Source organism: Antarctobacter heliothermus (genome assembly GCF_900188425.1).
GTDB classification, from domain to species: domain Bacteria; phylum Pseudomonadota; class Alphaproteobacteria; order Rhodobacterales; family Rhodobacteraceae; genus Antarctobacter; species Antarctobacter heliothermus.
The window spans coordinates 1-54,935 of sequence record NZ_FZON01000032.1 but is presented as its reverse complement, the minus strand read 5'-3'; the positions used below and the strand labels follow the sequence as shown (position 1 = coordinate 54,935).

General features: G+C 62.8%; 55 protein-coding genes. 29 read left to right on the top strand and 26 right to left on the bottom strand.

Translation table 11 applies throughout. The features are described from left to right. The 5 genes from CHB90_RS15845 to CHB90_RS15825 form a co-directional block, all read right to left on the bottom strand. The coding region (locus CHB90_RS15845) for a transposase (protein WP_170941030.1) at window positions 1-262 on the bottom strand (262 nt) is incomplete at its 3' end. A 162-nt stretch (window positions 263-424) separates the two neighbouring features. Further along, window positions 425-1,177 (bottom strand): SDR family NAD(P)-dependent oxidoreductase, encoded by a 753-nt coding sequence (locus CHB90_RS15840; RefSeq protein WP_089278834.1) that lies wholly within the window; start codon window positions 1,175-1,177, stop codon window positions 425-427. Window positions 1,178-1,297: 120 nt separating this feature from the next. Beyond that, window positions 1,298-2,353 (bottom strand): transketolase family protein, encoded by a 1,056-nt coding sequence (locus CHB90_RS15835; RefSeq protein WP_089278833.1) that lies wholly within the window; start codon window positions 2,351-2,353, stop codon window positions 1,298-1,300. Window positions 2,354-2,367: 14 nt separating this feature from the next. After that, window positions 2,368-3,207 (bottom strand): transketolase, encoded by an 840-nt coding sequence (locus CHB90_RS15830; protein ID WP_089278841.1) that lies wholly within the window; start codon window positions 3,205-3,207, stop codon window positions 2,368-2,370. An 88-nt stretch (window positions 3,208-3,295) separates the two neighbouring features. After that, the gene (locus tag CHB90_RS15825) at window positions 3,296-4,255 is read right to left on the bottom strand and encodes a GlxA family transcriptional regulator (protein ID WP_342744966.1); all 960 of its coding nucleotides are present in this window, start codon (window positions 4,253-4,255) and stop codon (window positions 3,296-3,298) included. 48 nt (window positions 4,256-4,303) lie between these two features. Between CHB90_RS15825 and CHB90_RS15820 the strand changes: the two genes are divergently transcribed. The 5 genes from CHB90_RS15820 to CHB90_RS15800 all read left to right on the top strand — a co-directional run bounded on the left by CHB90_RS15820 (window position 4,304) and on the right by CHB90_RS15800 (window position 10,842). Continuing rightward, window positions 4,304-5,464, top strand: a complete 1,161-nt coding sequence (locus CHB90_RS15820) for an acyl-CoA dehydrogenase family protein (RefSeq protein ID WP_089278831.1) — start codon at window positions 4,304-4,306, stop codon at window positions 5,462-5,464. Further along, window positions 5,464-7,578 carry an acetate--CoA ligase family protein gene (locus CHB90_RS15815; RefSeq protein WP_089278830.1) on the top strand — a complete coding sequence of 705 codons (2,115 nt, stop codon included), beginning with the start codon at window positions 5,464-5,466 and terminating at the stop codon, window positions 7,576-7,578. Before CHB90_RS15820 ends, CHB90_RS15815 begins: the two co-directional genes overlap by 1 nt. After that, window positions 7,568-8,479, top strand: a complete 912-nt coding sequence (gene bcoG / locus CHB90_RS15810; RefSeq protein ID WP_089278829.1) for a 3-dehydrocarnitine:acetyl-CoA trimethylamine transferase BcoG — start codon at window positions 7,568-7,570, stop codon at window positions 8,477-8,479. The genes CHB90_RS15815 and bcoG overlap by 11 nt, the downstream gene beginning before the upstream one ends. Window positions 8,480-8,541: 62 nt before the next feature. After that, entirely contained in the window at window positions 8,542-9,642 is a 1,101-nt protein-coding gene (locus CHB90_RS15805; protein WP_089278828.1) for a Gfo/Idh/MocA family protein, read from the top strand. Window positions 9,643-9,684: 42 nt separating this feature from the next. After that, on the top strand, window positions 9,685-10,842 hold the full coding sequence (locus CHB90_RS15800; protein ID WP_089278827.1) for a Gfo/Idh/MocA family protein: 1,158 nt from the start codon (window positions 9,685-9,687) through the stop codon (window positions 10,840-10,842). Between the two features lie 58 nt (window positions 10,843-10,900). Here CHB90_RS15800 and metF read toward each other — a convergent pair whose 3' ends face one another. Further along, window positions 10,901-11,770 carry a methylenetetrahydrofolate reductase [NAD(P)H] gene (metF, locus tag CHB90_RS15795; protein ID WP_089278840.1) on the bottom strand — a complete coding sequence of 290 codons (870 nt, stop codon included), beginning with the start codon at window positions 11,768-11,770 and terminating at the stop codon, window positions 10,901-10,903. 103 nt (window positions 11,771-11,873) lie between these two features. On the opposite strand from metF, the gene CHB90_RS15790 reads away from it, so the two are divergent. Then, entirely contained in the window at window positions 11,874-12,779 is a 906-nt protein-coding gene (locus CHB90_RS15790) for a LysR family transcriptional regulator (protein ID WP_089278826.1), read from the top strand. Here the strand turns inward: CHB90_RS15790 and CHB90_RS15785 are convergent, their stop codons facing one another. Continuing rightward, the gene (locus CHB90_RS15785) at window positions 12,780-13,085 is read right to left on the bottom strand and encodes a hypothetical protein (protein ID WP_089278825.1); all 306 of its coding nucleotides are present in this window, start codon (window positions 13,083-13,085) and stop codon (window positions 12,780-12,782) included. 168 nt (window positions 13,086-13,253) lie between these two features. Beyond that, entirely contained in the window at window positions 13,254-13,460 is a 207-nt protein-coding gene (locus CHB90_RS15780) for a cold-shock protein (protein ID WP_089278824.1), read from the bottom strand. Between the two features lie 152 nt (window positions 13,461-13,612). Here CHB90_RS15780 and CHB90_RS15775 point away from each other — a divergent pair, with 152 nt between their 5' ends. Together CHB90_RS15775 and CHB90_RS15770 are read left to right on the top strand one after the other, a co-directional pair. Then, window positions 13,613-14,038: an arsenate reductase family protein gene (locus tag CHB90_RS15775; protein ID WP_342744965.1), complete on the top strand. Its 426-nt coding sequence runs from the start codon at window positions 13,613-13,615 to the stop codon at window positions 14,036-14,038. Continuing rightward, window positions 14,035-14,403, top strand: coding sequence for a hypothetical protein (locus CHB90_RS15770; protein ID WP_089278822.1), 369 nt, complete (start codon window positions 14,035-14,037; stop codon window positions 14,401-14,403). Before CHB90_RS15775 ends, CHB90_RS15770 begins: the two co-directional genes overlap by 4 nt. A 79-nt stretch (window positions 14,404-14,482) precedes the next feature. Here CHB90_RS15770 and CHB90_RS15765 read toward each other — a convergent pair whose 3' ends face one another. From CHB90_RS15765 to CHB90_RS15740, 6 genes are all read right to left on the bottom strand, one after another. Beyond that, window positions 14,483-15,049, bottom strand: coding sequence for a DoxX family protein (locus CHB90_RS15765; RefSeq protein WP_089278839.1), 567 nt, complete (start codon window positions 15,047-15,049; stop codon window positions 14,483-14,485). Window positions 15,050-15,060: 11 nt separating this feature from the next. Further along, window positions 15,061-15,813 carry an HvfC/BufC N-terminal domain-containing protein gene (locus CHB90_RS15760; RefSeq protein WP_089278821.1) on the bottom strand — a complete coding sequence of 251 codons (753 nt, stop codon included), beginning with the start codon at window positions 15,811-15,813 and terminating at the stop codon, window positions 15,061-15,063. Then, window positions 15,806-16,726 carry an MNIO family bufferin maturase gene (gene bufB, locus CHB90_RS15755; RefSeq protein WP_089278820.1) on the bottom strand — a complete coding sequence of 307 codons (921 nt, stop codon included), beginning with the start codon at window positions 16,724-16,726 and terminating at the stop codon, window positions 15,806-15,808. Before bufB ends, CHB90_RS15760 begins: the two co-directional genes overlap by 8 nt. A gap of 68 nt (window positions 16,727-16,794) precedes the next feature. Next, on the bottom strand, window positions 16,795-17,160 hold the full coding sequence (locus CHB90_RS27565; protein ID WP_089278819.1) for a BufA1 family periplasmic bufferin-type metallophore: 366 nt from the start codon (window positions 17,158-17,160) through the stop codon (window positions 16,795-16,797). A gap of 395 nt (window positions 17,161-17,555) precedes the next feature. Next, a complete protein-coding gene (gene thrS, locus CHB90_RS15745; RefSeq protein WP_089278818.1) occupies window positions 17,556-19,538 on the bottom strand; it encodes a threonine--tRNA ligase in 1,983 nt (660 codons plus the stop codon). Between the two features lie 115 nt (window positions 19,539-19,653). Further along, window positions 19,654-20,025: a hypothetical protein gene (locus CHB90_RS15740; RefSeq protein WP_141135900.1), complete on the bottom strand. Its 372-nt coding sequence runs from the start codon at window positions 20,023-20,025 to the stop codon at window positions 19,654-19,656. A gap of 49 nt (window positions 20,026-20,074) precedes the next feature. Between CHB90_RS15740 and CHB90_RS15735 the strand changes: the two genes are divergently transcribed. Then, the gene (locus CHB90_RS15735) at window positions 20,075-20,746 is read left to right on the top strand and encodes a DNA-3-methyladenine glycosylase I (RefSeq protein ID WP_089278816.1); all 672 of its coding nucleotides are present in this window, start codon (window positions 20,075-20,077) and stop codon (window positions 20,744-20,746) included. Between the two features lie 107 nt (window positions 20,747-20,853). Here the strand turns inward: CHB90_RS15735 and CHB90_RS15730 are convergent, their stop codons facing one another. Continuing rightward, on the bottom strand, window positions 20,854-22,143 hold the full coding sequence (locus CHB90_RS15730) for a PQQ-dependent sugar dehydrogenase (protein ID WP_089278815.1): 1,290 nt from the start codon (window positions 22,141-22,143) through the stop codon (window positions 20,854-20,856). 266 nt (window positions 22,144-22,409) lie between these two features. Here CHB90_RS15730 and CHB90_RS15725 point away from each other — a divergent pair, with 266 nt between their 5' ends. From CHB90_RS15725 to CHB90_RS15710, 4 genes are all read left to right on the top strand, one after another. Continuing rightward, complete coding sequence (locus CHB90_RS15725; RefSeq protein ID WP_089278814.1) at window positions 22,410-23,474, top strand: extracellular solute-binding protein; 1,065 nt, start codon at window positions 22,410-22,412, stop codon at window positions 23,472-23,474. An 87-nt stretch (window positions 23,475-23,561) separates the two neighbouring features. Next, window positions 23,562-24,653, top strand: coding sequence for an ABC transporter ATP-binding protein (locus CHB90_RS15720; RefSeq protein WP_089278813.1), 1,092 nt, complete (start codon window positions 23,562-23,564; stop codon window positions 24,651-24,653). Next, window positions 24,653-25,510 (top strand): ABC transporter permease, encoded by an 858-nt coding sequence (locus tag CHB90_RS15715; RefSeq protein WP_089278838.1) that lies wholly within the window; start codon window positions 24,653-24,655, stop codon window positions 25,508-25,510. The genes CHB90_RS15720 and CHB90_RS15715 overlap by 1 nt, the downstream gene beginning before the upstream one ends. A 4-nt stretch (window positions 25,511-25,514) precedes the next feature. Continuing rightward, complete coding sequence (locus tag CHB90_RS15710; protein WP_089278812.1) at window positions 25,515-26,363, top strand: ABC transporter permease; 849 nt, start codon at window positions 25,515-25,517, stop codon at window positions 26,361-26,363. A gap of 15 nt (window positions 26,364-26,378) precedes the next feature. Here CHB90_RS15710 and CHB90_RS15705 read toward each other — a convergent pair whose 3' ends face one another. Then, window positions 26,379-27,146: a DeoR/GlpR family DNA-binding transcription regulator gene (locus CHB90_RS15705; protein WP_089278811.1), complete on the bottom strand. Its 768-nt coding sequence runs from the start codon at window positions 27,144-27,146 to the stop codon at window positions 26,379-26,381. A gap of 262 nt (window positions 27,147-27,408) precedes the next feature. Between CHB90_RS15705 and glpD the strand changes: the two genes are divergently transcribed. From glpD to CHB90_RS15660, 9 genes are all read left to right on the top strand, one after another. Then, complete coding sequence (gene glpD / locus CHB90_RS15700) at window positions 27,409-29,007, top strand: glycerol-3-phosphate dehydrogenase (protein ID WP_170941085.1); 1,599 nt, start codon at window positions 27,409-27,411, stop codon at window positions 29,005-29,007. Window positions 29,008-29,020: 13 nt separating this feature from the next. Beyond that, window positions 29,021-30,109: an ABC transporter ATP-binding protein gene (locus tag CHB90_RS15695; RefSeq protein ID WP_089278810.1), complete on the top strand. Its 1,089-nt coding sequence runs from the start codon at window positions 29,021-29,023 to the stop codon at window positions 30,107-30,109. Window positions 30,110-30,119: 10 nt separating this feature from the next. Continuing rightward, entirely contained in the window at window positions 30,120-31,196 is a 1,077-nt protein-coding gene (locus CHB90_RS15690; protein ID WP_089278809.1) for an ABC transporter ATP-binding protein, read from the top strand. After that, window positions 31,196-32,065, top strand: coding sequence for a carbohydrate ABC transporter permease (locus tag CHB90_RS15685; protein ID WP_089278808.1), 870 nt, complete (start codon window positions 31,196-31,198; stop codon window positions 32,063-32,065). The genes CHB90_RS15690 and CHB90_RS15685 overlap by 1 nt, the downstream gene beginning before the upstream one ends. Window positions 32,066-32,068: 3 nt before the next feature. Continuing rightward, complete coding sequence (locus CHB90_RS15680; RefSeq protein WP_089278807.1) at window positions 32,069-32,920, top strand: carbohydrate ABC transporter permease; 852 nt, start codon at window positions 32,069-32,071, stop codon at window positions 32,918-32,920. A 22-nt stretch (window positions 32,921-32,942) separates the two neighbouring features. Continuing rightward, the gene (locus CHB90_RS15675; protein ID WP_089278806.1) at window positions 32,943-33,215 is read left to right on the top strand and encodes a DUF2160 domain-containing protein; all 273 of its coding nucleotides are present in this window, start codon (window positions 32,943-32,945) and stop codon (window positions 33,213-33,215) included. Between the two features lie 85 nt (window positions 33,216-33,300). Further along, complete coding sequence (locus tag CHB90_RS15670; RefSeq protein WP_089278805.1) at window positions 33,301-35,013, top strand: ABC transporter substrate-binding protein; 1,713 nt, start codon at window positions 33,301-33,303, stop codon at window positions 35,011-35,013. Window positions 35,014-35,123: 110 nt separating this feature from the next. Further along, entirely contained in the window at window positions 35,124-36,632 is a 1,509-nt protein-coding gene (gene glpK / locus CHB90_RS15665) for a glycerol kinase GlpK (RefSeq protein ID WP_089278804.1), read from the top strand. Window positions 36,633-36,789: 157 nt separating this feature from the next. Beyond that, window positions 36,790-37,389 (top strand): VOC family protein, encoded by a 600-nt coding sequence (locus CHB90_RS15660; RefSeq protein ID WP_089278803.1) that lies wholly within the window; start codon window positions 36,790-36,792, stop codon window positions 37,387-37,389. On the opposite strand, the gene CHB90_RS15655 is transcribed toward CHB90_RS15660, so the two are convergent. Genes CHB90_RS15655 through CHB90_RS15635 form a run of 5 tightly spaced genes read right to left on the bottom strand, consistent with a single transcriptional unit; the run spans window position 37,386 to window position 40,995 of the window. Continuing rightward, complete coding sequence (locus tag CHB90_RS15655; protein ID WP_089278802.1) at window positions 37,386-37,865, bottom strand: MarR family winged helix-turn-helix transcriptional regulator; 480 nt, start codon at window positions 37,863-37,865, stop codon at window positions 37,386-37,388. The two genes, CHB90_RS15660 and CHB90_RS15655, sit on opposite strands and share 4 nt — an antisense overlap. A 16-nt stretch (window positions 37,866-37,881) precedes the next feature. Next, on the bottom strand, window positions 37,882-38,079 hold the full coding sequence (locus CHB90_RS15650; RefSeq protein WP_089278801.1) for a DUF2783 domain-containing protein: 198 nt from the start codon (window positions 38,077-38,079) through the stop codon (window positions 37,882-37,884). Between the two features lie 3 nt (window positions 38,080-38,082). Further along, a complete protein-coding gene (locus CHB90_RS15645; protein WP_089278836.1) occupies window positions 38,083-39,705 on the bottom strand; it encodes an FAD-dependent oxidoreductase in 1,623 nt (540 codons plus the stop codon). A gap of 42 nt (window positions 39,706-39,747) precedes the next feature. After that, complete coding sequence (locus CHB90_RS15640; RefSeq protein ID WP_089278800.1) at window positions 39,748-40,041, bottom strand: hypothetical protein; 294 nt, start codon at window positions 40,039-40,041, stop codon at window positions 39,748-39,750. Between the two features lie 3 nt (window positions 40,042-40,044). After that, on the bottom strand, window positions 40,045-40,995 hold the full coding sequence (locus CHB90_RS15635) for an MBL fold metallo-hydrolase (RefSeq protein WP_089278799.1): 951 nt from the start codon (window positions 40,993-40,995) through the stop codon (window positions 40,045-40,047). Between the two features lie 56 nt (window positions 40,996-41,051). On the opposite strand from CHB90_RS15635, the gene CHB90_RS15630 reads away from it, so the two are divergent. Continuing rightward, window positions 41,052-41,615 carry a DUF2585 family protein gene (locus CHB90_RS15630; protein WP_089278798.1) on the top strand — a complete coding sequence of 188 codons (564 nt, stop codon included), beginning with the start codon at window positions 41,052-41,054 and terminating at the stop codon, window positions 41,613-41,615. Between the two features lie 2 nt (window positions 41,616-41,617). Here CHB90_RS15630 and fahA read toward each other — a convergent pair whose 3' ends face one another. Together fahA and hmgA are read right to left on the bottom strand one after the other, a co-directional pair. Next, entirely contained in the window at window positions 41,618-42,883 is a 1,266-nt protein-coding gene (gene fahA / locus CHB90_RS15625; RefSeq protein ID WP_089278797.1) for a fumarylacetoacetase, read from the bottom strand. Between the two features lie 67 nt (window positions 42,884-42,950). Further along, the gene (gene hmgA / locus CHB90_RS15620; protein ID WP_089278796.1) at window positions 42,951-44,306 is read right to left on the bottom strand and encodes a homogentisate 1,2-dioxygenase; all 1,356 of its coding nucleotides are present in this window, start codon (window positions 44,304-44,306) and stop codon (window positions 42,951-42,953) included. Window positions 44,307-44,444: 138 nt separating this feature from the next. Between hmgA and maiA the strand changes: the two genes are divergently transcribed. After that, the gene (maiA, locus tag CHB90_RS15615; RefSeq protein ID WP_089278795.1) at window positions 44,445-45,062 is read left to right on the top strand and encodes a maleylacetoacetate isomerase; all 618 of its coding nucleotides are present in this window, start codon (window positions 44,445-44,447) and stop codon (window positions 45,060-45,062) included. Window positions 45,063-45,229: 167 nt separating this feature from the next. Beyond that, window positions 45,230-48,565, top strand: coding sequence for a trypsin-like peptidase domain-containing protein (locus CHB90_RS15610; RefSeq protein WP_089278794.1), 3,336 nt, complete (start codon window positions 45,230-45,232; stop codon window positions 48,563-48,565). Between the two features lie 270 nt (window positions 48,566-48,835). Here the strand turns inward: CHB90_RS15610 and CHB90_RS15605 are convergent, their stop codons facing one another. Beyond that, the gene (locus CHB90_RS15605) at window positions 48,836-49,021 is read right to left on the bottom strand and encodes a hypothetical protein (RefSeq protein WP_089278793.1); all 186 of its coding nucleotides are present in this window, start codon (window positions 49,019-49,021) and stop codon (window positions 48,836-48,838) included. A gap of 321 nt (window positions 49,022-49,342) precedes the next feature. On the opposite strand from CHB90_RS15605, the gene CHB90_RS15600 reads away from it, so the two are divergent. The 3 genes from CHB90_RS15600 to CHB90_RS15590 all read left to right on the top strand — a co-directional run bounded on the left by CHB90_RS15600 (window position 49,343) and on the right by CHB90_RS15590 (window position 52,413). Continuing rightward, window positions 49,343-50,554 carry a 3-hydroxybenzoate 6-monooxygenase gene (locus CHB90_RS15600; RefSeq protein ID WP_089278792.1) on the top strand — a complete coding sequence of 404 codons (1,212 nt, stop codon included), beginning with the start codon at window positions 49,343-49,345 and terminating at the stop codon, window positions 50,552-50,554. Window positions 50,555-50,731: 177 nt separating this feature from the next. Then, window positions 50,732-51,832, top strand: coding sequence for a cupin domain-containing protein (locus CHB90_RS15595; RefSeq protein ID WP_089278791.1), 1,101 nt, complete (start codon window positions 50,732-50,734; stop codon window positions 51,830-51,832). Next, window positions 51,829-52,413 carry a maleylpyruvate isomerase N-terminal domain-containing protein gene (locus CHB90_RS15590; RefSeq protein ID WP_212591608.1) on the top strand — a complete coding sequence of 195 codons (585 nt, stop codon included), beginning with the start codon at window positions 51,829-51,831 and terminating at the stop codon, window positions 52,411-52,413. Before CHB90_RS15595 ends, CHB90_RS15590 begins: the two co-directional genes overlap by 4 nt. Before the next feature lie 19 nt (window positions 52,414-52,432). Here CHB90_RS15590 and CHB90_RS15585 read toward each other — a convergent pair whose 3' ends face one another. Then, window positions 52,433-53,494, bottom strand: coding sequence for an AbrB family transcriptional regulator (locus CHB90_RS15585; RefSeq protein ID WP_245823264.1), 1,062 nt, complete (start codon window positions 53,492-53,494; stop codon window positions 52,433-52,435). A 77-nt stretch (window positions 53,495-53,571) separates the two neighbouring features. Here CHB90_RS15585 and CHB90_RS15580 point away from each other — a divergent pair, with 77 nt between their 5' ends. Continuing rightward, the gene (locus tag CHB90_RS15580) at window positions 53,572-54,249 is read left to right on the top strand and encodes a GntR family transcriptional regulator (RefSeq protein WP_089278789.1); all 678 of its coding nucleotides are present in this window, start codon (window positions 53,572-53,574) and stop codon (window positions 54,247-54,249) included. Window positions 54,250-54,427: 178 nt separating this feature from the next. Here CHB90_RS15580 and CHB90_RS26210 read toward each other — a convergent pair. Then, the coding region (locus CHB90_RS26210; RefSeq protein ID WP_212591607.1) for a hypothetical protein at window positions 54,428-54,935 on the bottom strand (508 nt) is incomplete at its 5' end.

The following is a 54,935-nucleotide window of genomic DNA, read 5'->3' as shown; positions in this document are numbered from 1 at the left end:
AGTCGAGGCCGACCAGGCTCAGTAGGCTTTCAACGAACCCGGTCGTCTGCCGGAGCGCCATGCCGAAAAGGACTTTCATCGTCAGGCATGCCTGGATCGCGGCGTCGCTATAGAGCGGCTGCCGGCCTCGCTTGCCGGTCGGCGGTGGCACCCAGACCATGTCCGGGTCGAACCAGATCGTCAGGGAGCCGCGCTGCTTCAGCGCTTCGTTGTAGGCCGGCCAGTTCTTGGTCTTGTAGCTCGGCGGGATCGGTCTGCTCATGCAGGACAGCTACCACGCTGGATTCACGAGATGAATCCCTCAACCAGCCTTTGCGCAACAAAGCCGGAGCCTTGGCCCGACATGCCTTCGCGCTCGCAAGCGGTTGCGCCGAATGCTGCACTGCGAAGGGTAGGGGCTGGCCGACGCGGGGGCCTTTTCGCGTCAGTGGATCAGAGACCCGCCATTTACGTCGACCTCTGACCCGGTGACATAGGCCGAGAGATCCGAGGCAAGAAACAGGCAGCAGCCCGCCACGTCGCTGGCCACCCCGGCGCGGCCCATGGGGATGCCGGACAGGATCTGCTGCATCATCTCGTCTGTCAGTTTGCCTTCGGTGATGTCGGTGGCGATGAAGCCGGGGCAGACCGCGTTGGCGCGGATGCCGTCGGGGGCCAGTTCGCGCGCCATCGCCTTGGTCAGCCCAAGGATGCCCGCCTTGGCCGCCGAATAATGCGGCCCGCCAAAGATGCCGCCGCCGCGCTGGGCGGAGACGGAGGAGATGTTGACGATGGCCCCGGTCTTGCGGGCGCGCATGTGCGGGATCAGCGCCTGAGACATGTAGAGCGTGCCGCGCAGGTTCACGTCTGTCACCGCGTCGTAGTTTTCCGGTTCGATCTGCATCAGTTTCAGCGGCTGGGTGATGCCGGCGTTGTTGATCAGGATGTCAATCTGACCAAACCCATCGATGGCGGCCTGCGCGGCGGCCTCACACTGGGCTTTGCTGGTGACATCGCAGGGCAGGCCGATGTGGCCCTCACCGGGCAGGTCGGCGGCGGCGGTGCGGGCGGCCTCGGCGTTCAGGTCGAGGATGGCGATACGCGCGCCGTGTTCGGCAAAGAGTTTGGCGGTGGCCTTGCCCAGGCCCCGCGCGCTGGCGGCACCGGTGATGAGGGCGGTCTTGTGGTTCAGGAGCATGGCTGTTGTTCCGTGTTTTGGTCGGTGAGGGGGCATCATGCCAGGGGCATGCTTTCAGCATGACCCCCGTCGCCTGCGGACGACTCCCCCGGGATATTTTTGGACAGAAAAAAGGGCGGGTCAGAGCCAGGATTTGACCCGGGTGGTGATGGAATTGACCGAAAGGCCGTATTGGTCGTGCAGCGTGGGCAGGGCGCCTGCGTCAAGGAATTCATCCGGCAGCGCGATGCTGTGAAAGGTGGGGTGGATGCCTGCGCGCATCAGGTCGGCGGCGACCGCCTCTCCCAGACCGCCGGTGATGGAGTGGTTTTCCAGCGTGACGACAAGGCGGCCGGTTTTGGCGGCCTCGGTGCGGATGGTGTCTGTATCGAGGGGTTTGATCGTCGGCACATGGAGGACGGCGCAGTCGGTGCCGTCTGCCTTGAGGGCGCGGGCGGCGTCCAGCGCGCGCATGGTCATGAAGCCGGTGGAGATGAACAGCACGTCGCTGCCGCCATGGATGACCTGTGCCTTGCCCAGCTGGAAAGTGTAGCCGTAGTCGCCCAAGACGTCGGGCACCTGTCCGCGCAGCAGGCGCATGTAGACCGGGCCGGGATGGTTGGCGATGGCGTGGGTGGCCTGGGTGATCTCTGTGGCGCAGCACGGGTCGACGATGGTCAGGTTGGGCATGCCGCGCAAGATGGCGATATCTTCGGTCGCTTGATGGCTGGGGCCGTAGCCGGTGGTCAGGCCGGGCAGGGCGCAGACGATCTTGACCGGCAGGTTTTCCTCGGCGATGGCCATGCAGATGAAGTCATAGGCGCGGCGCGAGGCGAAAACCGCGTAGGTGGTGGCGAAGGGGGTAAAGCCTTCGCGCGCGAGGCCTGCGGCGGCGGAGATCATCACCTGTTCGGCCATGCCCATCTGGTAAAAGCGGTCGGGGTATTGTTTGGCGAAGACGTGCAGGTCGGTGTATTTCGACAGGTCCGCCGTCAGGCCGACAATGTCCTGCCGGGTTTTCGCCAGTTCGCAGAGCGCATGGCCAAAGGGCGCGGCGACGGTTTGCCGCCCCTCGGCGTCCAGCGAGGCAATCATGGCCGAGGTGGTCAGGCGTGCGCCGCTGTCCGAGGTGGGAAGGGTGCGCGGGGTGGATTTGGGTTTGCGGCGGGAGTGCGCGCCGATGGGGGCGTCTGGCATGGCGGTGCTCCTGTTCAGTCCGGGACGTTGGCGTCGAGATGGGCGAGGGCGCGGGCCCATTCCGACGGGTCCACGCGCACGAAGTGGGTGATCTCGCGGTCCTCAAGAAAGGGCACGCCTTTGCACATCCGGGTGCGGCAGATGATGACGCGGGGGCGGGGATCGGTCAGGGTACGGGCGGTGTCGAAGGCCGCGACCAGCGCGTCCATGTCGTTGCCGTCGACCTCTTGCGCGTGCCAGCCGAAGGCGGCCCATTTCGGGGCCTCGTCGCCTTGGGCCAGTGCCTGTGTTGTCGGCCCGTCGGCCTGCTGGTCGTTGAAATCCACGACGCATATCAGGTTGTCCAATGCGTGCGCGCGGGCGGACATGACCGCCTCCCAGGTCGATCCTTCGCCCAGTTCGCCGTCCGACATCAGATTGTAGACAAAGGCAGGGTTTTTCTTGCGTTTCAGCCCCAGCGCGGCACCGACGGCGATGCCAAGCCCGTGGCCCAGCGAGCCGCCGGTGATCTCCATCCCCGGCGTGTAGGCGGCCATGCCGGACATCGGCATCCGGCTGTCGTCCATGCCGTAGGTGCCCAATTCATCCTCGGGCAGGATGCCGGCCTCGATCATCGCGGAATAGAGCGCGATGGCGTAGTGGCCGATGGACAGGTAAAATCGGTCGCGCCCCTCCCACGCGGGGTCTTCGGGGCGGTAGGTCAGGGCGTGGAAATAGCTGACCGCCAGCACGTCGGCCACGCCAAGCGCCTGCCCGATGTAGCCCTGTCCCTGCACCTCGGCCATGCGCAGGGCCAGTTTGCGGATCGACCATGCGCGGCGCGCAAGGCTCATGTTTGAGCCGTCGTGGAGCATCATGACATCCCCTCACCCGCATCTGATATATTAGTGTTTGAGATCTGTCATACCGCGAACCCGCCCAAGTGCAAGCGCCAAGACAACCTTACGATGTCTTTCGCAGGGTGCGGGGCGTTGTGCCAAAGCTGAGACGAAAGGCGCGGGTCAGGGCCGAGGCGTCCTCATACCCGCAGCGGGTGGCGATCTCATTCACCGACAGGGTGGTCTGTTCAACCAGCCGATGGGCCGCGTTCAGGCGGAGCGCACGGTAGGTAGCGCCCGGTCCGCCGCCGAGGACGTCACGAAAGCGGCGCTCCAGCGCGCGGAGCGTGACGTTCAGACGCCGCGCCACGGCGGCGACCGGCAATGGGGCCTCGATATTGCGGCGCATGATGGCGACCGCCGCATTGACCAGTTGATCGTCGCTGAGGCGTGGCGGCAGGTCGGACTGGGCGGGGTGTTCGCCGTGCATGAAAAGCGCCGCCACCTCTAGCCGCAGCATCGGGCCGTGGTGCTGTCCCACCAGGTCCAGCATCAGTTCAAAGGCGGTGGTTCCGCCGCCGCAACTCAGGATGTCGCCGTCGTTGACGGTCCGTTCAGAGTGCGCCCCAACCTCTGGAAAGGTTTCGGCAAAACGGTCCAGTTCATCCCAGTGCAGGGTGGCATGTCGCCCGTCCAGCAGACCCGCCGCCGCAAGCAGCCAACTGCCCATGTCCAGACCGGCCAGCGTGCCAAACCGCCGCCGGGCGGCGCGCAGCGCCCGCAGGGTGTCCGGTGTGGCCTGCGCCTGGTAGTCGTAGCTGGGCAAGAGCAGCAGATAGTCGCCGCCCGGATGGCGGGCCAGCGTTTCCTCTGGCGTCACCGGCAGCCCGGAGGACGAGGTCAGCGTGTCTTGTGTCAGGCCGATGTACTGCCAGCGATACAGCGGCCGCCGCGCCAGCGTATTGGCGGCGCGCAGCGGTTCGACCGCATTGGCCAGACAGAGATTGGAGAAATTGGGAAACAGCAGAACCGCGACGGTGCGTGTCGCGTCCTGCCGGGTTTGCGCTGTGTTCTGCATACTCATTTGTGCCGATCTACAGTCTAGTGACCTCGACTGGCAAGGGAGAGCGCGATGCAGTTCGGGTTGAGCGATGAGCAGGAGATGATCGTCTCCACCGTGCGGAGTTTTGTCGAGAAAGAGATCTATCCGTATGAGGCGGAGGTCGAGCGCACCGGCGCGGTGCCCGAGGGGCTGGGCGACGAGATCAAGCGCAAGGTGATCGACCTGGGATTTTACGCCTGCAACTTCCCCGAAGAGGTCGGTGGCGCGGGGCTAAGCCACCTTGATTTCACGTTGGTCGAGCGGGAATTGGGGCGCGGGTCGATGGCGCTGACGCATTTCTTTGGCCGCCCGCAGAACATCCTGATGGCCTGCGAGGGTGAACAGAAGGAACGCTATCTGCTGCCTGCGGTGCGCGGTGAGCGGATGGATGCACTGGCGATGACCGAACCCGATGCCGGGTCAGACGTGCGCGCCATGAAATGCAGTGCCGTGCGGGAGGGGGGCGATTGGGTGGTCAATGGCTCCAAACATTTCATTTCCGGCGCGGACCATGCGGATTTCTTTATCGTCTTCATCGCCACGGGGGTGGATGAGACGCCGAAAGGACCGAAAAAGCGGATCACCTGTTTTCTGGTGGACCGTGGGCATCCGGGGTTTGCGGTGCGCGATGGATACCGGTCCGTCAGCCATCGCGGCTACAACAACTGCATCCTTGAATTCAGCGATTGCCGCCTGCCGGATGCGCAGGTTCTGGGCGCGGTTGATGGCGGGTTCGAGGTGATGAACGAATGGCTCTATGCCACGCGTCTGACCGTTGCGGCGTTCAGTGTGGGCCGGGCGCGGCGGTGTTTTGACATGGCGGTGGAGTACGCCGCGCAGCGCAAGCAGTTCGGGCAGGCGATTGCCAAGTTTCAGGGCGTGTCGTTTCAGGTTGCCGATATGGTGACGGAGATCGACGCCGCCGATTGGCTGACGCTGGCGGGGGCCTGGCGACTGGATCAGGGGCTGGCTGCAAACCGCGAGATTGCCTCGGCCAAGTTGTACGCGACAGAGATGCTGGCGCGGGTGACGGACACCACGTTGCAGATCTTTGGCGGCATGGGCCTGATGGACGATTTCCCGATCGAGCGGTTCTGGCGCGACGCGCGGGTGGAACGCATCTGGGACGGCACGTCAGAGATCCAGCGCCACATCATCGGTCGGGAGTTGTTCCGGCCACTGGGCGCGTGATGCGCGATCTGTCGCGCCTGTTGCACCCGCGTTCCATCGCCGTGATCGGTGGCGGGGCGTGGTGCGAAAACGTGATCCGCGAGGGTCGCAAGATGGGCTTTGACGGACCGGTCTGGCCGGTGCATCCGCGGCGAGACGAGGTTGGGGGTTTGCCTGCTTTCGCGCGGATCGAGGATCTGCCGGAAGCGCCCGATGCGGTGTTTATCGGCATCAACCGTGAGGCCACGGTCGCGGCGGTGCGGGTGTTGTCGGCACGCGGCGCTGGGGGGGCGATCTGCTTTGCCTCCGGCTTTGCCGAAGCGCGGGCGGAACTGGCCGATGGCGCGGATTTGCAGGCGGCGCTGTCTGCGGCGGCAGGCGACATGCCGGTGCTGGGGCCGAATTGTTACGGCTTTCTCAACGCGCTGGACCGGGTGGCGTTGTGGCCGGACCAGCACGGGATGGTGCCGGTCGAGCGCGGCGTGGCGATCCTGTCGCAAAGCTCTAACGTGGCGTTGAACCTGACCATGCAACGGCGGGGCCTGCCGATCGGGTTTCTGGGCACTGTTGGCAATCAGGCGCAGGTGGATCTGAGCGCGCTGGGCATGGCGTTGCTGGAGGACGACCGGATCACCGCGCTGGGCCTGTATATCGAGGGCATCAAGGATGTCCGCGGCTTTGAGGCGCTGGCGGCGCGGGCGCGGAATTTGGGCAAGCGGATTGTGGCGTTGAAGCTGGGTGCGTCAGAGCAGGCGGGGGCGGCGGCGGTGTCGCATACGGCGTCGCTGACCGGCAACGACGCGGGCGCGCGGGCGTTTTTACGGCGGATCGGGGTGGCGCAGGTCACGTCGCTGTCGGCGCTGCTGGAGGTGTTGAAGATCCTGCATGTGGCCGGGCCATTGCGGTCGAACCGGGTGGTGTCGGCCTCCTGTTCGGGCGGCGAGGCCAGCCTGATGGCGGACACCGGGCTGGGCTACGACGTCGAGTTCCCACCGTTGGGCGCAGCGCAGCGTGAGGGATTGCGCGCGGCATTGGGGGCGAAGGTGGCGCTGGCCAACCCGTTGGATTACCATACCTATATCTGGGGCGATGTGGCGGCGATGCGGGCCTGTTTCGGTGCGATGATCGAGGGGGCGGATCTGGGCCTTGGGGTTGTGGTGTTGGATTTTCCGCGCGGCGACCGATGTTCCGTGGCGGATTGGGATTTGGTGATCGAGGCTTTGGCTGGGCTGGGCAGCAGCGTGCCGATGGCGATCCTGTCGAGCCTGGTCGAGACCCTGCCAGAGGCGGTGGCAGAGAGGTTGGTGGCCCTGGGGATTGTGCCGCTGTGTGATGTGCCCTCGGCCCTGGAGGCAGTGGCGGCGGCGGCGTTTCTGGGGCGGGACGTGGCGGCGTGGCCGGTGCTGTTGGAGAGCGGGGAGGGGGCGCTGCCCCCGTCGCCTGCGGCGCCTCCCCCGGGATATTTTCGGCCAGAAGAAGCGCATGGTGGCGTGTTGAGCGAAGGTGCCGCGAAGCAGGCTTTGGCGCGGGCGGGCGTGAGGGTGCCGGGGCTGGAGCAGGTCGCGACGCCTGCGGCGGCGGGGCAGGCGGCGGCGCGGATCGGTTTTCCGGTTGTGGTGAAGGGCGAGGGGTTTGCCCACAAGAGCGAGGCTGGGGCGGTCCGGTTGAACCTGATGTCCGTGGCGGAAGTCGAGGAGGCGGCCGGGGGTATGGGGGCGTCTGGCTATCTGGTTGAAGAGATGGTCGCCGGGGCGGTTGTTGAGCTGCTGGTCGGCGTGGTGCGTGATCCGGCGCACGGGTTTGTTTTGACGCTGGGCGCGGGCGGGGTTTGGACCGAGATTTTGGGCGATACACAGTCGCTGTTGCTGCCGGTGACGGAGGGGGATGTGCGCGGCGCGCTGGGCCGGTTGCGGATTGCGCCGCTGCTGGCGGGATATCGTGGCGCGGCGGGGGCGGACATGGCGGCCATTGCCGGGGCGGTTCTGGCGGTGCAGGCTTTGGTCGCGGGCCATGCCGAGAGGATCGAAGAGGTTGAGATCAACCCGTTGCTATGCATGCCTGACCGGGCGGTGGCGGCGGATGCGCTGATCCGTTTGCGCGATACTGACATAGAGGGAGGCGAAGATGCCGCTTGAGATAAACAAAGAGGTCTGTATCACCTGCGCGGTGACCGGATCGGGCGGCACGCAGGACCGCAGCCCGCATGTGCCACGCTCGCCGCAGCAAATCGCCGAGAGCGCGATTGACGCCGCCAAGGCGGGCGCGGCGGTGGTGCATTGCCATGTGCGCGATCCCGAAAGCGGCGCGCCCTCGCGCGATCTGGCCTATTACCGTGAGGTGACGGAGCGCATCCGCGACGCCGAGGTAGACGTGGTGCTGAACCTGACCGCTGGAATGGGCGGGGACATCACCTTTGGGTCGACCGATGCGCCTTTGCCGGTGAACGCGGCAGGCACCGACATGATCGGTGCGGCAGAGCGTGTGGCGCATATTGCCGAGTGCCTGCCCGAGATCTGCACGCTGGACTGCGGCACGATGAACTTTGCCGAGGCCGATTACGTCATGACCAACACGCCGGGGATGTTGCGCGACATGGGCGCGCGGATGACCGCGCTGGGGGTCAAGCCCGAGATCGAGGCCTTTGACACCGGGCATCTGTGGTTTGCCAAACAACTGGTGAAGGAGGGTGTTCTGGACGGTCCGGCGCTGGTGCAGCTGTGCATGGGCGTGCCTTGGGGCGCGCCGGATGATCTGAATACGCTGATGGCCATGGTTAACAACGTGCCCGATGACTGGACGTTCAGCGCCTTTGCGCTGGGCCGGAACCAGATGGCCTATGTGGCGGCAAGCGTTTTGGCGGGCGGCAATGTGCGGGTCGGGCTGGAGGACAACCTGTGGCTGGACAAGGGCGTGCTGGCGACGAATGCGCAACTGGTCGAGCGGGCCGTGGGCATCATCGAAAACATGGGGGCGAAGGTGATTGGTCCCTCAGCGGTGAGAGAAAAACTGGGCCTGACCAAGCGCGCGCCGAAATAGCTCTTGTCCCCTGTCAGCGCGGGCGCAAGGGTTGCTGGACGCGCATGGGGGGAGGGGACGTTATGGCCCGGATCGGGATTGGCATTGTCGGCGGCGGCTATATGGGCAAGGCGCATTCCGCAGCTTTTGCCGCCGTAGGCACGGTGTTCGAGACGCGTTTGAAGCCCCGGTTGGTGGCCATCGCGGGGGCGTCGCCTGAGAGCGGCGCGCGCTATGCCGAGGCTTACGGCTTTGAGCGCGGCGCGCGGGATTGGCGGGCGCTGGTCGATGATCCCGAGGTGGAGGCGGTTGTGATCGCCTCACCGCAGTCCACCCATCTGGAGATTGCGAAGGCGGCGTTTGCGGCGGGCAAGTCGGTGCTTTGCGAAAAGCCCATGGGGCTGGATCTGGCCGAGGCGCGGGCCATGCTGGCGGCGGCGGAGCAAGCCGGTGTAGTGCATTCGGTGGCGTATAATTACAGCCGGACACCTGCGACGCAGTTCGCGCGGCAGTTGATTTCCCGGGGGGAATTGGGCCGGGTCCATCATCTGCGCATTGAGCATACAGAGGATTTTCACCTGACCTCGATCCTGCCGCCGTGGCGGTCGCAGGGGGACGCCAACGGCTGTCTGGGGGATCTGGCACCGCATCCGATCAATGCCGCCCTGGCGCTGGGCGGGCCGATCGCGCAGGTCTTTGCGGTGATGGAGACGGTGTTCCCGCAGCGCAATGGCGTGACGGTGACCAATGACGATCAGGTTCTGATGACGCTGCGCTTTGCCAGTGGGGCCAGCGGGCAGCTGTTTGCCAGCCGCGTGGCGACGGGCAAGAAGATGGGCTATGCCTATGAGGTGACAGGGGAAAAGGGCGCTGTGCGATTTGATCAAGAGGATCAGAACGCGCTGTGGGTTTGCGATGGCGACGCCCCGGCAGAGCGGGCGGGATTCACCAAGGTGCTGACCGGCCCGGCGCATCCGGATTACAAACCGTTTTGCCTCGGACCCGGTCATGGCACCGGCTATCAGGACCAGATCATCATCGAGACAAAGGATTTTCTGGCCGCCATCGACAGCGGCGCGCCGGTCTGGCCGACGTTTGCGGACGGGGTCGAGGTGCACCGGGTCATTGCGGCGGCGCGGGCCTCTGCTGTGTCGGGCGGATGGGCGCAGGTCGCCGAATTTTGAAAAACGACAGGTCATGCGGGGGGCATGGCGGGAGGAGAGAGCATGGCGAAACTGATGTGGGGCATGATCGGTGGCGGTGAGGGCAGTCAGATCGGCCCGGCGCACCGGCTGGGATCGGGGCTGGACGGGGCGTTTGATTTTGTCGCCGGTGCGCTGGATCATCGGGCAGAGGCGGGGCGGGCCTATGGTCAGCGGTTGGGGCTGGCGTCTGATCGCGCCTATGGCGACTGGCGCGAGATGCTGGCGGGCGAGCAGGGGCGCGACGACCGGATTGATCTGGTGACGGTGGCGACGCCGAATGCCACCCATTTCGAGATCACCAAGGCCTATCTGAAGGCAGGCTTTCATGTGCTGTGCGAAAAGCCCATGACCATGACGGTTGAAGAGGGCGAAGAGATTGTCGGCCTTGCGCGGGAAACCGGGCGGATCTGCGCGGTGAACTATGGCTACACCGGCTATGCGTTGGTGCGGCACATGCGGGCGATGGTGGCGCGCGGAGATCTGGGCCGGGTGCGCATGGTGGTCGCTGAGTTCGCCCATGGCCATCACGCCGATGCGGCGGATGCGGACAACCCGCGCGTGCGCTGGCGCTATGATCCGGCTCAGGCGGGCGTGTCGGCGCAGTTTGCCGATTGCGGCATTCATGCGCTGCACATGGCGAGCTTTGTCATCGGGCAAGAGCTGGACCGGCTGTCGGCGGATACGGTGTCTTGTATCGAGAGCCGCGTGCTGGAGGATGACGCGCAGGTCAACCTGCGGTTTGACGGCGGGGCTGCGGGGCGTTTGTGGACCTCGTCCATTGCCTTGGGGCGGCAGCACGGGCTGACCCTGCAGGTGTTTGGCGAAAAGGGCGGGCTGCGCTGGGCGCAGGAGCAGCCGAACCAGCTGTACTGGATGCCGCTGGGCGGTCGGCTGGAGGTGATGGAACGGGGCGGGCCGGGGCTGTCGCCCGAGGCGGACCGCGCCAGCCGGGTGACGATGGGCCATGCGGAGGGGATGCCGCTGGCCTTTGCCAATATCTACGCCGATCTGGCAGAGGCGATCCGCGCCCGCAAGGAGGGCCGCGATATGGGCCCGGCGGCGGATCTGTACCCGCGCGCCGAGGACGGATTGCGGTCTATGGCGGCGGTCTTTGCCGTGGCGCAAAGCGGCAAGGATCAGGGCGTCTGGATGGATGCCCGTCCGCCGATGTTCCGGTAAGGGAGAGGGGAGGCCCCGGGTCAGGCCCGGGGCGGGGGGCATACGGCGCGGTGTGCGCTCAGGCCACCTGTTCCAGGCTGACGTCGGGTGTGACACCCAGCGCGAAACAGACGTCGCGGGTCAGCTCCGGGCGGTTGAGCGTGTAGAAATGCAGCTTGTCCACGCCGCCCTCGATCAGGTTGGTGCAGAGTTCAGAGCAGATGGCCGTGGCCAGCAGATCCTCACGCCCGTCGCGCTGGGCCTTGTCGAACGCGTCCGACACCCATGCGGGAATATGCGTGCCGCAGCTTTCGGCAAAGCGGCGCGCGCCGTTCCAGTTTTCGATCGGCAGTATGCCCGGCACCAGTTTCGTGGTGTCGATGCCCGCCTTGGCGCAGTCGTCGCGGAAGCGGAAAAACGTGTCCGCCTCGAAAAAGAACTGGGTCAGGGCCTCCGTCGCGCCGGCGTCCAGCTTGCGCTTGAGCCACTCGATGCTGGCCTGCTGGCTGGCGGCCTCCGGGTGACGGTCGGGGTAGGCGCCGACGCGCTGGGTGAACTTGCCGGTTTCGGCCAGCGCCTCGATCAGCTCGATGGAATTGGCAAAACCGTCGGGATGCGCCTCAAACCCGTTGGAGCCTTTGGGCGGGTCGCCGCGCAGCGATACGATGTCGGTCACACCGGCCTCGGCAAAGCCTTCGGCGATGGCAAGGGTTTCGGCGCGGGTGGCGTTCACGCAGGTCAGGTGCGCCGCCGTGCGCAGGCCGGAATGTTTGTGCAGGGTCGCAACCACATCGCGGGTCAAGTCACGGGTTGTGCCGCCCGCGCCGTAGGTGACAGAGACAAAGCGCGGCGCCAGCGGCGACAGAACCTGCACCGCGTCCCAGAGGCGAAAGGTGGCTTCGATGTTTTTGGGCGGGAAGAATTCGAATGAGATCTCTGGGCGCTGCATGTTGGACAAGTCCTGTGTTGAGTTGCCACCCTTGTCGCACATGCGGCATTGTGAGACAAACTCATAAATCTCAAGATCAACATGAGGCGGACACGGGTTTCCCATGCATATCGAATTCCGGCACCTCCGGACCATCAAGGCGATTCATGACGCGGGTGGGGTCGCGCGCGCGGCGGAGCAGCTGAACATCACCCAATCCGCGCTGAGCCATCAGATCAAGGGGCTGGAGGATCAGGCAGGGGTCGAGCTGTTTGTGCGGCGCTCAAAACCGATGAAGCTGTCGGCGGCCGGGATGCGCCTTCTGCGGCTGGCCGAACAGGTCCTCCCGCAGGTCGAGGCCTTGCAGGATGAGTTCGAGGGGCTGCGGTCGGGCAAGGCCGGGCGGCTGCACATCGCCATCGAATGCCACGCCTGTTTCGAATGGCTGTTCCCGGTGCTGGAAGGGTTCCGCAAGAAATTTGGCGATGTGGATGTGGACATTCGCCCCGGTCTTGCCTTTGACGCGCTGCCCGCGTTGATGAAGGAAGAGGTGGATGTGGTGATCTCCTCGGACCCCGAGAACCTGGCCGGCGTGACCTTTGTACCGCTGTTCGACTACAGCCCGGTCTTTGTGGCCTCGGCCACGCACCCGCTGGCGGACAAGCCGTTTATCGAGGCAGAGGATTTTCGCGGTCAGACCCTGATCACCTATCCGGTGGAACGCTCGCGGCTGGATATCTTCAGCCAGCTTTTGACGCCCGCCAAGGTGGAACCGGCGGCGATCCGACAGGTCGAACTGACGGCGGTGATCCTGTTGCTGGTGGCGTCGAACCGGGGGGTGTCGGTGCTGCCCGATTGGGTGGTGCGCGAGGTCAAATACAGCTCAGACTATGTAACGCGCCCGCTTACGGAACAGGGGCTGACGCGGCGGCTGTATGCGGCGGTGCGGACCGAGGATCTGGAAAAACCTTATATGAAGTTGCTGGTTCAGCTTGCGGGTGACGAGGCGCGACGTTTGCAGAACGCGTGATCAACAGCTTTCCCCGGCCTGCGCGCGGGCGAGATCCCAACGGTTGGCATAGGTGATTCCGTGCACCGGCCTGTGCGGTGCGCTCATAACCTCGGCGGCTTTCTGGGCAAAACAGGCGCAATTGACGCCGGTCATGCTGGCCCGGCAAAACGCCTCCGGGTCCGCCGGGGCCGAGGCGGCACCGTAAGGCGGCGGACCGCTGCGCGGCAAACCACCCTCTGTCAGTGGCGGCAACGTGCTGACCCCCGCAACCAACAAGGCGACGGTCGCCAGAATCGCGGCATAGGTGATCCACTTGAGCGGCATGTCTGCCTCCGGCAAAGGCCAACACCATATGTCGGCCTGCCGTCAGGGTACAGCAACCACCCCCGGCGACGAAGCGCCGAGCCCTTTGAATTATCGGCAAATGCCGTGGACACAGAGACGCGGGTTCTGGTTCGACATCGCGCACCCGCGCCGCACGCGGCCCGTCGGTCAGAGCAGTTGCAAATCCGCCGCCATCGAGCGCCCGTCGCGGCCTTCGCGCAGCTCAAAGCTGATCTTCTGGTTGTCCGCGAGCCCGGTCAAGCCAGACCTTTCCACCGCCGAAATATGGACAAAGACGTCTTGTCCGCCGTCGTCCGGTGCGATGAACCCAAATCCCTTTGTGGTGTTGAACCACTTCACGGTGCCCGTTGGCATGATTCCCGTGCTCCTGTTCCTGTTCTTCCGGACATCCCGACACGCCGGTCAGGACGATCACATCCGGCGTTGAGGGCAACGACAACCGCACGCGAACAGCGCGCGCCCCCGCCCTCTGGTCGCCGAAAGTCACACGCCCCAGATTATCGTGTATGAGCGAAATACAAGAGTCCCGCCCTCGCATTTCGTCGAAAGGTGGCCTATCTCACCGCAAATTGAGAGCAACTGCCAAAGGAATACGCATGATCATCTACGGGCTGAAGACTTGCGATACTTGCAGAAAGGCGCGCAAAGCCTTGCCGGGAGCGGCTTTTGTGGATGTCCGTGACGACGGGCTACCCGGCGACGTTCTGGACGACGCGCTGGCGCAGTTCGGCGAAAAATTGCTCAACACACGGTCGACGACCTGGCGCGGACTGGATGACGCGGCCCGCGCGCTGCCACCAGCAGACCTGATCAGACGACATCCGACCGTCATGAAGCGGCCCTTGGTCGTGGACGGCGCGCGGATGGTGCTGGGTTGGGACAAAGCTGCACAGGCGGCGCTGGGCGTGACAGGGCAGGAGACAGGGACATGAGAAACGCAGCCTTGACGCTGGGGATCATCGCCGGGGTGATCGGCATGATCGTGGGTTTTTTCGGCTTCGGCTATACCGAGCTGGTCAAGAACGTCGGCGAAGTCGAAGAAATGTTCGGCATGTTCGATGATCCCGCGACGGTGCGCACGGTGTCCATCCTGGCGCCTCTTTTGGCCATCGCGGGCGGAGCCATGGCCAAGGCGCGTGCGTTGTGGGGTGGCCTGCTGCTGCTGGCCTCGGCGGCGGCGATGTTCCACGCCTTCGGGTTCAACGTGTTTACCATGTTCCCCATCGCCTTTGCCGGTCTGGCCGGGGTGCTGGCGCTCGCCGCGGGCAAACCAGACGAACCCAAGGCGCATTTCTGAGATGTTACCACAGGCAGGGACGGGGGCGCCGCTGGTTGCCTTCGGCAACATCGCCCCGCCCGCCGTCCCACCAGAGTGCTCAGACCTTGACGCCGCGCGGCGCTATGTTCAGGCCCAGCAGCCGGTCGATGGACAGCACACCAGCACCCTTGATCACCAACACCACAAACCCGAAGATCCAAAGCGTCCGCTCGTCGATCAGCTCATACCGCGTGTCGAACAGCATACCCGGTTCGCCGCCATGTCCAGTCACATCGACAAAGGTCTGCACCACGACAAAGCCGATCATGCCCAAGGCTGCCAACCGGGTGAACAGTCCGATCACGATCAGCAGCGGCAGCACCCATTCCGCATAGGTTCCGGCATAGGCGACGATGTCATACAGGACACCCATCTTGGCCGGATTATACCCCGCCGCCTCAAAGGCCTTGGGGAACATCTGCGCATAGGTCCCCGGTTCCAGCGTGAAGAAGTCAAAGATGCCTTCCTCACCCTTGCGGTCCCAGACCTTGGTGCCCGCCGAGTTCCAATAGTACCGCAACAAGGTCGCGGCAAAGACGAGCCGAGCCAGCAGCGGGATCAATGACCCCCCCAGCCGCTCGACAGGGGCAAAGATCGCGTGGTGCAGGGAAAGAAGGCGGTCCATGGCAAGCATCCTCAGGCGGTCTGGAGGTCGGAAATCGCGCCCTGCTGCAACAGCAGCGTCAGGGTCGCGGGCAGGTCGAAATCGGCACCGGCAGCCGTGAGCGCTGCCCCAAAGGTCAGCCCGCGCCTGAGCGCGTCGATGAATGCCGCGCCACCTTGCGGCAACAGATGCGGCGCGGGATCAAACTCCGGTCGGGTGATCAGCACATCCTCGGCGCGCGCCTGCGGCTTGGGCTGATCCGGCAGCATGGTATAGCGATAGACAGACAGAACCGGCCAAGGCGAACGCACGACCTGCACGGAGGGCGCAAGGATCAGACGCGCGGCCCTCAGCGTGCTGTCCTCAAGTGCCGCCAACCGCCCGGCGTCAAAAGGCACTGCATCTGCAGCGTGATAGCTGCGCCGCATGGCCAGTTCCAACCGCGCCACATCGCCCAGATAGCCGATGCCACGCAGGGCGTCGATCTGCTCCAGAAAGGCCGCAAAGCTCGCGCCGTACTGCATCATCAAGGGCGTTTCAGGCGGATCGCGGCGCAGATACAGACCCGCCGCCCGCGCGAAATTCTCCGGCCCGATCAGCTTGGCGACCGCAGGAAAGCCGGTCTCCAACGCCTCGCGCAGCGCCACCGCCACGTTGTTGCGATAGACATCATAGCGTCGCCCGGCGGGACGGCCGGCGCCATCGGTCACCCCTTCGGGGATGGCTCCATCGGCACGCAGCAATCCCACACGAAACGCGGCCTCAGTGGTGCTGGCCTCAGGCATGCGCGCCGCCTCCGGGTTTCTTCTGGCCAAAAATATCCCGGGGGAGTCGACCGGAGGGAGACGGGGGCAGCGCCCCCTGCGACAGCGCCGCTTGCGCCCGCTGCGCCTCTGCGGCCAACACCGGCCAGTCTGGCACGTCATTGTCCCATTCGATCAGCAACGGACGCGGTCCGGACTGCTTCAACACCTGATCCAGCAGCGCCCAGACCGGCTCGGCCACTTCGCGCCCGTGGCTGTCGATCAGCAAGGGCGCGCCGAAATCGTCCTCATCCTCATCGTGCCCGGCCAGATGGATCTCTCCTACCGCGTCCATCGGGAAGGCGGTGATATAGTCTTGCGGGCTGTACCCAAGGTTCACCGAGGAGACGAAGACATTGTTGACATCCAGCAACAGGCCACAGCCAGTGCGGCGGGTCACCTCGCGCAGGAAATCGGTCTCTGACATCGTGCTTTCGGCAAAGGCCAGATAGCTGGACGGGTTTTCCAGCAGCATGGGTCGCCCAAGCGCCTCCTGGACCTCATCAATGTGATCGCAGATGCGCTCCAGCGTGGTGAGCGTATAGGGCAGCGGCAGCAGGTCGTTCAGGAAATGGCTGTCATGGGTCGACCAGGCGAGGTGTTCGGAAAAGCTGGCCGGGTTCAGCCAGCCGACAAGATGCGTCAGCCGCGCCAGATGATCAGGGTCCAACCGTTCAGGGCCGCCGATGGACAGTCCGACACCGTGAACAGAGATCGGAAAACGCTCGGCCAGAGCCCGCAGTTGTGCCAGCGGCCTGCCGCCATCGCCCATGTAGTTCTCGGCGTGGACCTCTAGCCAGCCCACCGGCGCGGGATCGTTCAGGATGGCCGAATAATGCTGCGGTTTGTAGCCGACGCCGGGCAAGGGGGGGAGGGGGCTGGGTGTGTCGAACATGGGACTTCCGGCTTGGGGCGGTGGTGGGATGGGCACGCATGCCCATCCGGCTTGTCAGACCTTGACGATCAGCTGTCGGACATCATGGACGGGTCGTAATACTTGGCCTGAACATCTTCGGCCAGGCCTTCGGGCAGGTCGCGCTTGATGCCTTCAAAGCCCTTGTCCTTGAGAGCGGCCGCTGTCATGCCCATGCGGCCATCCGGCAGGTCGATCTCTGCGCAGGTGCCTGCATCGACCAGGGTCCAGGCGTTGCCCTGATAGTCGACATTCGAGGTGCCGGCGCAGGTGGTGCCGGGTCCTGCGGCGCAGTCGTTTTCACCGGCAAGGCTGACGCCGTAGCATTTTTCCTGATCCATGGCCTGTACGCCCGAGGCGGACACGGCAGCGGCGACGATGCCAACGAGGGCGGCTGTTTTGAGAGTGGTGGACATGTAGAATTTCCTCCGGGTTTCTGAGTTTGAAACTTGGCCGAGGGCGATTTGCCCTGCGGTGACACCACAGTGCGCCGAGACACGGCCCCAAACCATTCACGGGCCTGTGCATCACGCGGCCGTCAGGCGGCGTGTCGCGGGCGTGAACCTTCCAGCGGGGTAGGGTGCGATTTCAGCGGGGGAATAGGTGATGGTGTAACGAATGTTGCGATTCAAATCATGCTGCGGGGCAGAATGTTACAGATATCCCGTTCGGTCCGGGAGTCCGGACACGGTATATCACGCAAACTGTCAGCCGTGTAACGCAGCAGCCCGTCGTTTCCGTCGCAGGTTTTGCAAAGAAAATCGGGCCGCCCGATGTGGGCGGCCCGCAAAATCGCGTTTGATCTTTGGGATCAGTCGCGCAGGTCCGGGGCAGTTGCGTCCGCGGTCAAGTGCGCCACGATGTCGTCCAGCGCGGCCACCTGCGTCTGCTTTTCGCCAAGGCGGCGGACGGTCACAGTGCGCTCTTCAACCTCGCGGTGTCCGACGGCCAGGATCACCGGCACCTTGCCGACCGAATGTTCGCGCACCTTGTAGTTGATCTTTTCGTTGCGGATGTCGGCCTCTGCGCGGACACCGGCGGCGGTCAATTGGGCCACCACCTCTGCCACATAGTCATCCGCCTCGGACGTGATCGAGGCGACAACCACCTGGCGCGGGGCCAGCCAGAACGGCAGCTTGCCGGCGTGTTCCTCGATCAGGATGCCGATGAAGCGTTCAAAAGATCCCAGCGTCGCGCGGTGCAACATAAAGGGCCGCGTCTTGTCGCCGCTTTGCGCGATGTAGGACGCGCCCAGCCGTTCCGGCAGGTTGGGATCGACCTGAAAGGTGCCGCACTGCCAGATCCGCCCGATGGCGTCGGTCAGGTAGAAGTCCAGCTTGGGGCCATAAAAGGCGCCATCGCCCGGTTCCAGCACATAGTCGCGGCCCACGGCCTTGATCGCGTTTTCCAACGCGTTTTCGACATAGTCCCAGCTTTCCTCGGTGCCGACGCGCTTTTCTGGGCGGGTGGCAAAGCGGATCTCGAACTCGGGGAAGCCAAGCTCGCGGTAGATGTCGGCCAGAAAGTCGATGAAGCGGGCGCATTCCTCCTGGATCTGGTCCTCGGTGCAGAAGATATGCGCATCGTCCTGCGTGAACCCACGCACGCGCATGATACCATGCAGCGCGCCCGAGGGTTCAAACCGAGCGCAAGAGCCGAATTCGGCCAGCCGCAGGGGCAGGTCGCGGTAGGATTTCAGACCCTGATTGAACACCTGAACGTGGCAGGGGCAGTTCATCGGCTTTAGCGCGTTGATCCGGGTCTGGTCGCGGTTCTTGGCGCTGGCGTCGTCGTTTTCGCCATCCCGGCTCTCGTCGACTTCGACGAGGAACATGTGGTGCTGGTACTTGTCCCAGTGGCCTGACGCCTCCCACAGTTTGCGGTCCACGACCTGCGGGGTGTTGATCTCTTGATACCCGCCAGCGCGCTGCTTGCGGCGCATGTAGTCCTGCAGCTGGGTGTAGATGGTCCAGCCGTTGGGATGCCAGAACACCTGACCGGGGGCCTCTTCCTGCATGTGGAACAGGTCCATTTCGCGGCCCAGCTTGCGGTGGTCGCGTTTGGCCGCCTCTTCGAGCATGTGCAGATGCTTTTTGAGGTCTTCCTTGTTCTTGAAGGCGACGCCGTAGATGCGTTGCAGCATCTGGCGTTTGCTGTCGCCGCGCCAATAGGCGCCCGCCACGCTCATCAGTTTGAACGCATCCCCCGGCACCTGGCCGGTGTGTTGCAGGTGCGGCCCACGGCACAGATCCTGCCAGTGGCCGTGCCAATACATGCGCAGCGGCTCATCGCCGGGGATCGATTCGATCAGCTCGACCTTGTAGGGTTCGTTGTTGGCCTCGTAAAAGGCCACCGCGCGGGCACGGTCCCAGATTTCGGTGGTGACCGGATCGCGGCGGTTGATGATCTCTTTCATCTTCTTTTCGATCGCGCCGAGGTCTTCGGGCGTGAACGGCTCAGCCCGGTCAAAGTCGTAGTACCAGCCGTTGTCGATCACCGGGCCGATGGTCACTTTGACGCCGGGCCAAAGTTCCTGCACCGCGCGCGCCATGATGTGCGCAAGGTCGTGCCGGATCAGTTCCAGCGCCGGCGCGTCATCGGCCAAGGTGTTGATCGCGATGTCTGCGTCAACCTCGATGGGCCATTGCAGATCCCAGTGGGCATCGCCCACGGTGGCGGAAATCGCTTTCTTGCCAAGCGATTTGGAGATGCTCGCCGCCACGTCGGCAGGGGTCACGCCCTTGTCGAAGTCACGTTTAGAGCCATCGGGAAAGGTCAGGGAAATCTGGGCCATCAGCCTCAACTCCTCGTCAGTTTGGCGCCCACGGAACGCCCGGTTGCGGGTTATGTTTTGCGGGCCTGCTTTTGCGCCTGTCGACGGGGCCTGTCAAGTTGTGTCGGGTCCGGCCCTATAGCCCGGCTTTCAGGAAATGCTGACGGATCTCTTCGAGCACGTCGTCGGGGGTTTGGGGATCTTCTGCAAAGAACCAGTATTCGCCGTAGGGGTCGTGAATGGCGATCTCCCAGCCATGCCAGGAAAAGGTGATCCATGCATCGGTGACGGATTGGACGTTTGCCTTGCGCGTGACGTGTTTGAGACGCCACAGGCTGCGCCAAAGCTGGCCGGGCGATTTCACGATCGGCAGGGTCAGAAAGTTCCGCGTCCCGTCGCGCATCCTGAAGTCCGTCAGTGAGAAATCGGGGTCCATCAGCCCATGCCCTGCTGTGATCGCGTTGTGAGCGTAGCGCCGGGCGCGGCCTCGCTCAATGAGGGCTTTCATGACCTAGCGGGCTCTGCCACTGTCTGGCCGGTCACATCCGGAGGGAACCATGCAGACATATCAAGAGATCCTGACCATCGCGGCTGCCCGCAAAGGCGGCGAGGACGCGGTGCTGGCGGATATGCCCAAGGTACTGGACGCGGACGCGCTGGCCGCCATTCCGGATGACCGCTGGCTGGCGCAGATGGCGCGCGGCATCTTTCAGGCCGGGATCAGTTGGCAGGTTGTCGAAAACAAATGGGCGGGCATCGAAGAGGCGTTTTACAACTTTGACGTCGGGCGTGTGGCGGTGATGTCCGAAGACTGGTTCGACGAATTGCTAGACGACCCGCGCATCGTGCGCAGTCCGCCCAAGGTGGAGGCGATCCAGCACAACGCCGCCTTTATTCAGGAGGTCGCCGCCGAGGCGGGCAGTTTCGGGCGCAAGATCGGCGATTGGCCCGCCGAGGATTTCGCCGGATTGCTGGAGTGGCTGAAAAAGAACGGGTCGCGGCTGGGCGGGGGAACCGGGGCCTATGCGCTGCGGTTTCTGGGCAAGGAAAGCTATGTGCTGTCGCCCTCCGTGGTGGCGCGGCTGGAGGAAGAGGGCGTGATCGACAAGGAACCGACCTCCAAAAAGGCGATGGCGGCGGTGCAGGCGGCCTTTAACACTTGGAAGGAAGAGAGCGGCGAGAGCCTGACGGTGATCAGCCGCGTGCTGGCGCAGAGCATCGACGGCTAAAGGCGCGTTGGCCCGGCGGATGGGGTGCGCAGCGCAACGGTCAGTAACCGATCTGCGCTGCGCGGTACGCGTCTGATCTGGATGCGCGTGGCCCTGTGGTCAGCCGACTATGCGCCGGTGACGCGCCAGATGATGTCACCCACATCATCCGCCATCAGGAGCGACTTCTTGTCCGCACCAACTGTCACGCCGACAGGGCGTCCGTAGGCGATCTTTTCGTCGTCGGACAGGAAACCACTGAGGATGTCACGCGGTGGGCCGCTGGGCGCGCCGTTCTCGAATGGCACAAAGATCAGCTTGTAGCCGCTCAGCTTTGAGCGATTCCACGATCCGTGTTGCCCGATCACCATGCCATCGCCGAACCCCGGCAACGTCCCTGCGGGCATCCAGCACAGACCCAGCGACGCGGTGTGCCCGCCCAAGGCGTAATCCGGCGTGATCGCGCGTGCGACCAATGCGGCGTCCTGCGGAACCCTGTCGTCCACGGTGTCGCCCCAATAGCAATAGGGCCAGCCGTAAAAGCCGCCGTCTTGCACAGAGGTCAGGTAGTCCGGTGGGGTTTCATCCCCCAGCCCGTCGCGTTCATTGACGACAGTCCAAAGCGCGCCGGCCGTCGGCTCCCACGCCATGCCGACGGCATTGCGCAATCCAGAGGCAAAGATACGAGCATTCCCGGTTTCGACATCCAGTTCCCAGATTGCGGCGCGGCCCTGTTCTGCCTCCATGCCCTGATCGCCGATATTCGACAGCGACCCGACGCCGGCATAGATCCTCTTGCCATCGGACGACACGATCAGGCTGCGGGTCCAGTGGCCATGCGGTTTGAAATCAACCAGCTTTTGCCCGGTGCCGGACAGGGATGTGGCATCAGGGGTATAGTCAAACGCCACAATGCCGTCGGTATTGCCAAGGTAGAACCGGCTGCCGATCAGCGCCATGCCAAAGGGCTGGTTCTGGTTCTCGACAAATACCTCGCGGATTTCGGCCACCCCGTCGCCGTCCGCATCGCGCCACAGGGTCACGCGGTTGGCGCTGACGCCGATTGCCTTGGCCCGTCGCATTGTCGCCTGAGCCGCGTGATCCATCAGCGTCTTGGGCGGGCCTGCCTGTTCTTTCGATTCCGCCACCAGGACGTCGCCGTTCGGCAGAACCTCGATCCAGCGGGGGTGTTCCAGTCCGGATGCAAAGGCGTTGACCTTGAGCCCGGGCGCGCATGTAGGGACGTGGCCCGCCTTCCAGCCCTGGGCGACAGGCATTTTCAGTGTCATGATCCCTTGTTTCCGGGCATCCGGGATCTGCGGGCTTGCGCCCATGGCTTGATGTGACGGCGCGCCTACGCGACGCAGCAGCGCCACGGCACCCCCCACCACAGCGGTCGCCTTTGCGATAAATTCCATGTTCGGCCTCCAGTCTGATCGACGACCATCCTTGCCAGTGTCCGTGACCCTCAACAACCGTTTTCCCTGACGACGGCGGTGCGCCTAGCAAACTGTCTGCGACGGCGGTTCAGACAGCGGCGGCAAGGCCGCGTAGAAACCAAGTGTTCACATAACTGACAAGAACTTCGCCCATAAGGCCGAGGTTCGTCAAAAAAGTTTGACCATTCGGTAAACGCTGCGCATCCTGTGGCAAAACACGATCCGAACAAAAACAGGGGAAGACCATGACCAAAACACTGCTCGCCACGACCTGCCTGGCCTTGATGGGCCTGGCACAGACGGCCTCGGCCGACACGCTTCGGCTGTTGACCTGGGGCGGCTATGCCCCCGACGACGTCATCGAGATGTTCGAGGCCGAAACAGGCCACACCGTTGAAGTGACCAAGTCCAACAACGAGGAAATGATTGCCAAATTGCGCGCCACAGGTGGCGGCGGCTTTGACCTTGTGCAGCCTTCGCAGGACCGTGTCATGGGTCCGCAGATGGAATTCGGCATCTACAAGCCCATCGACATCACTAAGCTGGACCAGTCGCAGTTCATTCCCTCGATGCTGTTGGCGACCATGGCCAACACCACCGTCGGCGGCGAAGTCTATGGCGTGCCGCACGTCTGGGGCACCTCCGGTCTGGTGATGAACACCGCCATGGCGGGCGACACGGTGAAGGATTACACCGACCTGTGCGATCCGGCAGTCGCGGGCAAGGTGTCCTACCGCCTGAAACGTCCGACGCTGATCGGCTTTGCCTTCGCCATGGGCGAAGATCCCTTTGCCGCCTACGACGACGAAGCGAAGTACAAGGAAATCATGAGCAAGGTCGAGGCCAAGCTGACCGAGTGCAAACCCAACGTCAAAACCTACTGGGGTGGCGGCGATGAGTTGATGAACCTTGTGCGGTCGGGCGAGGTTACCGCGTCGATGGCATGGGACACCGGCGGTTGGAAGCTGAACGAAGACAACGCCGACATCACCTTTGTCGCGCCCGCATCCGGTGCGCTGGGCTGGATCGACACGTTTGTTCTGCCCGCCAAGGGGCAGGCCGACGACGCGGCCTATGCGTGGATCAACTTTGTCATGCAGCCCGAAGTCGCGGCCAAGATCACCGCGGCGGCTGGCAACTTCACCGCCTCTGCCGGGGCGGATGAGTTCGCCGAGGACGCGCTGAAGGCCAAGTACCAGGCCAGCTTTTCGCAAGAGGCGATCGACAACATCAAGTGGTATCCGCCGGTCCCCGCCGGTCTGGAAGCCATCGAAGGTGACGTTCTGGACCGCGTTCAGGCCGCCAACTGATCACTTTTGACACGGGCGGCATCGGGATTCCCGGTGCCGCCTTTTTCGTTTCGGACAGACCCTGAAACGCCTTGAACGGACCTCTGCATGACCCCTGATCTTGAATGCGCCGACCTTGTTAAGCGGTTTGGTGACACGACTGCCGTAGACAACGTCTCTTTTTCGGTGCCGCCGGGCAGTTTCTTTTCGATCCTCGGACCGTCGGGCTGTGGCAAGACGACGATCATGCGGATGATCGCGGGGTTTCTGGACCCCACATCCGGCGATATTCGCATCAAGGGCGGCTCGGTTCTGGACACGCCCCCCAACAAGCGCCCGGTGAACATGGTGTTCCAGCATCTGGCGTTGTTCCCGATGATGACCATTGCAGACAACATCGGCTACGGGCTGCGGCGACAGAAGATGCCCAAGGACCAGATCGCCCGCAAGGTCGATGAGGCGCTGGACCGGATCGGCCTGCCGGGGATCGGCGGGCGCAAGGTGGATGAACTGTCTGGCGGGCAAAAACAACGCGTCGCCATCGCGCGGTGCATGGTTCTGGAACCGGACGTTTTGCTGCTGGACGAACCGCTGGGCGCGCTGGATCTGAAACTGCGCGAACACATGAAGGTAGAGCTGAAAGCGCTTCAGGCGGCTTTTGACACCACCTTTGTCTATATCACCCATGACCAGTCCGAGGCGCTGGTGATGTCCGACCAGATCGCCGTCATGAACGCTGGACGGTTTGAGCAGGTCGGCACCGGGCAGGATCTGTACTATCGCCCCGACACGCCCTTTGTGGCCGGTTTCATCGGCGAGGCGAACCGCTGGAAGGGCCGGATCGAGCGCGCAGAGGGCTCTGCGCTGGAAATGCGCACGGAGACGGGTCTTGCGATGCGCGCGACGGCTACCGGGACGCTGTCCCCCGGTGACACCGCCGAGATTTTCGTCCGGCCCGAGTCGATCCGCCTTGCCGCCACTGCCGAGGCGCTGAGTGCATTTGACAACCAGTTGCAGGGCACCGTCACCAGTATCCTGTTCAACGGCGCGGCCTCTCGGGTGCTGGTGCAGGACAGCGTGGGCGAAACGCTGGAGGTCACCTTGCCCCAGTCGGGGGAGTTTGCGAACCTGAAACGCGGTGACACGCTGCACATCGGTTGGGGCGCGGCGCAGGCGACCTGTTTCGCGGTGGCTGCCTGATGCGCCTGCATGCCCGGATCGGATTCATCCTGCTTTTGACACCGCTGGTGCTGTGGCTGGGACTGCTGATTGTCATTCCGCATATCGACATGCTGCTGATTTCGCTGCGCGAACGCATCAGCTTTGGCGTCTATGAAACCAGCACGACGCACTATCAAAAGGCGCTGACAGAGCCGCTGTATCTGCGGACGTTCTGGCGCACGGCCGTCATGTCGGTGCTGGCCACGGCCATTACCCTGCTGATCGCCTTTCCGGTGGCTTATTACATCGCCAAGATGGCCAAGGGCCGGTTGCAGCAGGTGCTGTTCATGCTGTGCCTGATCCCGTTTTACGTCTCTGAGCTGGTACGCACCTTTGGCTGGATGATCCTGCTGCGGGAAACCGGACTGATTTCGAACCTGCTGCAATGGGCCGGTCTGGCCGATCAGCCGGTTGAGATGCTGTACACCGATGCCGCGATGATGGTTGGCCTTGTCTACACCTCCATGCTGTTCATGGTGGTGCCGCTGGTCACAACACTTGAAAGCCTGGACGACAGCGTGGTTGAGGCGGGCTATGATCTGGGCGGCAACGGTCTGTCGGTGCTGCGCGAAATCATCATTCCGCATGCCATGCCCGGCATCGTGTCGGGCTGTATCGTTGTCTTTATGCTGTCGCTGGGCAACTACCTGACGCCCACCATGCTGGGCGGCAAGGACAGCCTGTGGTTTACCGAGATGATCTATAACCAGTTCATCGTGCGCTCGAACTGGGAACTGGGGGCGACCTTTGGTTTCATGTTGCTGGTTCTGTCCTCGGTGATCGTCTGGGGCATGTTGCGCCTGACGGGCCGCACCCTGCAAGAAACGATGGGATAAGGCCATGATCCCCACCATCCCCAGTTCCCGCAGCTTTCGCCTGATCTATGGCGGTTATGTGCTGCTGTTCTTTCTCTACCTTGCGCTGCCGCTGACCGTGGTTGCGGTCTTTGCCTTCAACGACAGCCAGTTCCCCTCTCTCCCTTGGGAAGGGTTCACCTGGAACTGGTTCTTTGGCGACACGCGTCCGCAGATCGGCGTCTTTCATGAACGCGGCATCCTGCGCGCTGTTGGCACCTCAGGGTTTGTCGCGGCCTGTGTGGCGCTGCTGTCGGTCAGCGTCGGCACGACGAATGCCTTTCTGTTCAACCGCTATGAATTCCGCGGCAAGGGCGCGTTGTATGTGCTGATGCTGCTGCCGCTGGTCGTACCGGGCATCGTTCTGGGCATCTCGATCCTTGTGTTTTCCTCGACGCTGGCGAATGGCATGTGGGATCTGGCGCAGATGGACATTCAGGCACTGCGCCCCGGCCTGTTGCTGGTGATCCTTGGCCAGTTCTCATTCATCACCACCATCGCCACGCTGGTCATCACCGCGCGCCTGCAAAAGTTCGACCGCACACTGGAAGACGCTGCGCTGAACCTGGGGGCCACGCGGCTGACGGCGGTGCGGACCATCACCATCCCGTTCCTGATGCCGGCCATGATCGGCGCGGTTGTCGTGGCCTTTCTGATGAGCTTTGAGAACTTCAACACTACGCTGATGCTGGTGGGCTCGGATGCGCCTCTGACGATTGCCATGTTCGACCGCCTGAAAGAGGGGTCCACGCCGCTGCTGAACGCGGTGTCGTTGTTGCTGATGCTGGGCTCATCGCTGCTGGCGCTTGTGGTGATCCTGTTCCAGCGCCGCTAGGTGGACAGGGCGGCCTTATTTGGTCTGAGCCAGAACAATCTCAGTCCCCCAGCTGTCGCACTGTGACGGCAGGTCGGGGGGAGGGGTGTCATCGGTAAAGAAGACATCGACATCGGCAAGCGAGGCAATCCGTGCCGGTGCGCTGCGGGCAAATTTGGTGTGATCGGCCACAAGGTAGGTCTTGCGCGATTGGCGCAGGATTGTCCGGCTGACGCTGACCTCGCGGATGTCGAAATCCAGCAGATCCCCATCGCGGTCCAGTGCGGAACAGCCGATCACCGCCAGATCGAACTTGAACTGCCGGATCGTCTCTGCCGCCAGATTGCCGATCAGCCCGCCATCGGACCGGCGCAACTGTCCGCCGGTCACAAGGATCTCGCAGGTCGGGTTGGCGACAAGGATATTGGCGACGTTCATGTTGTTGGTCACCACCATCAAGTGCTCATGATGCAAAAGCTCCCGCGCCACCGCCTCTGTCGAGGTGCCGATATTGAGAAACAGCGAAATGCCGTTGGGGATCTGTGCGGCGCAGGCCTGCGCGATGGATTGCTTGGCCCCGGCGTTCAGTGAGCGGCGCTCTTCATAGCCGATATTGGTGGTGCCGGAGGGCAGAACAGCGCCGCCGTGAACACGCTCCAGCCGCCCGGCTTCGGCAAGATCGGTCAGATCGCGGCGGATGGTCTGGAGTGTGACGCCAAAATGGTCGGCCAGATCATCGACCGTCACCTTGCCATCGCGGCGGGCGATTTCAAGGATCTCGGGGTGGCGAAAGGTTTGAGACATCAGTTGGCGAGGTCCGGCTGGTTGCGGGCGTTCATGGCCTTGGCGGGCTACAGTCCCGACACAGTTGCGGTCACGGTTCAAGATGGCAACCAGAAACACAAATTATGCGTCGCAGGCCTGCCGGATTTGACGCATTCGAAAATACGAATGGCGCGAAATCTTCGAGCGTGACGGAAAAGCGAAAGAAAACGAAAAAAATCACCTTGCGTCACGCCGTGCTGAGCGGCATAACACGGGTACTGCGAACTTGGAGGAGATTCGCGTGGCAGACCCGACTGACAGCAACACGATTGACCTCTTTGTCATTGGGGGGGGAATCAATGGGTGCGGAATCGCCCGGGACGCCGCAGGGCGTGGTGCAAGCGTTGCCCTGGCAGAGATGAACGATCTGGCCTCTGCCACATCTTCGTCCTCGACCAAGCTGTTTCACGGTGGGTTGCGCTATCTTGAATACTTCGAGTTTCGCCTCGTCCGCGAGGCGTTAATAGAGCGCGAAGTGCTGCTGCGTGCCATGCCGCACATCAGCTGGCCTATGCGTTTTATCCTGCCTTATCATAAGGATATGAGGTTCGAGTCGGACACGCCGACCTCCAAGCTGTTGAGCCTGTTCATGCCATGGATGAAAGGGCGCAGGCCCGCATGGCTGATCCGGTTGGGCCTGTTCATGTATGACCACCTTGGCGGTCGCAAGATCCTGCCTGGCACCACGACCCGTGCTTTGGCGGGGTCGCCAGAGGGCGCGCCGTTACAGGATCGGTTTGCCAAGGCCTACGAATATTCCGACTGCTGGGTCGAGGATTCCCGGCTTGTCGTGCTGAACGCCCGAGACGCCGAGGCGCGTGGTGCGCAGATCATGACGCGCACCAAGGTGCTGAACGCAACTGCCGAAAATGGGCTGTGGCGCGTCGAAACGCAAAATACCGAAAACGGGGAGAAAAAGACGTTTTCCGCCAGGATGCTGATCAATGCCGGTGGGCCTTGGGTTGGCGACATCATCCAGACCAAGGTGCGGCTGAATTCGCGCGAAGGTGTCAGGCTGGTGCGCGGCAGCCATATCGTGACCCGCAAGCTGTATGATCACGGAAAGTGCTACTTCTTTCAGGGCACCGACGGGCGGATCATCTTTGCCATTCCCTATGAGACGGATTTCACCTTGATCGGCACAACCGATGCCGACCACGCCGATCCGTCGCAGAAACCGGAATGCACGCCCGAAGAGCAGGACTACCTGCTGAACTTTGCCAATCAGTATTTCAAGAACCAGCTGAGCCGCGGCGATATCGTCTGGACCTACTCCGGTGTGCGCCCGCTGTATGACGACGGGGCCAGCAGCGCGACAGCGGCCACGCGGGACTACACGCTCAAGGTCGATACCAGCAGTGGCGCGCCGCTGCTGAACATCTTTGGCGGCAAGATCACCACCTATCGGCGTCTTGCGGAAAGCGCGCTGGAGAAGGTGGCTGAGCATCTGGAAATGAGACAGGGCAAGTGGACCGCAGGCGTCGCGCTGCCGGGGGGCGATTTCCCGGTGGACGGCGTTGCAGCGCTGGTCGCCAACCTGAAGGCGGGGTTTTCGTTCCTGACGGATTTCTGGGCGCTGCGGCTGGTGCGGGCCTATGGCACGCAGGCTGCGGGCATCCTTGGCGATGCCAGGGAGGCCGGTGATCTGGGTCAGGATTTCGGCGCGACCCTGACGGAGGCCGAGATCACCTGGCTGATGAACAACGAATACGCGCGCACGGCGCATGATGTGGTCTGGCGGCGCAGCAAACTTGGGCTGCGATTGACGGACGATCAGATTGGCGTGCTGGACAACTGGATGGCGCGTCGTCGCCAATCCGCCGCTGCGGCCGCGGAATAAGGAGGAGGACGCAATGACGCTGGAACTGAGGGGCGTTTCAAAGATCGTTGACGGGGTGACGCACATTCACCCCACCGATCTTACGCTGGAAAACGGGACGATGAACGTGCTGCTAGGGCCGACCCTGTCGGGCAAGACATCCCTGATGCGTCTGATGGCGGGGCTGGATGCGCCCAACAGCGGGCAGGTGTTCTGGCAGGGCGAAGATGTCACCGGCATGCGCGTCCAGGACCGCAAGGTCGCGATGGTGTACCAGCAATTTATCAATTACCCGTCGATGACCGTCTACGAAAACATCGCCTCCCCGATGAAGCTGTTGGGTATCGACAAAGCCGAGATTGACCGGCGTGTGCGCGAAAGCGCCGAGCTGATGAAACTGACCCCGATGCTGGACCGCAAGCCGCTGGAACTGTCCGGTGGTCAGCAGCAACGCTGCGCGCTGGCCCGTGCTTTGGTCAAGAACGCCGGTCTGGTGCTGCTGGATGAACCGCTGGCCAATCTGGACTACAAGTTGCGCGAGGAACTGCGGGTCGAGATCCCGAAGATCTTTGAGGCCTCGGGCGCGATCTTTGTCTACGCCACGACGGAACCCGAGGAGGCGCTGCTATTGGGTGGCAACACCGCTGCGCTGTGGGAAGGGCGGGTGACCCAGTTCGACCTGACACCACGCGTCTACCGCCAGCCGGTGGATGCCACGACCGCGCGCGTGTTCAGCGATCCGCCGATGAACTTTCTGAAAATCTCCAAGACTGGCAACCGGATCATGTTCGGTGACGGCCAGAGCGCCGAGGCGACCGGCAAGCTCGCGGAACTGGGGGATGGCCGCTATACGGCCGGGTTCCGTCCGAACCATCTGGAGATTGGCAAACACGCAGCCGACGCGATGGAATTCAAATCCATCCTGAACGTGACAGAGCTGACCGGGTCGGAAACCTTTGTCCACCTCGATCACCACGGCGAACGCTGGGTGGGTCTGATCCACGGGGTTCACGACCTGAAACTGGGCGCAGAGCTGGCTGTCTGGCTGGACCCGCGCCACGTCTACATCTTCGGCGAAGACGGCAAGCTGGTTGCACCAGCTGCCTACGCGCTGGCCGCCTGAGGGGGAACCGATGGCCAAGATCACACTCGACAACCTAGCACATTCCTACTTCCCAGCGCCGAAGTCCGAAGATGATTTCGCGCTGAAAGAGTTGAACCACGTCTGGGACGACGGCGCGGCCTATGCGCTGCTCGGATCATCGGGCTGTGGGAAGTCCACATTGCTCAACATCATCTCAGGCCTGCTGCATCCCAGCCAGGGGCGTATCCTGTTCGGCGACAAGGACGTGACCGACGCGCCGACGGCTGAACGCAACATCGCACAGGTGTTCCAGTTTCCGGTGGTCTACGACACCATGACCGTGCGCGACAATCTGGCCTTTCCGCTGCGCAATCGTGGCCGGGATGAGACCTATGTGGCGGAACGTGTGCAGGAAATCGCCCGCATGATTGGCATGGAAGAGATGCTGAACAAAAAGGCGCGCGGCCTGACAGCGGACGCCAAGCAGAAAATCAGCCTTGGCCGTGGCATGGTGCGCAAGGACGTGAACGCGCTGCTGTTCGATGAACCGCTGACCGTGATCGACCCACACATGAAATGGGAACTGCGCACTCAGCTGAAAAAGCTGCACCATGATTTCGGTCATACGATGATCTATGTGACCCATGACCAGACAGAGGCGCTGACCTTTGCCGACAAGGTGGTGGTGATGTACGACGGCCGCGTTGTGCAGATTGGCACGCCCGAAGAACTGTTCGAGCGGCCAGAGCACACCTTTGTCGGCTATTTCATCGGATCACCCGGTATGAACGTGATCCCGGCGCAGATCGACGGCAACAAGGCCCTCATCAGTGGCGCACATGTCGATCTGGCACAGGCGTACCAACCGCTCGACGGCAAGGTTGAGATCGGGGTGCGTCCGGAATTCGTGCGGCTGAGCCAGACCGAAGGTCTGCCAGTCAAGGTGCGCCGTGTCGAGGACGTGGGCCGCCACAAGATCATTCGTGCCGAATTTTTCGGACACGACATCAATATCATCGCCGGCGAAGACGATCACATCAGTGCGGACATGAACCGCGTCGCCTTTGATGCCAACCACGTCAACGTTTACGCCAACGACTGGCGCGTTCAGGGAGCGGTTGCGTAATGGAAAAGACTGTCAACCAAAAGGCATGGTTCCTCGTGCTGCCGGTCCTGCTGCTGGTGGCCTTTTCGGCGGTGATCCCGTTGATGACGGTGGTCAACTATTCCGTTCAGGACACCTTTGGGAACAACCAGTTCTTCTGGGCGGGGCTTGAGTGGTTCGAGGAAATGCTCGCGTCCGAGCGGATGTGGGATGCGCTGGGGCGGCAGTTGTTGTTTTCGCTCATCATCCTTGCGATCGAGGTGCCGCTGGGAATCTTCGTGGCGCTGAACATGCCCAAGTCGGGCTTTTGGTCGTCACTTTGCCTTGTGCTGATGTCGCTGCCGCTGCTGATCCCGTGGAACGTGGTCGGGACAATCTGGCAGATCTTTGGTCGCGTCGACATTGGCCTGCTGGGCTATACGCTGGATGCGCTGGGCATCAACTACAACTACACGCAGGACACGCTTGCTGCCTGGATCACAATCGTGGTGATGGATGTCTGGCACTGGACCTCGCTGGTGGCCCTCTTGGCCTTTGCCGGGCTGAAGTCGATCCCCGACGCCTATTATCAGGCGGCCAAGATTGATCAGGCCAGCCGTTGGAAGGTGTTCCGCTACATCGAACTGCCCAAGATGGCGGGCGTGCTGATGATCGCCGTGCTGCTGCGGTTCATGGACAGCTTCATGATCTACACAGAGCCATTCGTCGTCACCGGTGGCGGACCGGGCAACGCCACCACGATGCTGTCGATCGACCTTGTGAAAATGGCGCTGGGACAGTTCGACCTTGGACCGGCGGCGGCGTTCTCGTTGATGTATTTCCTGGTGATCCTGCTGGTGAGCTGGGTGTTCTACACCGTGATGACCACCCTAGAAAAGCGGGAGACCTGAGCCATGGCGGATACCTCCGTAAACCGATCCACAACCCGCGGGATGCGCCTGCCAAAGGTCAACAGCCGCGCCGTCGTCATGACGCTGTACCTGATGTTCTTGTTGCTGCCGATCTACTGGCTGCTGAACATGAGCCTGAAGACCAACACTGAAATCCTGAATTCCTTTACTCTGTGGCCGCGCGATCTGACCTTTGCAAACTATGCGACCATCCTGAGCGATCCGGCCTGGTACATGGGGTACGTCAACTCGCTGATCTATGTGGTGATGAACACGGTGATTTCGCTGGCTGTGGCCCTGCCTGCGGCCTACGCCTTTTCGCGCTATCACTTCATGGGCGACAAGCACCTGTTCTTCTGGCTGCTCACCAACCGCATGGCGCCGCCCGCAGTCTTTGCGCTGCCGTTCTTTCAGCTGTATTCGAGCGTAGGCCTGTTCGACACGCATATCGCGGTGGCGCTGGCGCATTGCCTGTTCAACGTGCCGCTGGCGGTCTGGATCCTTGAGGGGTTCATGCGCGGTGTGCCCAAGGAAATCGACGAGACCGCCTATATCGACGGCTACGGGTTTGGCCGGTTTTTCGTCAAGATCTTCATGCCACTGATAGCCAGCGGCATCGGGGTCGCGGCCTTCTTCTGCTTCATGTTCTCATGGGTGGAACTGCTGCTGAGCCGCACCCTGACCACCGTCGACGCCAAGCCGATTTCCGCGATCATGACCCGCACCCAAGGTGCCAGCGGCATCGATTGGGGAGTGCTGGCCGCAGCCGGCATCCTGACCATCGTGCCCGGCGCGTTGGTGATCTACTTTGTCCGCAACTACATCGCCAAGGGCTTTGCCCTGGGCCGCGTGTAAGCCTGAAAAAGGAGACGTTTCAATGGATTGGATGGCATGGACCTGGCCGACCGCGATCTTCTTTATGGTGATCGCCACGCTGCTGATCACGTTCACCGTTCTGGCGATCAAATTCCCGGAAACGCCCCGAACGGGCATTCTGAGGATCGAAACCACCCGGGGGGACCGTCTGTTCATTACGCTTCTCGGCTCGGCCTTTATCAATCTGGCCTGGCTTGGACTCGTGGGTGTCCAGCAACCCCTGGCTCTTGTCGTTTGCCTGATCTACGCCGCTGCGGTTTTTCGCTGGGTGTAGGTCAGCCTGCGTGTCCGGGAAGGGAGAGGAGCCCGGGCAACGTACTGAACGTCCTCGAAAAAATGGTACCAATGGGAGGATACCAATGAAACATAAACTCAGATCCACTACGGCGGCGCTGCTGATCCTTGCGGGTCCGGCCTTTGCCGACATGGACGCGGCGCGCGCGTTCCTGGACGCGGAGATCGGCGATCTTTCGACGCTTCCGCGTGACGCGCAAGAGGCGGAGATGCAGTTCTTCGTCGACGCGGCCAAGCCTTTTGAAGGCATGGAGATCAAGGTCGTCTCCGAGACCATCACCACGCACGAATATGAATCGCAGGTGTTGGCGGCGGCGTTCACCGCGATCACCGGCATCAAGGTCACGCATGACCTGATCGGCGAAGGCGACGTGGTCGAAAAGCTGCAAACGCAAATGCAGTCCGGTCAGAACATCTATGACGCCTACATCAACGACTCTGACCTGATCGGCACCCACTGGCGCTATCAGCAGGTGCGCAACCTGACCGACTGGATCGCGAACGAAGGCGCGGACGTGACGTCGCCGACGTTGGACCTCGACGATTTCATCGGCCTCAGCTTTACCACCGGGCCGGATGACAAGGTCTACCAGCTGCCGACCCAGCAGTTCGCGAACCTTTACTGGTTCCGGTATGACTGGTTCAACGACGAAAAGAACAAGGCCGACTTCATGGACCAGTTCGGTTATGAGCTGGGCGTTCCGGTCAACTGGTCTGCCTACGAGGACATCGCGGAGTTCTTTACCGGGCGTGACTTGAGCCACATGGGCGTGGATGGCGACATCTTCGGCAACATGGACTACGGCAAGAAAGACCCCAGCCTTGGCTGGCGCTACACCGATGCGTGGATGTCCATGGCTGGCATGGGAGACGTCGGTGAACCCAACGGCCTGCCGGTCGACGAATGGGGGATCCGCGTCAACGATCAGAGCCAGCCTGTCGGTTCCTGTGTCGCGCGCGGCGGGGCCACCAATGCCCCGGCGGCGGTTTATGCCGTGACCAAGGCGATCGAGTGGCTGGAGAAATACACGCCGCCCGCCGCCGCAGGCATGACCTTCTCCGAGGCGGGTCCGATCCCGGCGCAGGGCAATATCGCCCAGCAGATGTTCTGGTACACCGCCTTTACCGCCGACACGGTCAAGCCCGGTCTGCCGGTCATGAACGAGGACGGCACACCCAAGTGGCGCATGGCGCCCAGCCCGCATGGCGTCTACTGGAAAGAAGGCCAAAAGGTCGGCTATCAGGATGCCGGGTCCTGGACGCTGATGAAATCCACGCCCGAGGATCGTGCCAAGGCGGCCTGGCTCTATGCCCAGTTCGTCACCTCAAAGACCGTGGATGTGAAGAAGTCCCACGTGGGCCTGACCTTCATCCGCGAATCTACCGTGCAGCACGACAGCTTTACCGAGCGTGCGGACAAGCTGGGTGGCCTGGTCGAGTTCTACCGCTCGCCGGCCCGCGTGGCATGGTCGCCGACCGGCACCAACGTGCCTGACTACCCCAAGCTGGCACAGCTGTGGTGGCAGAACATCGGTGACGCCATGTCCGGTGCCAAGACACCTCAGCAAGCCCTCGACGCGCTCTGCGCCGATCAGGAGCGGGTGTTGGAGCGTCTGGAGCGTGCCGGTATCCAGGGCGACATCGGTCCCAAGCTGAACGAAGAGCGTGACGCCGAATACTGGTTCGCCCAGCCCGGCGCGCCCTATGCCAAGCTGGCTGAAGAAGACGAAGAGCCCAAGACCGTCAGCTACGATGAGCTGATCAAGTCCTGGCAATAAGCCTTCCTCCCCGGCCGGGGCCCCTACGGGGGCCTCGGCCACCTTATTTCATCATGACATGACAGGCTCCTTTGGGGCACACCACACATCGCTCTGAGGAGACGCGGTCCATGACTCATGTTCTGGCCATTGATCAGGGAACGACATCCACCCGTGCGCTCATGTTTGATGAGTCCATGACGGTCGTCGGCAGCGCTCAGGAAGAATTCGACCAGCATTTTCCCGCAAGCGGCTGGGTAGAACACGATCCGGTTGATCTGTGGTCCACAACGGCCGCAACCTGCCGTGCTGCCATCGAAAAGGCGGGGATCGGTGCAGGTGACATTGCCGCCATCGGCATCACCAATCAGCGCGAAACCACGTTGGTCTGGGACCGCAAGACCGGCAAACCGATCCATAACGCCATTGTCTGGCAGGACCGGCGCACCGCTGCGCTGTGCAAGGCGCTCAAGGACGACGGCTTTGAGGCGATTGTGACAGACAGCACCGGCCTGTTGCTGGACCCGTATTTTTCGGGGACAAAACTGGCCTGGACTCTGGACAACGTCGAAGGCGCCCGCGCGCGGGCAGAGGCCGGGGAATTGGTGTTCGGCACCGTCGACACATGGCTTGTCTGGAACCTGACCGGCGGGGCGGTGCATGTGACCGACGCCACCAACGCCGCCCGCACGATGCTGTTCGACATCCGCAAGGGGCGCTGGTCGCAGACCATTTGCGACAGACTGGGTATTCCCATGGCGATGCTGCCAGAGGTTCGCGACTGCGCCGCCGATTTCGGATTGACGCGGCCCGATCTCTTTGGTCGTGCGATTCCGATCCTTGGCATTGCGGGTGACCAGCAGGCAGCCGCCATCGGGCAGGCCTGTTTCCAACCTGGGATGATGAAATCCACCTATGGGACCGGGTGTTTTGCCCTGCTGAACACCGGCGACACGCCCGTTGTGTCGCAAAACCGGCTGCTGACCACCATTGCATATCAACTGGACGGCAAGCCGACCTATGCCCTTGAAGGGTCGATCTTTATCGCGGGCGCGGTGGTGCAATGGCTGCGCGACGGATTGCGGATCATCCGCGATGCGGGTGAGACGCAGCCGCTGGCCGAGTCGGCGGACTCGGGGCAAAACTTGATCATGGTGCCTGCCTTTACTGGGTTGGGCGCGCCCTATTGGCGGCCGGATTGCCGGGGCGCGATCTTTGGCCTGACGCGCAACTCTGGCCCGGCCGAATTTGCCCGCGCCGCGCTGGAAAGCGTGGGGTTCCAGACCCGCGATCTGTTGGCGGCGATGCAGGCCGACATGCATGACGCGGGTGAGGCGCTGGCGCGCCAAGCCCGCGCGGCCACGCTGCGGGTAGATGGCGGAATGAGCGCGTCGGACTGGGCCATGCAGTTTCTGGCCGACATCGTTGGTGCCCGTGTCGATCGCCCGTTGGTGCAGGAAACCACGGCCATGGGCGCGGCCTGGCTTGCTGGACAAAGAGCGGGCCTTTACCCGGACCAGAAGACGTTCGCGGCACAATGGGCTTTGGACCGCAGCTTTGTGGCAGATATGTCGGACGACGCCCGGAGCGAAAAATACGCGGCCTGGCAGCGGGCGGTTCAGGCGACCATGATGTTCTGAACGGCACCTGACGCCTCTTCGGTTCAGCCGCATCTGACAGTGCGTGACATCGCATAGGGTCCGGTTGTGCTGCTTGCGGTATTTGACCTTTTCGCAAACGACACCATCCTGCGAAGGGCGCGGTGCGCGTCATGTGAAACGCCAAGGGGATACCATCATGAGCCAGCCAGACAATTTCCGTAAGATCCAGACACAGGGTGTGCACCATATCACACTGATCGGGGCGGACCGGCAAACCTCGATCGATTTCTGGGAAGGTGTCTTGGGGATGCCCTTCATCTTTGACCAGCCAAATCTGGATGATCCGAATGAGGGTCACCTTTATTTCGATCCCGGCGACGGGCGCCTGATCACGATATTCACCAATGAAACCCGCAATGCCGATGCCAGCGCTGTGCCTGAGGCGACCGGGTCGCTGCACCATCTTGCGCTGAACGTCAGTCAGGCCAGCTTTTGGCGGGTCGCGGCGCAGCTGGATGCACGCGGGGTGAAGCATTCGGGGCCGGTGGACCGGGGGTTCATGGATTCGATCTATTTCCGCGATCCGCTGGGTCTGCGCATCGAGCTGGCGAGCTATCGGTTTGAGCCACCCGAGGGCTGCCGCCATGCGGATGTGATGATCGAGGCGCACCGCATCCGTGTCGCGCGCGGCGACCACCACATTGATCGTGAGCATCTGGCCGATGCCATCGAACGGCTGGTGGCGCGACGTCAACAGTCGTTGTCGTCCGACCGCGCGGCAAAGAACCCATACTAGGGCAGGGGGGCGTCGTCATTTTCGGGCAGACCGATGCGTTTTGCGATTGCATCGGTGAGCGCGGCAAGCCCGCGCTCCAGTGCGGCGCGGTCCTCCGGGGTCATGGCGTGCAGGATCTCGGTTGACCGCGCTTCGACCTGCGGCAATGCATTGGCGAACAGGTCGCGTCCCTTTTCCGTGCAGGCATAGACCCGCAGCCGTCTGTCGTCCGGGGCGATGTTGCGCGTGATCAACCCTTTGTCTTCCAGTTTTTGCGAGGCGCGACTGACCTGCACCCGGTCCAGCGTGGATCGGCGGCTGAGGTCGCGCGACGTGACCTGATCCTCACCGGCCAGCAGGAACAGCAGCCGCCATTCCTCGCGGCTGAGTCCATAGCCGCGCCCGTAAACTTCGACCAGGTTGCGCGAAAACCCTTCGGCCGCGACTGCAAGGCGGTAGGGAAAGAACGTCTCCAGCTGTCGGGTCAGTTTGTCCATTAGGGCGCGGCCTGGTTTATCGGTCGGGTTTTGTGGCGGCCCTCAGCGCTGCGCTGATGACCTGAGTGTTGCCAATCTGGTTGGCAAGGATCAGGATCAGGCGCGCGTTGAAGGCGGCGCTTTCGTCTTCGCTCAACCCGTCATGGGCAGCGATCAATTCGGCATAGAAATCGTCTGGCCGGTCAAGATTCGGGGTCAGTGTCAGCTCTGCCATGTCTTACTCCAGTCCGATAGCGTGGCGCAGGTCCGTGCGGGTGGCGGTGTCGTCAAATGTCGCCCAGCGTGCGGCGACATGCTGGTCAGGGCGGATCAGGTAGACGCCTGTTGCGGCCTCCCCCAGATAGCGTTCGGCCAGAACGCCGCTGGCCGCCCCGGAGGTCGACAAGGCAACCCGGCGCAGGGCGATGCCTGACTCCTCCAAACCGTCCGGGGCCTCTGCATCAATGGTCAGCAGGACAAAGCTGCCGCCCAGTTGATCCAACAGATAGCCGTCGTCCAGTGGTGCGTCGGGGCAGGGGCTGCCGGGACGGGTGCGCGACGGTCCACCGGGCAGGGCATCGGCCCCGTTCAGTGGCCCGCCGTCATAGACGCAGGGCACTGACAGGCGGCCAGAGTTTACCAGCGGGCGGGCAAAGTCATACTGTTCCGCCAGATCCAGCACGGCGTTGCGGAAGATGTGGCTGATCTTTGATTTCGGCGTGATGAAATCGGTTGCGCGGGTGGAATTGAGGATGTTTTCATCCGCACCGAAAACACGCTCTGTGTCGTAGGTGTCCAGCAGGGAGGCGGGGGCCTTGCCGTCGATCACCAGCCCCAGTTTCCAGCCAAGGTTGTCGACGTCCTGCATGCCAGAGTTCGCACCGCGCGCGCCAAAGGGCGACACCTGATGTGCCGCGTCCCCGGCAAAGAGCACGCGCCCATGGCGGAATTTCTTCATCCGGCGACACTGGAAGGTATAGATCGAGGTCCAGACGATTTCATAGTCCACTTCCCCCAGCATGGCGTCCAGCCGGGCGCGGACGTTTTCCTCTTGCAGTTCGGTCTTGCGGTCGATGTCCCAGCCGATCTGGAAATCGACCCGCCAGACGCCATCGGGCTGCTTGTGCAAAAGGGTCGAGGCACCGGATTTGAAATAGGGCTCAAACCAGAACCAGCGTTCCGTCGGGAAGGTGTCGTTGACCATCTTGATGTCGGCGATGAGGAAGCTGTCCTCAAAGACGCGGCCCTCAAAATCCAGCCCCATCATGCCGCGCAACGGGCTGGAGGCACCATCACAACCGATCAGCCAGTCGGCCTCGATGGTGTACGGCCCCTCGGGCGTGGTGATCTCCAGCGTGACGTGATCGTCATGCACGGTGACATCGTCGACGCGGTTCTTGCCACGCAATTCGATCGGCGCACCACTGGCCTGCGCCTCGCGCACGCGCTCGACGAGGAAGCGTTCGAAATAGGGCTGTTGCAGGTTGATGAAGGCAGGGAACTTGTGTCCTTCCTCTGGCAGCAGGTTGAACTCGAAAACCTTGCGGTCGTCATGAAACACCTTGCCGAGGTTCCAGATCACGCCCTTGTCCAGCATCGGCTGACCACAGCCATAGCGGTCGGCGATCTCAAGGCAGCGCTTGGCAAAACAGATCGCCCGGCTGCCCATACCAATCCCCTCATGGTCGTCCAGAACGACAACCGGGATGCCCTGTAGGCCAAGGTCCAGCGCCGTGGCGACGCCGATGGGCCCACCGCCCATGACGACAACCGGGTGCCGGACGGGGGCGTCAGCGTCCTGATCGGTGGAGCGTTCGTAGGGGTAGAGTTTGAACGCCAGTTGGTAACGGTCGTGGATCATGTTGTTCTCTTTCTCCCAGAGAAGGCGGTTCATTTGAGCACCCTACGTGTTGTCGGCGATCAGCGAAGTGAAGCAAAGCATGCTGCCGACGATGAGGCCCGACAAACCGAGAAGCACAAGCCACTGAAACAACCGCCCAGTTCGCGTAGTGGCAATCAATTTGCTGGTTTCGTTCAGACCACCGGCGGTGCGTTCACCGCGTTGTTCCAGTGTTCCGCACTGCCCCCATTCGCCGTATCGAAACTGACCGCGCAGCGATAAAACGAAGAAAACGACGAAAGCCAGCGCGAGGGATACCACTCCAACTATGACGAGGGTGAGCCCGATTGCCAGCATTGCTCACCCCTGCAATTCCGCCCACATGTCCTTGTCCCGTTGCGCGGTCCAGACGCGCGGCGTGTCGATGCCACGGGCCTCGTCATAGGCGCGAGCGACGTTGAAGGGCAGGCAGTGTTCGTAGATCGCATAGTCCGAGAATTTCGGGTCACATTCTGCGCGACACGCGTCCCATGCCTCTTTCAGCGACCCGCCCCTTGCGACGACCTTGGCCACCGGTTTGTAAGTCGAGTTTACGAAATCCGCTGTTGCCGCGATGGCGCGTGCGACCATTTCCTCGCCGACCAGCGCATCACCGCGTCCCGGTGCGATGCTCTTGGGATCGAACATCGCGATATTGGCCAGCGTGTCTTCCCAATCGCTGAAATGCCCGTCGCCGCAATAGCAGGCCGAGTGGTATTCCACGATATCGCCGGTGAACATGACCTCCTGATCGGGTACCCAGACCACGGCGTCGCCTGCCGTATGCGCGCGGCCCAGATGCATGATCTCGACCTTGCGGTTGCCCAAGTAGACGGTCATCGAGTCCGAAAAAGTCGTGGTGGGCCATGTCAGGCCGGGGATTTCCTCATGGCCCTGAAACAGGCGCGGAAAACGGTCGAACTCGCTGTCCCAGTCCTCTTGCCCGCGTTCGGCCACCATTGAACGGGCCACGTCGGACATGATGATTTCCCGCGCGCCATAGGCCGAGGCACCCAAAACGCGAACCGCATGGTAATGGGTCAGGACAAGGTGGCTGATGGGTTTGTCCGTCACCGAACGCACATGTTCCATCACCTTGCGGGCAAGGCGCGGGGTGGCCTGCGCCTCGACGATCATCACGCTGTCGTCGCCGATGATAACTCCGGTGTTGGGGTCGCCCTCGGCGGTGAAGGCGTACAGACCGTCACCCACCTGGGTAAAGCTGGTCTTTTTTTCTTCCATGTCTCCGGCGGATGCAAAGGCCTTTGTCATGTGATCCCTTTCAAGTCTCTGGACGCAATCGCGTCTTTGTGATTCCATTGCAGGTTATGACCCATGGCCTGAAACCTGCGCTGATCTTTCTGTTCATCACTGCCGCGATGGCGACGGTGCTGTTGTTCATGGGGCGTGATCTGATCTGCCCCTGCGGCTATGTCTCGTTCTGGACTGGACCGGGTGCGCCGCCGCGTGAGGGCAGCCAGCATCTGTTCGATCTCTACTCGCCCAGTCACCTGATCCACGGGCTGCTGTTCTTCGGCGCGCTTGCGTTGGTCGCCCGACGGCTGAGCATGAACCTGCGGTTTGGCATCGCGCTGATCGTCGAGGCGGGTTGGGAGATCCTCGAAAACACGCCCATGGTGATCGAACGCTATCGCGCGGTGACTGTCTCGCTCGACTACAACGGCGACAGCGTGATCAATTCCGTCTTTGATGTGATCGCCATGGTGATCGGGTTCTACCTTGCGCGCGCACTGCCGGTCTGGGTCAGCGTGGCCATCGTGATCGGCCTTGAGATGCTGACCGCCTACCTGATCCGCGACGGGCTGGCGCTGAACGTGCTGATGCTGTTCTGGCCCTCCGAGGCGGTCCTTCAGTGGCAGCAGGGCGGCTAGGGTCATCCCCGGCCCCCATAGGGATCGTCCAGCGCCGGCAGCACCGTGCCAGTGCAATCGCCAAAGCCCACGCGATAGCCGTCGCCCTGCGCCGCGCCCCGCAGGGTCAGCGTATCGCCGTCCTCCAGAAAGGCGCGCGTCTCTCCGCTGTCCAGCGTGACCGGCTCCTTGCCACCCCACGCTAGTTCCAGCAGCGCGCCGCGCGCGTCCTTGCCCGGGCCGGAGATGGTGCCGGATCCCAGCAAATCACCCACCGACATCGGGCAGCCGCTGGTGGTGTGATGCGCCAGTTGCTGCGCCGAGGAATAGTACATCTCGCGGTAGTTCGTTTGCGCGATGACCGTCTCAGACTTGCCCGCAGGCGCAAGGCCCACTTCCAGCGCGATGTCGTACAGCATCGGGCCGGGTTCCTTGAGGTAGTCCAGCAGGACGCGCTCCCGCTCTGGCGTCGAGACGCGGAACGGCTCCAACGCGGCCTTGGGCACAATCCACGGGCTGATCGAGGTGGCGGTGGCCTTGGCCTGGAACGGGCCGAGTGGCTGGTACTCCCACGCCTGGATGTCACGCGCCGACCAGTCGTTCAGCAGCACATAGCCAAAGATCATCGCGTCGGCCTCTGCCACCGTGACCGGCCCTTCGGAGGGGGTGCCGACAATGGCGCCCATCTCCAGTTCCAGATCAAAGCGCGCGCAGGGGGCAAAGCGAGGCAGGTCGTCATCCGGGCCTTTCAACTGGCCCCAGGGGCGGCGCACGTCGGTGCCCGAGACGACAACCGATGACGCCCGCCCGTTGTAGCCAATCGGGATCGATAGCCAGTTTGGCGGCAGCGCGTTTTCCGCCCCTCGGAACATGGTGCCGACATTGGTGGCGTGGTTCTTGGAGGCGTAGAAGTCGGTATATTCGGCCACCATGAAGGGCATCAGCATCTTTGCGTCCGCCTGCGGCACCAAAAAGGCGGTCATGGCCCCGGCATCCGGCGCGCCCTCGGCCAGCATCTCTGTCACCGTGGTGCGAAAAGCGGCCCATGCGGCGGCGCCCAGCGACATGAACTCGGTCCAGTCGCCAAAGGCAAAGACCGCGTCCTCATCATCCATCTGGATCAGGCCTTCGGCCTCCAACGCGGTGACGTCCAAAACCATGTCGCCGATGGCAACACCGCAATGCGCCTCGCCATCCTCGGCAACAAAGCTGCCGTAGGGCAGGTTGTTCAGTGGGAAATCGGTTTCGGCGGAGTTTGCACTCTCCACCCATGATTTGAGAAGCGGCATTCTGGAGGCTCCGGTCGTCTGGTGTTTCGTGTGGCGGATACGCGGGGGCCGGGGCCCCCGTCGTCCGTTACTTCTTGCCCGGTGTTCCGTCGAACTTCTTCTCCAGGCTTTCCCAGCAGTCGATGTAGTCATCCTGCAACGGCGCCTCTTGGCCGGCGAACTGCGTCAGGTGCTGCGGGAACCGGGTTTCGATCATGAAGGACATGGTATTGTCCAGCTTGTCGGGGCCAAGGTTGGCGTTTGACGCGCCCTCGAACGCATTCCGGTCCGGGCCGTGCGGGATCATCATGTTGTGCAGCGACATGCCACCGGGGACAAAGCCCTGCGGCTTGGCATCGTACTGGCCATAGATGTTGCCCATCAGTTCGGACATGATGTTCTTGTGATACCACGGTGGGCGGAAGGTGTTTTCCGCCACCATCCAGCGTTCGCGGAACAGCACGAAGTCGATGTTCGCCGTCCCCGGCACACCCGAAGGCGCGGTCAGCACGGTAAAGATCGACGGATCGGGGTGATCGAACAGGATCGCGCCGACCGGGCAGTAGGTGCGCAGGTCGTATTTGTAGGGCGCATAGTTGCCGTGCCATGCGACCACGTCCAATGGGCTTTGCCCGATTGTCGTCTCATGGAACTGCCCGCACCATTTGATCGTCAGGGTCGACGGCACCTCGCGGTCCTCATAGGCGGCGACGGGGGCCTTGAAGTCGCGCGGGTTGGCCATGCAGTTGGCGCCGATGGGACCGCGGCCGGGCAGGGCGAACTTCTGGCCGTAGTTTTCGCAGACGAAACCGCGGCAGGGGCCCTCCAGCACCTCGACCCGGTAGACCAGACCGCGCGGCAGGATGGCGATTTCCTTGGGCTCGACGTCGATGATGCCCAGTTCGGTGCAGAACCGCAGGCGGCCTTCTTGCGGGATCACCAGCAATTCGCTGTCGGCGGAAAAGAAATAGGCATCCTGCATCGACTCCGTGACCGTGTAGATGTGGCTGGCCATGCCGACCTGCGTGTTCACATCCCCGGCGGTGGTCATGGTGCGCATGCCGGTCAGCCATGTCTGGCCGGTCTCACCCACAGGCACCGGATCCCAGCGGTACTGACCCAGGCTGATGACATCGGGGTCCACGTTGGGTGCGGATTTCCAGTTGGGCAGGTCGATCTTGGTGTAGCGGGCAGAGTGTTTGACCGAAGGGCGGATGCGGTAACACCAGGTCCGCTCTGGCCGGACATCGGTAAACGCAGTGCCGGACAGCTGTTCGCCGTAGAGGCCGTATTCACATTTTTGCGGGCTGTTCATGCCCTGCGGCAGCGCGCCGGGCAGGGCCTCTGTCTCAAAGTCATTGGCCCAGCCGGGCATATATCCCTCATGGGTGCCGGTGGTGCTGGTCGCGCGGATCATGCCCTGCGGCAGGTCGTGACGGGTCATACTGTTCCTCCCAGATGTCGGTCTGAACCGGATTCGGACTTGCGGGTAATATTCATTGCACTTGCAATGAAGTCAAGTTTATCGTTGCAGGTGAAACAAGAGAGCGGTCCTCTTGTTGGCCTGTCTGGGAGAAAAAACATGATCCAATTGTTCGACTACTGGCGTTCGACGGCCAGCTATCGGGTGCGCATCGCGCTGGAACTGGCCGGACTGGAGTGGCGCAGCGTGCCGGTAAACCTGATAGACGGCGCACAACGCGCGCCCGAGCATCTGGAGCGTAACCCCCAAGGGCTGGTCCCGGTGCTGGAGATTGACGGGCTGCGATTGACGCAGTCGCTGGCGATTGTCGAATACCTGAACGAAACACGGGCTTTGAGGCTGTTGCCTGCCGATCCGGCCGGTCGGGCGCGAGTTCGGGCAATTGCGCAGGCTATCGCGGTCGATATCCATCCGGTGTGCAATCTGCGGGTCGCGAGACATGCGGTTACAGAGTCGGGAGGAGTGATCACGATGGAAGGCTGGATGCGGGCCTTTATCGGACCGGCGCTGGAGGCGGTTGAAACGACGCTGGAGGGGGGTGACTACTGCCACGGGGCCAGCGTCAGCCTTGCGGATCTCTGCCTTGTCCCGCAGTTGTACAACGCTGATCGCTGGGGCGTGGACCTGTCCGCGATGCCCAAGATCCGGCGGATCGCGGCGACGTTTGCCCATAATCCGGCCTTTGTCGCCGCGCACCCGGACCGGACCCTGCACTAGCGACGCGTTAAAGCTGTGCCCCCAAGCGCCCGAACCGGACCGAATGCAAGAACAGCTTTGGGTGGCCTGCCGTGCGGCGTTTTCCGGCACGGGTCGACCGGGCAGGCGAATCCCTCTAGCGTCCTGACCGGAGAGGTTGTTTTCAGATATTGAAAAAGGGGGCGGCAATGACTTGGGTTCGGCGCCTGTTGGGTCCGCGTTTCGGTCTTGGGCTGCTCTGTGTCTTGGCCCTTGGCGGGGCCGCCTCGGGGCAGGGGCTGCCGGTCTTTGATGGGTCGGAGTTCGACCGCCTTGTGATGGAGGCACCGGCCCGCGTGGTCGCGCGTAACCGTGCCCGGATCAAGGACAGCGTCGCCAAGCCGATCATCCGTTATACGCAGGCAACCGTGGCGCGCCAGGCCGCGCGAGGCGTCGGGCAGCTAAGGTTGCAGATCACGTCTGACAGCGGCCCTTTTGTGGTGACCTGCACGGGATTCCTTGTGGCGCCGACCTTGATTCTGACAGCGCACCGCTGCGGTCCGGGGGTGTTGGACGATCCGGCATTGGCCACCCGCAAACCTGTCAGCATTGCGCGCATGGACTTTATCGCCGGGTACGACGCGCCCCGCGAAACGGATCAGGGGACGCGCCTGCCGGTCGAGGTCACACCAGTCGAGGCGGATGCCGAATCCGGTTACGCGGTGTTGCGCCTGAAAGGGGTTGTGGGAACGGCGCTGCCCCTGTCCAAGGACGCGTCGCCGTCGACAGGGACGCCATTGATGATCCTCACGCACCCGTTTGGGGAGTCGCTGTTTGTGGTGCGCGACGGATGTGCCCTGCGCGGTTCGGACGAACCGGGGGGGCGATTGTCGCATGGGTGCGCGACGTTGCCAGGCAGCGCCGGAGCGCCGGTGCTGGACATGCAAGGCCGCGTGATTGCCATGCACCTTGAAGACCGGGGTCAAGGCGGGCGCGGTGTGTTGTCGGCCCACCTCATTGCTCAGTCCAGGCTGCTGTGGGCCTTGTCGGAAGGCGAAACCTGTGTCGGCGCCTCGGCAGAGCGTTGCGGTCTGCCGCCGTCTGCGGGTGACCCAAAGGCCGCTTTGGCGACACCAAACCCGATGGCCGCGTCACCCGACCCAACTGCGGACCCTGACCCAGACCAGCGCGACACGGGCAGCGTCGAGGCAAAAGACGACCCCACGGCCGCTTTTCCGGTTGGCATCGGCGATGCAGGACCCGCGATCTATGGGATTGCCTTGCCCTATTTACCGCCCGGCACGGGCGTGGAACTGGTCACCGGTCCGGTAGGTGATCTGACGGGGCCCAAGGCGGTGTTGATCGCCGGAACCACGGACTATGCCGCGACCGTCACCCGGTTAGAAGGCCGTCACGCGGCCTTGTCCCTTTGGCGGGGGACAGAGGGAACACTGGCGGCACGGCGCTACATCGGGTCTGGCGCAGAGGGCATCGCGTTAAGTCCCGATGGCCGACGCCTGGCTGTTGTCAGGCAAAACGGGGCAGTCGGCGCGCGGTTGGTCGAGGTGTTCACGCTGCCCACGCTGGGTCCGCTGTTCTCTGTTGCGCTGAATGAGGACGGTCCGGCGAGCGCGCTGGCGTTCTCACCCGATGGAACGTGGCTCGCCGTGGCGCAATCGGGCAAGGTGTCGGCGGTTTCGGGTCTGCGGGGTGAGACCGGCGAACGGCAGTGGCGCATGGCCACCGACGAACCTGTCAGCGCGCTGATGTACAGCTCTGACGGAGGTACGCTGGCCTTCGCGATCACAGGGTCCGTTGCGGTGCATGTCGCGGAAACTGGCGCGTATCTGCGCGGAATGGAACCGGCCGGGGACGCGCCTGCCGCGATCTCGGGATTGGCCTTTACCCGCGACGGCAGCGGGTTGATCGCCGGGGCAGCGGACACATTCGGTCTGCACTGGCAGTTGGACTCTGGCACGCTGACCGGACGGATCGGCCCTGCGATGGGCGGGCGGTTGCTGGGGGTGAGTGCGGCGGGCGATGCTGCGGTCTTCGTATCGAAGTCCGGCGGTGGCGTTCAGGTTTTCGACCTCGATGGCGGGGGGCTGCGGCGGGGATTGGACGCGCACGAGTTTACAGATGTGGCGCTGACACCCGATGGCATCCGGCTGATGGGACTTGTCGGTGGCGCGGCACCGGGGCTGATCCTGGCAGATCCGGTCAATGGGGTGGCACATTCTGTTTTGAAACGCGATGGCGAGTTTGTATCCGCGTTGGCCTTCAGCCCCGACAGCACGCGGCTTGCATTGGCCGGATCCGGTTGGTCCGGCGGCAGTGCCGAACAGCAGTTGCAGATCTGGTCGTGGCAGGACGGGCAGGTCACCTTTGCCAGCGATGGCTACGGACCCAAGGGGCCGGTTGCCATGGCGTGGCGGTCGGACGGATCTGCCTTGGCCGTGCAGGGGGCGGGTGTTGCGCTGCGCTTGCATGACTTTGCTGCAGAGGTGATGTCGCGCGAGTTGGGCGACGCCTCGGACGCGGTCTCGCTGGCCTTTGGTGAGAATGGCGCATCGCTGATCCGGGTCAGCAAAGAGGGCCTGGTGGCATTGCTGGATGTGCGATCCGGTGCGTTGCGTCGGTCGTGGCCCGGCGACTTTGCCGCCCTATCCCCCAACGGAACGGAATTGGCGATTGGACGCAATGCGCCAACCCCCGAGATCATTCTGGTAGATCCCTCCACGGGCACGGAGCGTTTGGCGCTGGAGATGCCCTTTGCCCGTATCGGGCCACTGGCCTATCGGGGCGAAGACGCCGAAATCCTTGGCCTTGTTCAGCCCCTCGACACACCCGATATTTGGATCCTTGCTCTATGGAGCGCCGAAGATGGCCGGTTGCTGCGTCGGTTCGGGGAACTGGATGGCGCGCCGCGCACCATGGCGGTCAGCCCGGACGGGCGCTTTGTTGCTGTGGCCGAAGACGGGGCCGCGCATGTCCTGCTGTGGGACATCGCGGTGGATCGCTTTTTATGGCGGCTGGAGACCGGCGCTGCCGAGGTGCGGGCGCTGGCATTTGCGCCCGACGGATTGCGCATTGCGGCGGGACTGGCGCCTGCGGGCGTGGTGCTGTGGGACATGATCGACGGGCAGGTCAAGGCGCGGCTGGCGCCATTTGCGGAAGGGACACTGGCGCAGGTTGGCGCGACATTGTTCCTATCAGACCCTGCTTTGCTGGACCGGGTGGCGGTGCGCCTGCCAGATGGGATGTTGATGCCCGCGCTGCAGATTTTGCGCGACGGGTTGCCGGACTTTGTGCCAACCGATCTGCCGCTGGCAGAACAGGTTACCGATTTGCTGGACCGATTGCGTGCGGGGGAGGCTGATGCCCGTCTCTTGCTGGTCGAGGGTCGTGGGCTGGCCTTTGATCTGGAGTTTCGCCGCGAGGTGCAGCGCCAGCTCAAGTCAGCGGAGTTCTATTCCGGCGCAATAGACGGTGACATCGGACGCGGCAGTCTTCGGGCGCTGGAATTGTTCGCGGCGGGCGAGTGACCGGGCGAGTGACCGGGCGGCGGACCGCCCGGATCGCGCGACGCCTGCAATCCGCCCGAAAGCCGATCATGGTCGTTGGCAGGTGGAGGCAAGTCGCCGACGGCCACATAGTGCGTGTCCGACACCGCCTGCGACAACCGTTTATCCCTCTGCCAATCGGCGAAAGCGCCGGTATCGTGCAGCAAACTCATGACTTCAGCATAAAGGTCGTCCATGATCGCCCCCGAGGATCGTCCAGCGAATGGCTATGCTGCTGTCGTAAAGGCCGGGTTAAGAGCGCTGCTGAAATGCGGCAACCGGGTGTTCGCCGAATCCCGGCGACATCATGGGCGTAGTGGCCACAAGGCGCATTTCCTCGGCCAGGGCGCGCAGGGATTTGGCTGTCTCATGAAAGCCTTGCGCCTCGCAGCGCGATGCAGAATGGACGGCGCGTTCGATCAGATCATCAGGGTACATGTTGCTTCCTTACCGCTCGATTTTTTCCATCAAAATGACACTTTCCTCTTAACGGGGTGTTAATTCCGCAGCGCTTTGGCAAAATCTTGCCTTTGCGTCGGCTGCCATGTGCCTGCCTCATTGCGCAACATCTGCCATGACTGCGGATTTTGATATGTATACGCACCTTTTTCTTGACGAAAAATGGCACGTCTGAAAATGATATGTCTACATACGAAAATTGCTGGGGGTGCGATGTATCCGAAACGGGTATGCTGACCCTGCGGGGCAGGGGTCGGCAATTTGCCAAGGGTTGGGCGTCAAGAAAAAGGGACCAGGGCCATGACTGATCTGCCTTTCATAATCGCTGGCGGTGGCATCGGCGGGCTGGCGGCTGCCTGCGGCCTGGCACGCAAGGGGCAGCGCTGTATAGTTGTCGAGCAAGCCTCGCAGTTGGGGGAAATCGGCGCGGGCATCCAGATCGGGCCAAACGCCTTTCATTGCTTTGACTATCTGGGCGTTGGCGATCAGGCGCGGTCCTGTGCCGTCTATATTGACCAGTTGCGCCTGATGGATGCCCAGACCGCCGAGGACATCACTTCGATCCCTCTGGATGCGCCGTTTCGCGCGTTTTATGGCAATCCCTACGCGGTGGTGCATCGGGCCGATTTGCATGGCGTCCTGTTAAAATACTGTGTGGACAGCCCGCTGATCGACCTGCGGACCGATCACCGGGTTCTTGGCTACACGCAGGACGGGAGCAGCGCCAGCTTGCTGTTGGACGGGCGCGACCCGATCAAGGGCCGTTTGTTGATCGGGGCCGATGGCCTGCGCTCGCCCATCCGGGCGCAGATGATTGGCGATGGCGAGCCGCGGGTTTCGGGGCACACCACCTATCGCAGCGTCATTCCGACCGAGCAGATGCCCGAGGATCTGCGCTGGAACGCGGCGACGCTTTGGGCGGGGCCCAAGTGTCACATCGTGCACTACCCGCTGAAAGGCGGAAAGGTCTATAATCTGGTCGTCACCTATCACCGGGATGTTCAGGAGGCGATTGCTGGCCGTTCGGTGCCGCGCGAGGAAGTGGCGCAGGGGTTTGACCATATTCATCCAAAGGCACGACAGGTCATCGAACATGGCGACAACTGGAAGCTCTGGGTGCTGTGCGACCGCGAGCCGATTTCGAACTGGGTGGACGGGCGTGTGGCCTTGTTGGGCGACGCCGCCCACCCGATGTTGCAATACTTCGCGCAGGGTGCCTGCATGGCGATGGAGGATGCGGTGGCGCTGTCGCATTGTGTCGAGCATTTCGGAGCGTCCGACGAAGGCGCGCTGCAGCGGTATCAGGACATGCGCCGGGTGCGCACCGCGCGGGTACAGATGAACTCGCGGCTGATCGGTGAATACATCTATCATCCCGACGACGCCAAGGCGGCGGTGCGCAACAGCGTCATGCGCGGGATGAGCCCCGACGACTGGTACAGACAACTGAAATGGCTCTACGGGTCGAACGGGCTGGAAAGCGGTGTGTCCGCTGGCAACGCCGATCCATGACCCGTACAATGGATCATCCACCGGTGCGGTGTATTTGGCCCGCTGCCGCACCAGTGTTGCCGTGGTGGATAGCAAAGGCGGCCACCATGCGGTTCTTTGCGATGCTGGAAAATGCCCGCCTTTTCCCGTGCCGCGCCGGGCGCGCAGCCGGATGCAGCCTGACGAGGGAGGAGACCCATGACACAGGATCTTGATCACGACAATGTCGCCCACGGCATGACGCCCGAGGACACGCCGGAATTGCGCGCACTGTATCAAGGGTTCAAGGACAATCACCTGAACCCGCTCTGGACCCAGACCGGCGACCTGATGCCCATGCATCCCAAACCGCAGGCGGTGCCGCACGTCTGGAGATGGGCGGATCTGCTGCCATTGGCCGAACAATCGGGCAAGTTGGTGCCAGTCGGGCGGGGCGGAGAGCGCCGTGCCATCGGGCTGGCCAATCCGGGGCTGGGGGGCAAGGCCTATGTCTCGCCCACGCTCTGGGCGGCGATCCAGTATCTTGGCCCGCGCGAAACCGCGCCGGAACATCGCCACGCGCAAAATGCCTTTCGCTTTGTGGTCGAGGGGGAGGGGGTCTGGACCGTGGTCGATGGCGACCCGGTGCGCATGTCGCGGGGCGATCTGTTGCTGACTCCTGGCTGGCGGTTTCATGGTCATCACAACGACCGCGATGCCCCCATGGCCTGGATCGACGGGCTGGACATCCCGTTCAGCCAGCAGATGGATGTCGGCTTTTTCGAGTTCGGATCGGATCGGGTGACTGACTATGCCACGCCGAATTATTCGCGCGGTGAACGGCTGTGGTGTCATCCCGGCCTACGCCCTCTGTCCCAGTTGCAAGACACCGTGGCGTCACCCATCGGGGCCTATCGGTGGGAGCACACCGACCGTGCGCTGACGGAACAGCTGTTGCTGGAGGATGAGGGCCAGCCCGCAACCGTCGAGCAGGGGCACGCCGCGATCCGCTATGTGAATCCGACGACGGGCGACGACGTGATGCCGACGATCCGGTGCGAGTTTCACCGGCTGCGCGCCGGTGCGCAGACGCCGGAGCGGCGTGAGGTCGGATCGACCGTCTTTCAGGTGTTCGACGGCCAGGGGGCAGTGGTGATGTCAGGCGTCCGCCATACTCTGGAAAAGGGCGACATGTTCGTGATCCCGTCCTGGGTGTCGTGGTCGTTAGAGGCGGAGACACAGTTCGACCTGTTCCGCTTTTCCGATGCGCCGATCATGGAGCGGCTGAACTTCATGCGTACGATGGTTGACGGCGGTTGAGCCTGACAACCGACGCGGCGCGCGCAGCGCTCAGGGCGCGGCAAGGGGCGGGTGCGCGGTATGATGCGCCATCCGCGCCTGCCGAAGATCTATTGCTTGCGCGCCGAGGCACCGCCAATTTTGCACGCAAGCTGGGGGAATTGCCGGATGACTGTCTTGCGGACCCATCTCTGCAGACCGGGAGTAGCCGAGCCGAGGTGATCGCAACAGTAGGCTATCACGCACGGGCCTTGGCAGAAGTGCTGGCCTGTCTGCGAAACGGGACCGACCATCCGTCAGTTCTGTCAGTGGATGTGCGGCGCGCGGAAATTGCACTGGGTGCGACGCTGCCTGCACGGGCCTTGCGCAGTCTTGTCCAACACGCGGCCATTCATCTGGACGTGGAATGGCGCGATTTGAGTGATGCGGATTGGGACATGTGCGTGCCACTGTCGGGCGGTGCGACGATATTGGCGCGCGCGACTCCACTTCTGCGGGCGCGTTTGGTGTGGCAAGCCGCGCTTGATCTGGGGAATGGCGGTCGGCTTGCCGATGTTCCGGCAGAGATCGCGCCACGGCTTGACGCAAGCGCCCACAGTTGAGGTGCCGCGCCCTGCCTTGCTATTCCCGAGGCCGGGATCGACGGATGATCCCTGCCACAACCGGCGCGCCGACGATCACCAGCACGATGCGCGTCAGGTGGTGTGTGATGACGTATCCAAGATCGGCGCCGGTGACGATGGCAAGCACCGTCATTTCGGCCTGACCGCCCGGCGCAAAGGCCAGAAAGGCGTCAATCGGGCGGCCAAGGCCTATCCATGTCACCAGACCGGAAAACCCGGCCGCCAGCACCGCCAACAACATGACATAGGCAACGCCTGCCAAGACCACACGGGTCAGTTCACCCCAGGTGACACCGGTAAACTGCACGCCGATGCCCGCCCCAATGAAGAACTGCGCCAGCAGGATCGCCTCTGCCGGGGGACGCGAATGGATGAAACCGCTTAGCGACAGGACCGCTGTCACGATCATTGGACCCAGTATGGATGCGCCGAACAGCTTGATCCGTTCGCCGCCTTTCCAGCCGACAAGGGCGGCCACGACCATCAATACCAGTTCATGCGGCGGGAGTTCGGCGGCGGGCGCACCGATGGGGTTGGTCAGGGCTGCGCCGTAGAAATGCGTCAGGAGAAAGGGGGCCAGCGTCACAATGATCAGCACCCGGGTTCCGTGGATCAGCGACAAGGCGCGTGGATTAGCCCCGGCCTCTGTGCCGAAAATCACCATATCCTGTAGGCCACCGGGCATTGCGGCGTAATACGCTGTCGGCGCGTCAAATCCCCAGACCCTGCGAAAGAACGGGACGCCAACCAGCCCGATCAGCGCGATGAAGACCGGAACCAGCGCGATGGACAGCGCCATGCGGGGCAATTCGCCAAACAGTTCCGGCGTGATGGAAGCGCCGACGGCAACCCCAAGGATCGTGCGCGCACCGACCGACACTTGACCGAAGCCCTTCAGCGGTAAATGTGCCAGGGCCGCGAACAGGCAGAACGCCATCGGTCCAAACAAAAACGGCAGCGGCAGCCCAAGCAGCCAGAACGCCGCAGTTCCAGATGCGGCGAGACCGAAGGTCAGGGCGCGGCGACCGTTAGGGCCCAAGGATAAGAGGGCAGGAGGCAAGGAATGGTTCCTCGAAACGTTTGACTCGATGTTTGGTGAATTGTATCCATATGCATACAATTTGCAAGGGGATGTGAATGACCACGAACGACGAAGCCCCTGCAAGCGCCTCGCAGGGCAATGCGACCTACCAGAGGCTATTGGACGAGATCCGCGAAGGCCGACTGATGCCCGGTGAGCGTTTGCGCGAGACCGAATTGGCGGAACGGTTGGGAGTCAGCCGCACTCCGGTGCGCGAAGCGATCCGTCAGCTTGAGGCGGATGGCTTGGTTGCCCATGTGCCGCGCATCGGTGCCAGCGTGCGCAAGCTGGACTATGCAGAGGTCATGGAACTATATGAAATGCGCGCGGTGCTGGAAGGCACCGCAGCCCGGCTGGCGGCGCGCGCTGCGTCCGACGTGGAGTTGCAGGAGCTGGAAACCCTGAATCAGCAACTGGCCAGAGCGGGCACCGGACCGGAGGCGTCGCGCCTAAACCGGATTTTTCACGCAACCTTGCTCGACGCTGCCAAGAACCGGTTTCTCTCTCGCTCAATGTTGTCGTTGCAACGGGCGCTGCTGATCCTGGGACCGTCACAACTGAATGAAAGCACCCGCGCCGACGAGGCGGTCGAGGAGCACCGACGCCTGCTCGACGTGCTTGTTGCCCGAGACGGTGGGGGGGCAGAGGCCGCCATGCGCGCCCATATCGAAGCATCGCAGCGAATACGCATAAGGACACTGCGCGAACGCGACCGCAGAATGGACGACATCTGAAAGAAACCGCTTTGGCGGTTGCCGTGCGGGGAATGTCCCAAAGTGGGGATGTTGACGGGTCAGGTCGTGATCCAATCGGTTGATCTGCCTAGCCGGTTCGTTTTCTAGGTATGTTGCGCACGCTTTGGGACGGCGGTTTTGGGGTTGGGTTGAGTGGTTGGCATGACTTTGAAGTGATTCACGTTTGGGTTTGGATTTTGAGTCGGGGATAAGCCTGTGGGTAAGTCTTGGTTTGGAAATTGAGTCGTTGGGTTTTGGGGGTTTCTGGGGTGGGCTGGGTGGATTTTGGGCAGGGGTTCTTTGGGTAGTGCATTGTTTTCATGTGATAATTTTGGTTTTTTTGGAAAAAGGTGTAGAGAAGTGAAAAAACTGCTTGCGGGTCTGATGTAGTATCCGTAGAACCCCCTTCACCGGCGGCGCTGAGGCGCAGGACGGGAAGTCGGACGGAACGGACGGGTCGCTGCGAGGTGGTCATGAAGGGAAGTAAGGCGAAGAAAATTGAGGCATTGACGGGCGGGCGCGCCAAGAAGTTAGGGCGCACCTGTTCGGTATTTGTCTCTGCGTTATTTGACATTGCTAATATCTGAAGAGATATGCGGACGGCTCTGGTCCTGATCGATGGATCAAGCTTCTGTATATCAACGCTTCTAGGATTTCGGTCCGATGATGAAGTGTCAGCTTCACTG

What these genes read in the sequence shown, in the direction of transcription:
- CHB90_RS15840 (WP_089278834.1), bottom strand. Translation starts at nt 1,177, where the DNA reads ATGCTCCTGAACCACAAGACCGCCCTCATCACCGGTGCCGCCAGCGCG.
- CHB90_RS15835 (WP_089278833.1), bottom strand. Translation starts at nt 2,353, where the DNA reads ATGCCAGACGCCCCCATCGGCGCGCACTCCCGCCGCAAACCCAAATCC.
- CHB90_RS15830 (WP_089278841.1), bottom strand. Translation starts at nt 3,207, where the DNA reads ATGCTCCACGACGGCTCAAACATGAGCCTTGCGCGCCGCGCATGGTCG.
- CHB90_RS15825 (WP_342744966.1), bottom strand. Translation starts at nt 4,255, where the DNA reads ATGAGTATGCAGAACACAGCGCAAACCCGGCAGGACGCGACACGCACC.
- CHB90_RS15820 (WP_089278831.1), top strand. Translation starts at nt 4,304, where the DNA reads ATGCAGTTCGGGTTGAGCGATGAGCAGGAGATGATCGTCTCCACCGTG.
- CHB90_RS15815 (WP_089278830.1), top strand. Translation starts at nt 5,464, where the DNA reads ATGCGCGATCTGTCGCGCCTGTTGCACCCGCGTTCCATCGCCGTGATC.
- bcoG (WP_089278829.1), top strand. Translation starts at nt 7,568, where the DNA reads ATGCCGCTTGAGATAAACAAAGAGGTCTGTATCACCTGCGCGGTGACC.
- CHB90_RS15805 (WP_089278828.1), top strand. Translation starts at nt 8,542, where the DNA reads ATGGCCCGGATCGGGATTGGCATTGTCGGCGGCGGCTATATGGGCAAG.
- CHB90_RS15800 (WP_089278827.1), top strand. Translation starts at nt 9,685, where the DNA reads ATGGCGAAACTGATGTGGGGCATGATCGGTGGCGGTGAGGGCAGTCAG.
- metF (WP_089278840.1), bottom strand. Translation starts at nt 11,770, where the DNA reads ATGCAGCGCCCAGAGATCTCATTCGAATTCTTCCCGCCCAAAAACATC.
- CHB90_RS15790 (WP_089278826.1), top strand. Translation starts at nt 11,874, where the DNA reads ATGCATATCGAATTCCGGCACCTCCGGACCATCAAGGCGATTCATGAC.
- CHB90_RS15785 (WP_089278825.1), bottom strand. Translation starts at nt 13,085, where the DNA reads ATGCCGCTCAAGTGGATCACCTATGCCGCGATTCTGGCGACCGTCGCC.
- CHB90_RS15780 (WP_089278824.1), bottom strand. Translation starts at nt 13,460, where the DNA reads ATGCCAACGGGCACCGTGAAGTGGTTCAACACCACAAAGGGATTTGGG.
- CHB90_RS15775 (WP_342744965.1), top strand. Translation starts at nt 13,613, where the DNA reads ATGAGCGAAATACAAGAGTCCCGCCCTCGCATTTCGTCGAAAGGTGGC.
- CHB90_RS15770 (WP_089278822.1), top strand. Translation starts at nt 14,035, where the DNA reads ATGAGAAACGCAGCCTTGACGCTGGGGATCATCGCCGGGGTGATCGGC.
- CHB90_RS15765 (WP_089278839.1), bottom strand. Translation starts at nt 15,049, where the DNA reads ATGGACCGCCTTCTTTCCCTGCACCACGCGATCTTTGCCCCTGTCGAG.
- CHB90_RS15760 (WP_089278821.1), bottom strand. Translation starts at nt 15,813, where the DNA reads ATGCCTGAGGCCAGCACCACTGAGGCCGCGTTTCGTGTGGGATTGCTG.
- bufB (WP_089278820.1), bottom strand. Translation starts at nt 16,726, where the DNA reads ATGTTCGACACACCCAGCCCCCTCCCCCCCTTGCCCGGCGTCGGCTAC.
- CHB90_RS27565 (WP_089278819.1), bottom strand. Translation starts at nt 17,160, where the DNA reads ATGTCCACCACTCTCAAAACAGCCGCCCTCGTTGGCATCGTCGCCGCT.
- thrS (WP_089278818.1), bottom strand. Translation starts at nt 19,538, where the DNA reads ATGGCCCAGATTTCCCTGACCTTTCCCGATGGCTCTAAACGTGACTTC.
- CHB90_RS15740 (WP_141135900.1), bottom strand. Translation starts at nt 20,025, where the DNA reads ATGAAAGCCCTCATTGAGCGAGGCCGCGCCCGGCGCTACGCTCACAAC.
- CHB90_RS15735 (WP_089278816.1), top strand. Translation starts at nt 20,075, where the DNA reads ATGCAGACATATCAAGAGATCCTGACCATCGCGGCTGCCCGCAAAGGC.
- CHB90_RS15730 (WP_089278815.1), bottom strand. Translation starts at nt 22,143, where the DNA reads ATGGAATTTATCGCAAAGGCGACCGCTGTGGTGGGGGGTGCCGTGGCG.
- CHB90_RS15725 (WP_089278814.1), top strand. Translation starts at nt 22,410, where the DNA reads ATGACCAAAACACTGCTCGCCACGACCTGCCTGGCCTTGATGGGCCTG.
- CHB90_RS15720 (WP_089278813.1), top strand. Translation starts at nt 23,562, where the DNA reads ATGACCCCTGATCTTGAATGCGCCGACCTTGTTAAGCGGTTTGGTGAC.
- CHB90_RS15715 (WP_089278838.1), top strand. Translation starts at nt 24,653, where the DNA reads ATGCGCCTGCATGCCCGGATCGGATTCATCCTGCTTTTGACACCGCTG.
- CHB90_RS15710 (WP_089278812.1), top strand. Translation starts at nt 25,515, where the DNA reads ATGATCCCCACCATCCCCAGTTCCCGCAGCTTTCGCCTGATCTATGGC.
- CHB90_RS15705 (WP_089278811.1), bottom strand. Translation starts at nt 27,146, where the DNA reads ATGTCTCAAACCTTTCGCCACCCCGAGATCCTTGAAATCGCCCGCCGC.
- CHB90_RS15695 (WP_089278810.1), top strand. Translation starts at nt 29,021, where the DNA reads ATGACGCTGGAACTGAGGGGCGTTTCAAAGATCGTTGACGGGGTGACG.
- CHB90_RS15690 (WP_089278809.1), top strand. Translation starts at nt 30,120, where the DNA reads ATGGCCAAGATCACACTCGACAACCTAGCACATTCCTACTTCCCAGCG.
- CHB90_RS15685 (WP_089278808.1), top strand. Translation starts at nt 31,196, where the DNA reads ATGGAAAAGACTGTCAACCAAAAGGCATGGTTCCTCGTGCTGCCGGTC.
- CHB90_RS15680 (WP_089278807.1), top strand. Translation starts at nt 32,069, where the DNA reads ATGGCGGATACCTCCGTAAACCGATCCACAACCCGCGGGATGCGCCTG.
- CHB90_RS15675 (WP_089278806.1), top strand. Translation starts at nt 32,943, where the DNA reads ATGGATTGGATGGCATGGACCTGGCCGACCGCGATCTTCTTTATGGTG.
- CHB90_RS15670 (WP_089278805.1), top strand. Translation starts at nt 33,301, where the DNA reads ATGAAACATAAACTCAGATCCACTACGGCGGCGCTGCTGATCCTTGCG.
- glpK (WP_089278804.1), top strand. Translation starts at nt 35,124, where the DNA reads ATGACTCATGTTCTGGCCATTGATCAGGGAACGACATCCACCCGTGCG.
- CHB90_RS15660 (WP_089278803.1), top strand. Translation starts at nt 36,790, where the DNA reads ATGAGCCAGCCAGACAATTTCCGTAAGATCCAGACACAGGGTGTGCAC.
- CHB90_RS15655 (WP_089278802.1), bottom strand. Translation starts at nt 37,865, where the DNA reads ATGGACAAACTGACCCGACAGCTGGAGACGTTCTTTCCCTACCGCCTT.
- CHB90_RS15650 (WP_089278801.1), bottom strand. Translation starts at nt 38,079, where the DNA reads ATGGCAGAGCTGACACTGACCCCGAATCTTGACCGGCCAGACGATTTC.
- CHB90_RS15645 (WP_089278836.1), bottom strand. Translation starts at nt 39,705, where the DNA reads ATGATCCACGACCGTTACCAACTGGCGTTCAAACTCTACCCCTACGAA.
- CHB90_RS15640 (WP_089278800.1), bottom strand. Translation starts at nt 40,041, where the DNA reads ATGCTGGCAATCGGGCTCACCCTCGTCATAGTTGGAGTGGTATCCCTC.
- CHB90_RS15635 (WP_089278799.1), bottom strand. Translation starts at nt 40,995, where the DNA reads ATGACAAAGGCCTTTGCATCCGCCGGAGACATGGAAGAAAAAAAGACC.
- CHB90_RS15630 (WP_089278798.1), top strand. Translation starts at nt 41,052, where the DNA reads ATGACCCATGGCCTGAAACCTGCGCTGATCTTTCTGTTCATCACTGCC.
- fahA (WP_089278797.1), bottom strand. Translation starts at nt 42,883, where the DNA reads ATGCCGCTTCTCAAATCATGGGTGGAGAGTGCAAACTCCGCCGAAACC.
- hmgA (WP_089278796.1), bottom strand. Translation starts at nt 44,306, where the DNA reads ATGACCCGTCACGACCTGCCGCAGGGCATGATCCGCGCGACCAGCACC.
- maiA (WP_089278795.1), top strand. Translation starts at nt 44,445, where the DNA reads ATGATCCAATTGTTCGACTACTGGCGTTCGACGGCCAGCTATCGGGTG.
- CHB90_RS15610 (WP_089278794.1), top strand. Translation starts at nt 45,230, where the DNA reads ATGACTTGGGTTCGGCGCCTGTTGGGTCCGCGTTTCGGTCTTGGGCTG.
- CHB90_RS15605 (WP_089278793.1), bottom strand. Translation starts at nt 49,021, where the DNA reads ATGTACCCTGATGATCTGATCGAACGCGCCGTCCATTCTGCATCGCGC.
- CHB90_RS15600 (WP_089278792.1), top strand. Translation starts at nt 49,343, where the DNA reads ATGACTGATCTGCCTTTCATAATCGCTGGCGGTGGCATCGGCGGGCTG.
- CHB90_RS15595 (WP_089278791.1), top strand. Translation starts at nt 50,732, where the DNA reads ATGACACAGGATCTTGATCACGACAATGTCGCCCACGGCATGACGCCC.
- CHB90_RS15580 (WP_089278789.1), top strand. Translation starts at nt 53,572, where the DNA reads ATGACCACGAACGACGAAGCCCCTGCAAGCGCCTCGCAGGGCAATGCG.